The following is a 57,044-nucleotide window of genomic DNA, read 5'->3' as shown; positions in this document are numbered from 1 at the left end:
GTGGGCATCGCACCGGTGATGATGCTGACGTACAGCGGGGAGTCGGAGAGCGTCCGGGAGGCGCTGAGACGCGGAGCGGGGGGGCTGCCTGGTCCACGGTGAGTTCACCGCCGACGCCCTCGTCACGGCGGTACGGGACGTGCGGCACGGCCGCGCCCACTTCACCCCGACGGCGGCGCAAGCCCTCCTCGCCCACGTGCGGCAGAGCCCGCCCCCGGACACGCCCCCGCCGGACACCCTGGGCCTGGACAGTGCGACTGCACACGCCCCTATACCCCCAACAAGCCTGTCGCCACAGCGAGATTGGGGAAATTCCCTCAAACGGCTTTCGCACTTGCAACTCCCCGTGAGACAGTCGACGTCGACCGCTCCCGACCGGTCCGGCTACCGACTGAGCAGCAGGGAGGTGGAGATCATGGACCTCATCGCATCCGGAATGACCAACCAGCAGATCGCCGCCGCCTGTTTCATCAGTGAGAAGACGGTCAAGAACCACATCAACCGCATCTTCGCCAAGCTCCACAGCACCCGCCGGTCCGAGGCAACCGCCAAGTGGCTCGGCACGGCACCGGACGGTGACCCGCGATGACCGAGGGGACGACGAACGACACGCCCGAGCCCGGGTTTTGGGCCCGGATTTGGGCCCACGGGCCCTCCACCGCCCGGCGTGTCCCGCCGTACCGTCCAGCCACCGACAGCGGCACCGGCCACCCGGGAGGGGAACACCATGACCAACTGGCTCCGCACCATCGCCGCCCACCTGCACCCCCGCACGGCCCACGACGACCGGGGCCAGACGGCGGTGGAGTACCTGGGCATCATCGCCGTGGTCGTCGCCATCGTCCTGGCCATCACGGGCACGGACATCGGCCAGTCGATCTACAACGCCATCACGGACAAGATCACCGAAGTCACGGGCGGCGGCTGACGCCCCGCCACGGGCGCAGCGACGCCGGGCAGGCGTTCCCCATCTATCTCACGGTGGTGGGTGGCCTGCTCTTTCTCGCGCTCGCATATTTCGCGGTCGGCCAGGCCGCGGCGAACCGGAACGGCGCCCAGACCGCCGCCGATGCGGCGGCACTCGCGGCGGCCCAGGACACCCGGGACCAACTCGCGGGACAATGGGTGGAGCAGCTCCTCGACCCGACCACCTGGCAGGACATCTTCGACGGCAGAAACGTGACCACCACGGATTCCTGCGGGCGCGCGGACGCGCTCGCAGGCCAGAACGGGGCTCGCGTCCTGAACTGCGTGCAGCACCGGATCCTGGCCTTCACCGTGGAGGTGGAAGCCGAGAAACCGGTGGGGGACTCCATCGTTCCCGGCACCGAGAACACCAGGTCCCGGGCGTCAGCCACTGCGGTCGTCGAGCCTCTGTGCACCTTCCGGGCAACCGGCGAGGACGACGACACCCTGCCCCAGCTTCGTTGCGAGGACGTGGACTGGGACTTGGACCCGGAAGAGACCGGCGATCTCCCCAAGCCTTCGGACCTCTTCGAAGTCCACCTGGCCGACCAGTGAACGAACGAACGAGCATGGAGAAGGGAACGGAGTCATGGGTACCCGGTTCACCGTGAGGGTCCGCAGGGAGTTGGTCGCCTTGACCGTCGTGGCCGGCCTGGCTTTCGGCGCCACCGGCTGCGGTGGGGACGGCCAGGACGACAAGCCGGATTCCTCCGCCGCCTCCGGCTCGCAGACCGGCGGGTCCAAACCGCGTCCTCAGGAGGGCTCTTCCGAGACCGTGGCCGAGCTGAAGGGGCCCGCCGGCCTGTTGCTCAAGGTCACCTCCGCCGAGCGCGACTCAGGAGGCTTCGTCACCGTGAGCGGCGATCTGAAGAACGACAGCAGCGAAACGGTCAACATCCCCGCCCAGCTCAGCGGCAACGAGACCGAGATCATCCGGAACGGCCGGTCGCTCGGCGGGGCGACCTTGGTCGACTCGAAGGGGAAAAAGCGTTACTACGTTCTCCGGGACACGGACGGCCGACCCCTCACCACCACCAACTTCCCCGCGATGAAGGCGGGGGAGACGCTGCCGGTGTTCATGCAGTTTCCCGCACCGCCGGACGAGGTGTCCGAGGTGACGTTCCAGTTGCCCATGTTCTCGACCGGCACCCTCCAGATCTCCGGGTGAGGCCCCCCATGACCGCCGTACCGCGCTTCGCGCTGGTTCTCGCCGCTGCCTCCGTGCTGCTCGCCGGGAACCTGCACGCCGCCACCGCGGCCCGCGCCGAGGACGATCCCGGCGGGCCCCCCGGCTCCGAGGTGTCCTCCGCCGCGCCGGTCGAGGTGGACGCGGCCGACCCGGACCTGAAGCTCCCGGAGGGGGCCACCCTCGCCCAGGCCAAGGTCCTGGACATCAAGTCGGTCGTGGAGGAGCAGAGCGGCGACGAACGCCGCGAGGACACCAACACGAACGTGACGTTCGCCCTCCAGGCCGAGGTGCTTTTCGGGAAGGACAGCGCCGAGCTCGGCGCCGCGGCCCAGTCCCGCATCGCCGGCATCGCGGAGGAGATCAAGGCGCAGAACGCCACCAAGATCCGCGTCTTCGGGTTCACCGACAACCTCGGCTCCTCCGCCCACGGTGACGTGCTGTCGAAGAAGCGTGCCAACGCCGTGCAGGAACTCCTCGCCCAGTCACTGAACGACTCCGGCGTCACCTACGAGGTCCGCGGTTACGGCGAGGACTACCCGATCGCCGACAACTCCACGGAGGCCGGCCGCAAGAAGAACCGCAGGGTCGAGGTCTCCTTCCCTCGCGCGGACGGCTGAGCGGTCCGGGGAAGCGACCCACCGGCCCCGTCCCCGGCCCCGCGGGGCCCCACCCGCCCCGGCCCCGGCGCCGCGCCACCCGCCCTTGCTCCTTCGCCGCTCCCTCCCGCCATCCCCACCCCCGCCCCCGCCCCCGTCCTGCTACGTCTCCCTCTCCACCGCCACCCGCACCCCGGTCCGCACCCCCCACCCGGCCATCGCCCCGGCCGCCGCCTCCAGGACGTGCCGGGAGCGCAGCCTTGGCCGGCCCAGCCTGCCCGGCGCCATGGTGCGCACCGCGAGGACGGTGAACCGGCGGTCGAGGTACGCCACGTCGATCGGCATCCGCATCCGGAACGTGTGCACTCCTCCGGCGGGCGTCAGCAGCATCGCCCCCTCGACGGTGTCCCGCCCCAACAGCCCCCGTGTCCGCGCCCGGTACGAGGCGGCCACCTCCAGCGGCACCCGCACCTCCCCGGTGGCGTGCCCGGCGTCACTCCTGCCCCCACCTCCGGCGTCCCCGGGCCCGCCTTCCCCGCCCCCGGCCGCCCCCGCGCCCACCACCAGGACCCCGTGCCCGTCCCGCCACCGCCGCCGTAGCCGAGCCACCCCGGCCCTCCCCTCGCTCGTCCGTCGCCGCCATCCGTACCCGCGTCCCAGATCCCCGCACCCCGAGCACCGCCCCTCCGGCCGCCGGGCCCCCGCCCCCGACCGCCACCCGCCCGCCCCTGCCCCCGGCACCGCCCCCCTGCCCCCTACCCGACGCCCCCCCGCACCCTGTACCCCGCATCCTGCACCCCGCACGCCGCCCACCCCCGGACACCGCGCGCCAATCGGGCGTAACCGGCGCACCTTCGCAAAGATCGGCAAACATTCGCGTGCCCGGAGGGAGCGTGCGGAATCGCCCGTCGATCCTCACAAGGTTTCCACATCGTTACCCGTACGGGCGTCTACGGGGTCGAAACCGGGCCGCTCGGTCGCGTAGGTTCGGACCAGGTAATTCGCGTCAGCAAAGCTGCGCGGAGCGGCACCGCGCGGTGGAGGGGGCTGCGCGGTGCCGGGTCAACTTCACGTTCCTCCCGGATGTCACCCGGTCGAGGGATGCGGGGGCAATCACTCGCGCGGCGCACAGCGCGCGCCGATTCCTCCAGGGCGCCCCCGTTGCTCCCGCGCCCCCGGAGATTTCGCCGGAAACCGGCATGTTCCGGTCGCGCCTTCCAGTGGAATGGGGGATTCCGCGGGTGCCGCCCCGTCGCCGCGTGACTCCGGAGCGTAGTTGTGGTGCGTCGATGCGCGCGGCATCACTTACGAAGGGTTATGGTGGAACCCCCCCCCTCGGGCCGGTCCGTATCCCCCCCACGGACCGGCCCGTTTTTCTGCCCGCGCCCGGACCCAGGGGCCCGCGCCCGGACCCAGGGGCCCGCGCCCGGACCCCGGGCCGATGCCCCGTCGGCCCGTCCGCCCCGGCCCGGCGCCCGGCCGTCCATCCGGCCGACGACGGTGCCCCGCGCCCGCCCGGCCCACGCCGTGCTCCCTCGCCCCGCCCCGAAGGCCCGGCGAGCCCGCCCCCCCGCAGCCCCCCCGCAGCCCCACCCACGGCCCCATTCGCGCCGCTCCCCAGGGGCGCCTTGACGCACGGCATAGAGACATCCCCCGGGGCCGCTCACCCCCACCCCACCGTCGCCCCCCACGCCCCGTCACCCCCCGCGTCACGAGGAGTTCACCGGTGCGCCGTGACCGCGTCTGGCATGGCGGAGGTCGTTCTCGGGCATAAGCCAAGCAGGTCGACACCCGACCCACGGGTGTCGGATCTCAGCGGGCGGCGCGGAGTCGCCCGCCCGGGAGGCCCTTTGCACCAGCCCGATCGTGCGGTCACGGCACGGAAGACGCCGCGGAGGGCCGGTCCTCGGCCCGCGCCCGCGCAGGGCGGCCGCGGACCGGCCGGCTCGTTCCCGCCCTCCCGGCCCAGCATCCGCTCCGTCGCTCCCCGACCTCATCCGAGGGGGTACGTCCTTCCGTGGTGACCAGCACAAAGCGCCACAAGCCCGATCGGCGCACCTATGTACTCGACACCAGCGTCCTGCTGGCCGACCCGAACGCCGTGCACCGCTTCGACGAGCACGAGGTCGTGCTCCCGATCGTCGTGGTCACGGAGTTGGAGGCCAAGCGGCACCATCCCGAACTCGGCTACTTCGCCCGCCAGGCCCTGCGCCTGCTCGACGAACTCCGGGTCCGGCACGGTCGCCTCGACGCCCCCATCCCCATCGGGGACCTCGGCGGCACCGTACGTGTCGAGCTGAACCACTCGGACCCCAGTGTGCTGCCCACCGGCTACCGCCTGGGGGACAACGACTCCCGCATCCTCGCGGTCGCCCGGAACCTGCAGGCGGAGGGGTTCGACGTCACCGTCGTGTCCAAGGACCTCCCGCTGCGGATCAAGGCGTCCTCCGTCGGCCTGCTCGCCGAGGAGTACCGCGCGGAACTGGCCATCACGGACGCCTCCGGCTGGACCGGCATGTCCGAGCTGACCCTCCCGGGCGAACAGGTGGACATCCTCTTCGAGGAAGGCCGCGTGCACGTTCCCGAGGCCGACGACCTGCCCGTGCACACCGGGCTGACCATCCAGTCGGAGCGGGGCAAGGCGCTCGGCCGCGTCACTCCCGAGGGCGGCGTCCGCCTCGTGCGCGGCGACCGGGAGGCGTTCGGCATCAAGGGCCGCAGCGCCGAGCAGCGGATCGCGCTCGACCTGCTCCTCGACCCGGACGTCGGCATCGTCTCCATGGGCGGCCGGGCCGGCACCGGCAAGTCCGCGCTGGCCCTGTGCGCGGGGCTGGAGGCCGTGCTGGAGCGGCGTCAGCACCAGAAGGTGATGGTCTTCCGTCCGCTGTACGCGGTCGGCGGGCAGGAGCTGGGGTACCTGCCCGGCTCCGAGGCGGAGAAGATGAGCCCCTGGGCGCAGGCCGTCTTCGACACCCTGTCGGCGGTCACCAGCCGGGAGGTCATCGAGGAGGTCACCGCCCGCGGCATGCTGGAGGTGCTGCCGCTCACCCACATCCGGGGTCGGTCGCTGCACGACGCGTTCGTCATCGTCGACGAGGCGCAGTCCCTCGAACGGAACGTCCTGCTGACCGTGCTGTCCCGGATCGGCGCCAACTCCCGCGTCGTCCTGACCCACGACGTGGCCCAGCGGGACAACCTGCGCGTCGGGCGGTACGACGGGGTCGTCGCCGTCGTCGAGAAGCTGAAAGGGCATCCGCTCTTCGCGCACGTCACCCTGACCCGCTCCGAGCGGTCCCAGATCGCCGCGCTGGTCACGGAGATGCTGGAGGACGGCCACATCTGAGCGGACCCGGCGGGCGGCCCCCGGGCCGTCCGTCCCCGTCCACCCCCGCCCGTCCCGCGCCCGTCCCGCGTCCGTCGGCGCCGTCCGGAAAGGCCAAGAGCCTAGCCGGGCGGCGCCTTCGCGCGCGGGAGATTCCCGGATTCCCCTGAGCCGAACGGGATGTGAGCTTTCACACGCAACGGAGAATTGCCTCGCGCCGCCGGGGTACGGCAGAGTCTCACTCCTGTCAGGCCCCGCATACGACACACCGCCCTCAGGGGCACCCCGCGCTGTCACGGCAGCGGGGGACAGGCACCACCGCAGCACCACGTCAACTCCATAGCACCGTCGTATGCCGCCCGAGCACCATGCGGCGCTCCCCGCCGGGGAGTCGTCCACCGGGCCCGCGCCTCCCGTGGCCCGTAGTTGGGGAGGCCAGCGCCAGGGGCACGATCGCGTCCGCGAGGGTCACCAAGCGGGCGATGCTGGAAGGAAACCGTGTGAGCCGGATCTCGGTCCGGGGATTCGCAGTGGCCTCGGCCACCGCGGTCACCGCTGTCGGAAGCGTCGTCGGAGTTGCCTCGGGCAGCACCGCGCAGAACAACGACGCCGAAGCGACGGCCAGTGGCACGACGTTGCTCGCGGACATCCCCGTCGGCCAGCAGGCCCAGGTGCAGACCGCTTCCCTGACGCAGCAGGCCGACGCCCAGGCCATCGCCGCGGACGCCAGCGCCAAGAAGGACGCCGAGGAGGCCGCCCGCAAGGCAGCCGCCCAGACCGCCGTCGCCAAGCAGGAGAAGGCGAAGAAGGCGGCCGAGGAGGCGGCCAAGAAGCGCGAGGAGGAGAAGGCAGCCGCGGCCAGCCGCGACGCCGCGCGCCAGGAGGCCACCACCTTCGCCGTCCAGAGCAGCTACACCGTCAGCCAGATCCAGGCCATGGCCCGTCAGATGGTGCCGGCCGGTCAGTGGCAGTGCTTCAGCAACATCGTGAACCACGAGTCGAGCTGGAACTACAAGGCGGTCAACCCGTCCTCCGGCGCCTACGGCCTCTTCCAGGCCCTGCCCGGTTCCAAGATGTCCTCGGTGGGCGCCGACTGGCAGACCAACCCCGCCACCCAGATCAAGTGGGGCCTCAACTACATGGACAGCCGGTACGGCAGCCCGTGTGACGCCTGGGCCTTCTGGCAGGCCAACCACTGGTACTGAGCCGCCGCCCGGTCCTCGCTCAACCTTCCGAAGCCCCCCGCCGTCCTCAGGTGGGGGGCTTCGCCCTGTACGGTCGGAACGGACGGCTCCTGGGGGGAGTGGTGGGGACACACGGGGGAAGAGGACGGATCATGTCACAAGTGCCAGGGTGGCTCGGCCGGCTGGGCGCCGGCCTGACACGGGTGAGCAGGCAACTGGACGCCCGCCGCGCCGAGGTGGAGGCGGAGGCGGACGTCCCCGATCCCGTCGGCGCGGTGCCGCTGCCGGGCCCGGACCCGGCCCCCGGGGCATCGGGCGCGGACCGGACGGCCCCCGAGTCCGACCCCCTGGCCCACCCGCCGGTCGCCTTGCCGCAGCGGCCCGATCCCGCGCAGGCCGTCCCGTGGGGGATGCGCGTCGCCGCCGAGGCCGGCTGGCGGCTGCTCGTCCTCGCCGGCACCGTCTGGGTGCTGATGCGGATCATCAGCGCCGTCCAACTCGTCGTCCTGGCCTTCGTCGCCGCCCTGCTGATCACCGCGCTGCTCCAGCCGGCGGTGGCCTGGCTGCGCCGCCACGGCGTGCCGCGCGGACCGGCGACGGCGCTCACCGCGATCCTCGGCTTCGTCATCATGGGCCTGATGGGCTGGTTCGTCACCTGGCAGGTGATGGAGAACATCAGCAGCCTCTCCAACCAGGTCCAGAACGGCATCGACGAACTGCGCAAGTGGCTGCTCGACAGCCCCTTCCACGTCACCGACAAGCAGATCAACGAGGTCGCCAAGAGCCTGCGCGAGGCGGTCGGGGCCAACACCGACCAGATCACCTCGGCCGGACTGGAGGGCGTCACCGTCGTCGTGGAGGCGCTGACCGGCATCCTGCTGGCCGCCTTCTCCGTCCTCTTCCTGCTCTACGACGGCCGGCGGATCTGGCACTGGACGCTGAAGCTGGTGCCGGCCGCCGCGCGCCCCGGCGTGGCCGGCGCCGGCCCGCGCGCCTGGCGGACGCTGACCGCGTACGTGCGGGGCACGGTGATCGTGGCGCTGATCGACGCCATCTTCATCGGGCTCGGCATCTACTTCCTGGACGTGCCGATGGCCGTCCCGCTCGCGGTGTTCATCTTCCTGTTCGCCTTCATCCCGCTCGTCGGCGCCGTGGTCTCGGGCGCGCTCGCCGTGGTGGTGGCGCTGGTCACCCAGGGCGTGTTCACGGCCGTGATGGTGCTCGTCGTGGTGCTGGCGGTGCAGCAGATCGAGGGCCACGTCCTCCAGCCGTTCATCCTCGGCCGGGCGGTGCGGGTGCACCCCCTCGCCGTGGTGCTCTCCGTCGCCGCCGGCGGCATGGTGGCCGGCATCGGCGGCGCCGTGGTCGCCGTCCCGCTGGTGGCGGTGGCCAACAGCGTCGTCGGGTACCTCGGCGCGTACTCCCGCGAGGCGGCGCTGCGGCAGACCCCGCGGCCACGGGACGCCCCGGCCGGGGACGCCGCCCCGGTACCCGGCCCGCAGGACGGGGAGGAACCGGCCCCGCAGCGGTGAACCGGAGCGGCACCGGCCGCCGGCTTCCGGAGCGGCGGAGCCCCGCCCGCCCCGGCCCCGGACACGACGGAGCCCCGTCCGCCTGATGGGCGGACGGGGCTCGCGTACGGCGTGGCGCGGACGCTACTGGGCGAGGACCGCCTCGGCGTCCAGCGTGGCGCCGACGGCCTCGACCACGGCGGCGATCTTGAACGCCTCCTGGATCGTGTCCCGGTCGACGCCGGCCTTGCGGAGCACCTGCTCGTGCGAGTCGAGGCACATGCCGCAGCCGTTGATGGCGGAGACCGCGAAGGACCACAGCTCGAAGTCGACCTTGTCGACGCCGGGGTTGCCGATGACGTTCATCCGCAGGCCGGCGCGCAGGGTGCCGTACTCGTGGTCCGACAGCAGGTGCCGGGTGCGGTAGAAGACGTTGTTCATCGCCATGACGGCGGCGGCGGCCTTGGCGGCCGTGTACGCCTCCGGCGAGAGGTTCGCCTTCGCCTCCGGCTCCAGCTCGCGCAGCACGATCGGGGAGCGCGAGGCGATCGCGGTCGCCAGCACGGCGCCCCAGAGCTGCTGCTCGGGCAGGGGGGAGTTGCCGATGACCGAGCCCAGGTTGAGCTTCAGGTCCTTGGCGTAGTCCGGTATCGCGGACTTGAGGGAGTCGAGCGACATGTCAGGTCACTCCCCGGCCAGCAGCGCGACCGGGTCGAGGGTCTCGTCGCCCTTGCTCCAGTTGCACGGGCACAGCTCGTCGGTCTGCAGGGCGTCCAGGACCCGCAGGACCTCCTTGGGGTTACGGCCGACGGAACCGGCGGTCACCATGGAGAACTGGATCTCGTTGTTCTGGTCGACGATGAAGACGGCGCGCTTGGCGAAGCCGTCCTCGCCCTCGATGCCGAGGTCCCGCATCAGCTCGTGCTTCGAGTCCGCCATCATCGGGAACGGCAGGTCACGCAGGTCGTCGTGGTCCTTGCGCCAGGCGTGGTGGACGAACTCGGAGTCGCCGGAGAAGCCGAGGACCTGGGCGTCGCGGTCGGCGAACTCGTCGTTCAGCTTGCCGAAGGCGGCGATCTCGGTGGGGCACACGAAGGTGAAGTCCTTGGGCCAGGCGAAGACGACCTTCCACTTGCCCTCGTAGGTCTTGTGGTCGATCGTCTCGAACTCCTTGCCCTTCTCCAGCGAGACGCAGGCGGTCAGTTCGAACTCGGGGAACTTGTCACCGACAGTGAGCACGCGCACTCCTTGCAGCGAAGAAACACCCCAAATGCGAGTGTTTCCCATGGGTTGGACGCTCCTGATGTTGGCACAGAGTGCATTGATTAGTGAAATAGCTACACTCGGTCGTGTTGATCGGAGGTGGCTATCAGTGACGAGCCGGAAGAGGCAGCCCAGCCTCGCCCAGTTGCGGGCGTTCGCGGCGGTCGCCGAACACCTGCACTTCCGCGACGCCGCGGCCGCCATCGGCATGAGCCAGCCGGCGCTCTCGGGCGCCGTGTCCGCCCTGGAGGAGACACTCGGTGTCACCCTGCTGGAGCGGACCACCCGCAAGGTGCTGCTCTCGCCCGAGGGGGAGCGGCTCGCGGTGCGCGCCAAGGCGGTCCTCGCGGAGGTACGGGCGCTGCTGGAGGAGGCCGAGGCGGTGCGGGCCCCCTTCACGGGGGCGCTGCGGCTCGGCGCGATCCCGACCGTGGCACCCTACCTGCTGCCCGCCGTGCTGCGGCTCGTCCACGACCGCTACCCGGACCTCGACCTCCAGGTCCACGAGGAGCAGACCGCGAGCCTGCTGGAGGGGCTGACCTCGGGCCGGCTCGACCTGCTGCTGCTCGCGGTGCCGCTCGGTGTCGCCGGCGTCACCGAACTGCCCCTCTTCGACGAGGACTTCGTGCTCGTCACCCCGCTCGGCCACTGGCTCGGCGGTCGGGAGGGCATCCCGCGCGAGGCGCTGCGCGAGCTGAAGCTGCTCCTCCTGGACGAGGGGCACTGCCTGCGCGACCAGGCCCTGGACATCTGCCGGGAGGCCGGCCGGGCGGACGCGCGGGCGACCACCACGGCGGCCGGACTGTCGACCCTGGTCCAGCTCGTCGCCGGCGGACTCGGGGTGACACTGCTGCCGCGCACCGCGGTCCGCGTGGAGACCTCCCGCTCCAGCCGGCTGCTCACCGGCTCGTTCACCCCGCCGGCCCCCACCCGCCGGATCGCCCTCGCCATGCGCACCGGCGCGGCCCGCTCCGCGGAGTACGAGCAACTGGCGGCGGCCCTCAGGGAGGCGATGCGCGACCTGCCGGTCCGCATCGTCACGGACTGACGCCCCACCGCCGGGAGCCGGACGCGGGTGCGGGCCGGCGCGCGCCGCGCGCACCGGCCCGTACCCGCCGGCCGCAGGCCGGCGCGTACGCGGCTACTCCGTCCGCAGCCCCTCCGGGCGCATCAGCCGCAGCAGGGGCGGCAGGCTGAGCAGGGTCACCACCAGGACGACCGCGCCGCCGATGCCGGTCATGGCGAGCACGCTGCTCCAGTCGACGCGGACCGGTGTCCTCGTCATCTTCAGCAGCACCGCGCCGAGCGTCAGGCCCACCCCCGTCGCCAGCACCAGGCCGAGCGCGATGGGGATCGCCGTCTGCCACAGCACCGACAGGCCCAGCGTGCGGCGCCGGGTGCCGAAGGCGACCAGGGACGACAGCAGCTTGCGCCGCTCCCGCAACTGCTCCAGCTGCGAGACCAGCAGGCTCGCCCCGATCAGCGTCAGCACACAGGCGGCGCCCACGAAGAGGCCGGTGCGGAGGGCGCTGAAACGGTCGCTGCGCTCGGTGGCCGACCAGGTCATCGGGTACGTCATCGGGTCGAGGGACGCCGCGGTGTTGCGCACCCGGTCGTGCACGTCCGCCACCGACTCGTCCAGCCGCAGGTAGACGCTCCCGTCCAGGGCGGGGGCGGCGGCGGCCGGCATCGCCTTCCTGGTGACCAGGAAGCCGCCCCGGTCGATGCCGGCGAGCAGACCGCGCCGGGGGTCGGCGGCCTTCATGCCCCGCGGCAGCGTGAAGGGGACCGTCTGGCGCTCCTCCTCGTCGCCCTCGTACGCGGGGTCGAGGTACATCGTGCGCCCCGGCACCGCCAGCTCCTCCACGTCGACGTCCACGTCGTAGTCCGCGCCGCGGACGTAGAAGGTGTCGCCGTCCTCGCAGGAGGGGAGCGTGGCGACCATGCGCAGCGAGACGCAGTCGCCGACGGTGAGGGTGGTGCCGGACTCCGGGTCGCGGGCGCGGTCGCCCATCCAGCCCTCGGACAGCGCGTACGCGGCCGTCACGCCCTCGGTGCCGGCGAGCCGTTCGGCGGCGGGGTCGAGCGGCACGTGCCGCGGGACGCCCACCTCCATCTGGGCGAGTGACACCTCCTGCCCGGTGGAGCGGGTGTACTGGCCGTCGACGCCCGAGAAGAGCATCTGGAGCGCGATCGCCCCGGCGACGGCCACCGCGATGCCGTTGACCATGCGGGCCGCCGTGCCGCTGCTGAGCTGGAGGCGGCGCACCGCCAACTGCCAGGAGACGCCGCCGGTGCCGAGCCGGGCGACGACCGCCTCGACGACCCAGGGCAGCAGCGCGGTCACCCCGATCAGCAGGGACATGACGCCGATGGTCACCAGGTACTGGTTGAACTCCCCGTTGTCCCGGCCCATCCCCGTCATCGGGACGAGCAGGGCCAGCCCGCCGAGCGGCAGCAGCAGCCGCCACCACAGCCGGCGCCGGGCCGGACGGGCGGCGCGCACCACGCCGAGCGGTTCGATGACGACCCCGCGCAGCGCGAACAGGGTCACCAGCACCGCCGCGGCCGGCACCGCCACCGCGACCAGGAGGGCCAGCAGGGGCGACGGGTTGAGGTAACTGGGGAAGACGCTCACGTCGAACACGACGGCGTTGCCCGCGAGCCGGCGCCCGAGCAGGAAGAAGCCGGTGCCGAAGACCAGGCCGAGGACCGCCCCCGCCAGGGCCTCGCCGGCCGCGATGCGCCGTGTCATCCCGCCGTCGGCGCCCACCAGCCGCAGCGCCGCGAGCCGCCGGTCGCGCCGTTCGCCGCCGAAGCGGACGGCCGTGGCGATGAACACCGCGACGGGCAGCAGCAGCACCACGAAGACGACCAGGATGAGCAGGAGCAGCACCGGGTCGGGCGACTGCTCGCCCGGCTGACTGTCGCCGAACCGGTCGATCCGGCCGATGCGGCCGTTCATGTCCCGGCCGTCCTCCAGTTGGTCGGAGAGCCCGTCGAGGCCCCGGTAGTAGGCGAGTTCGGCGGAGCCGATCAGCCCGCTCTCCCCGATGGTGCCGGTGATCCGGTCGGGCAGGCGTTCGCGCAGCAGCGTGCCGGAGTCCGACTCCAGGAGCCGCTTCAGCGCGGGGGAGACCAGCATCTCGCCCGGGGCGGGGAACGTGTCCACGCCCGGCGGGAGCGGCGCCCGGGGGCCCTCCGGCTCCAGGGCGCGGCCCCGGATCGGCCGGTCGCGGAAGTCGCTGTCCAGTCGGGCGATGACCAGGGTGTCGGCGGCCTTCTCCAGCCCCTGGGTGCCGAAGGTGATGTCGACGCGGGCGGCCTCCCGCTCGTGCCGTACGGAGAGGGCGTTGGGCAGGGCCGTCGTCAGCAGCAGCAGGGCCACGCCGAGGCCGACGCCGACCGCCGTCAGCGTGGCGCGGGTCCAGCCCTCGCGTCCCCCGGTGACGGCGAAGCGGACGCCCATGGTCAGGTCGCGGGCCCAGCGGCGCACGCTCATACGGCGCGCTCCATGTCCCGGGACCTGCCGTCGCGGACGACGACCTCGCGGTCGGAGTAGGCGGCGACGCGCGCCTCGTGGGTGACGAGGACGACGGCGGCGTTGGTGGTGCGGGCGGCGTCCGTGAGCAGTTCCATGACGCGCTCGCCGTTGAGGGAGTCCAGGGCGCCGGTCGGCTCGTCGGCGAAGACGACGCGGGGTCCGGTCACCAGCGCCCGCGCCACGGCGACGCGCTGTCCCTGGCCGCCGGAGACCTCGCCCGGCCGCTTCCCGGCCAGGCCGTCGACCTCCAGCCGCTCCATCCAGGCGAGCGCGGCGCGCTCGGCCTCCTTGCGCGGGGTGCCGGTCAGGCGCAGCGGCAGGGCGACGTTCTCGACGCAGGTCAGCTCGGGCACGAGCTGGCCGAACTGGAAGACGAAGCCGAACTCGCTGCGGCGCAGGGCGCTGCGCTGGGCGTCGTTCATGGCGGACAGTTCCCGGCCCTGGTAGAGGATCGTGCCGGAGTCGGGCGGCACGATGCCGGCCAGGCAGTGCAGCAGCGTCGACTTGCCGGAGCCGGAGGGGCCCATGACGGCGACGACCTCGCCGGGGTGGATGGAGAACGAGGCGCCGTCGAGGGCCATGGTGGGGCCGTACGCCTTGCACAGGCCCTCGGCGGAGAGCAGGGAACCTTCGGGCGCGGTCATGGGGCCACCGTTTCGCGGAGTTTGTCGAGGCGCGCGGCGGTCAGTTCCAGCCAGCGCAGGTCGGCTTCGAGGTGGAACAGGGCGTGGTCGCAGATGAGCTGGTCGGCGAGGTCGCCCCTGCGCTTGCGGTCGGTGAGCACGCGCATGTTGCGCAGGTGCTCGGAGCGCTGGGTGTCGAGGACGTCGGCGGCGTCGCGGTGGGTGAGCAGCGCGAGGACGACCTTGGTGTACAGGGTCGAGTGGAGGTACGGCTCGGGCTTCTCCGGTGTGGCGAGCCAGCGCTGCACGTCGGTGACGCCGGCGTCGGTGATCGCGTACCGCTTGCGTTCGGGACCGCCGCCGGTCTCGATGCCGTCGACGACGACGAGGCCGTTCTTCAGGAGGCGGGACATGGTCGAGTAGACCTGGCCGTAGTGGAGCGGCCGGTCCTGGCCGAATTTCTCGTCGAAGGCGCGTTTGAGGTCGTAGCCGTGGCGCGGCCCGGACTCCAGGAGACCGAGGAGGGTGTGACCGATGGACATGCACCGCACTCTACACACGGTGTATACGCCGAGTGTATACGTGGGGCGCGGAGGGCGGAGCGCACCGTGCCGGCCAGGGGTCCCGGGCGGGTGACGCCCCTGGTGGGGGGTGGTTGTCACAGTCCTGTCACAGGGATCCGCGGGTCCGCTCCCGCCCGGCGCGGGGAGGGCGTCGCGCCCGGCGCCGCGGACACGCGGAAGGGCGGGCTCCCCGGACGGGAGCCCGCCCTTCCCCTCGCCGCGCTCGCCGCGTCTACCGCGCCGGAGGCGGTCCCGGGTTCCCCGGGGGCCGGCCGCGGCGGGGCAGCGGACCGGCGTCGCCGGGCAGGCGGCCGGCCTCCGAGAGCGCCCGGCGCAGCAGGAACTCGATCTGTGCGTTGGCCGAGCGCAGTTCGTCGCCGGCCCAGCGGGCCAGTGCCTCGTACACCTGCGGGTCCAGCCGCAGCAGCACCTGCTTGCGCTGCTGGGGCCGGCGCCGCGGGGACGGTTCCTCGGAGGGGGCCGTCACTGGTAGAGCGTCCCGGTGTTCACGATCGGCTGGGCGGAGCGGTCACCGCACAGCACGACCATCAGGTTGGAGACCATCGCCGCCTTGCGTTCGGCGTCCATCTCCACGATGCCCTCCTCGGTGATCCGGGCGAGCGCCGCCTCGACCATGCCGACCGCCCCGTCGACGATCTGGCGCCGTGCCGCCACCACCGCGCCGGCCTGCTGGCGCTGGAGCATCGCCGAGGCGATCTCCGGGGCGTAGGCGAGGTGCGTGAAGCGGGACTCGATGATCTGCACCCCGGCCGCCTCCACGCGCGCGTGCAGTTCGACCGCGAGCTTCTCGGTGATCTCCTCGGCGTTGCCGCGCAGCGAGAGGCCGTCCTCCTCGTGGGCGTCGTAGGGGTACTCGATGGCGATGTGCCGCACGGCCGCCTCGGTCTGCGTGGAGACGAACTCGACGTAGTCGTCGACCTCGAAGGTGGCCTGCGCGGTGTCCTCGACCCGCCAGACCACCACGGCGGCCAGTTCGATCGGGTTGCCGTAGGCGTCGTTCACCTTGAGGACGGCCGTCTCGTGGTTGCGCACGCGGGTCGAGATCTTGGTGCGCTGGGTGAAGGGGTTGACCCAGCGCAGGCCGTCCTGGCGGATCGTGCCCCGGTACCGGCCGAAGAGCTGGACCACCCGGGCCTCGCCCGGCGCGACCATGTTCAGCCCGCACATGGCGAGGAAGGCGGCCAGCGCGACCAGGATGCCCACCACGATCAGCGCGGCCTTGGCGCCGGTGGCGTCGACCGCCGCGGTGGTCGCGATCAGGCCGGCGCCGACCAGCAGTCCGACCAGGCCGAGCAGCAGGGCGAGTCCGCCGCCGATGCTCTGCGCCTGCGTCTCCCGCACGCGCGGGGCGGGCATCTGGGGCACGTCCGCGGTGGCCTGCGGGGTCTCGGGTGTGGACATGGGTTCCCCCGTTCTCGTGCGGCGTGCCGGTGGCAGGGCGCACGTCGGTGTTCGCCTAGCTCGTTATTGGCTAAGTGATATCACTTTAGCGGACGACGGCAACCCCGCGCCCCTCTCGGACGTCGGTTCCACAGGGAGGGGTGCTGATTCTCACGTCCGCACAAGGGGGGATCGGCAGGGCTTTGTCGCATCTCCCGGTGTTAGCTTTCTGAGCTGACCTGAGCGCCGAACCTGTGTGACGCGTGTGCACACATGACCGAAGCGGAGCGGATCGGACCATGGGACGAGCGGAAGAGAGAAGAGCGCGACAGCGCGCCGGTCGCCGCGCGGCGACCGGGCACCGCTCGTCGGCGGCGGGCGGACGCGGCCGGATACGGCGGCTGTTCACCTGGAAGAAGATGGTGGGCGGCTTCCTCGGCCTCTGCCTGCTCGGCATGGGCGCCTTCATCGTCCTCTACATGGTCATCTCGATCCCCGAGGGGAACGCGGACGCCCAGCGCCAGGGCAACACCTACCAGTACAGCGACGGCTCGATCATGGCCCGCAAGGGCTACAACCGGGAGATCGTCGACCTGGCCAAGGTCCCCAAGGACGTCCAGCACACCTTCGTCGCCGCCGAGAACAAGAGCTTCTACCAGGACGCCGGCGTCGACCTGAAGGGCACCGCCCGCGGACTGCTCAACACCTTCTCCGGCAAGGGCGCGCAGGGCGGCTCGACCATCACCCAGCAGTACGTCAAGAACTACTACCTGACGCAGGACCAGACCGTCTCGCGCAAGCTGAAGGAACTGGTCATCTCGCTCAAGCTGGACCGCGAGAAGTCCAAGGACTACATCCTCGCCGGCTACATCAACACCAGCTACTACGGCCGCGGCGCCTACGGCATCCAGGCCGCCGCGCAGGCGTACTACCGCGTCGACGCCAAGGACCTGACGGTCGAGCAGGGCGCCTACCTCGCCGCGCTGCTCCAGGCGCCCAGCCAGTACGACTGGGCGAACGCCAGCGACACGGGCAAGAAGCTCGTCCAGGAGCGCTGGAACTACGTCCTGGACAACATGGTCGGCCAGAAGTGGCTCGACGCCTCCGCCCGGCAGTCGATGACCTTCCCCGTGCCCGAGGAACCGAAGGCCGCCCCCGGCATGGAGGGCCAGACCGGCTACCTGGTCGAGGCCGCCAACACCGCGCTCACCCGGCAACTCGTCGCCCAGGGCACCGCCGAGGACACCAAGCAGGCCGAGGCGATGGTCGAGGCCGGCGGCTGGACCGTCAAGCTCAACATCGACAAGAAGAAGCAGACCGCGCTGGAGAAGGCCGTCAGGGAACAGCTCACCGCCAAGCTGGACCCGGAGCAGCGCGAGGTCGACGCGAACGTGCAGGCCGGCGCCGTCTCCGTCGACCCGAAGACGGGCGCGGTCGTCGCGATGTACGGCGGCGTGGACTACGTCAAGCACTTCCGCAACAACGCCACCCGCGACGACTACCAGCCCGCCTCCACCTTCAAGCCGGTCATCCTGGCCGCCGCCGTCGACGAGGACGCCGAGACCCAGGACGCCGTGCCCATCACCGCCAGCACCCTCTACGACGGCACCAGCAAGCGCCCCGTGGTGGAGAACGGCCGCGAGGTCGGCTTCGCCCCGGAGAACGAGGACGACGTCGACTACGGCGACGTCACCGTCCAGGAGGCGATGAACAAGTCCGTCAACTCCGTCTTCGCGCAGATGGGCGTCGACGTCGGCATGCGCGAGGTGGTCGACGTCGCCGGCAAGCTCGGCATGGAGACCGAGGGCATGGAGGCCGTGCCCGCCCAGACCCTCGGCAGCATGGGCGCGAGCCCCCTGGAGATGGCCGGCGTCTACGCCACCCTCGACAACCACGGCCGCAAGGTCACCCCGGCCGTCGTCAAGTCCGTCGAGCACGCCTCCCGCAGCGTGCAGTTCCCCGACCCCGTGGGGGAACGCGTCATCAGCCGCGAGGCCGCCGACACGGTGACCTCCGTCCTGACCGGCGTCGTCGACGACGGCACCGCCAAGCGGTCCGTGCGCGACAACCCGCTGCGGCGCGGCCAGCAGGTCGCCGGCAAGACCGGCACCTCCGACAACAACAAGTCGGCCTGGTTCACCGGCTTCACCCCCGACCTCGTCACCTCCGTCGGCCTCTTCGGCGAGGACGCCAAGACCTTCGCCCAGGTCCCGATGTACAAGGCGGGCGGCCAGCCCCGCGTCAACGGCGGCGGCTTCCCGGCGCAGATCTGGGCCGCGTACACCTTCGGCGTGATGGACGAGGTCAGCCGGTTCGACCTGGAGACCAAGCAGGGCGCGGCGGTCGAGCCCAGCAGCTCGCCCTCCCCCTCCACCTCGCCCTCCCAGTCCCCCACGGAGGACGAGACGGAGGAGGAGACGCCGCCGGAGGACGAGACGTCCCCGCAGCCGCCGTCCGACGAGGAGAGCGGCGGCCTGCCCTCCCAGCCGTCCACGACCACCTCGCCGTCCGGCACGCCCAGCGGCGAACCGCCCTCCGACGGCGCCTCCCCGGACGACCCGCTGATCCCCGGGACCGAGCAGGACCGCGGCGGCCCGTAGCGAAGCGGCCCGCACGACGGTGAGGGGGCGTCCGGTGGACCACCACCGGACGCCCCCTCACCGTCCGCGGACCGGCTCCCCGCCGCTCAGCCGCGGTTCAGCTCGAACCACACCACCTTGCCCGTGCTCAGCCGGGTCGCGCCCCAGCGCCGGGCCATCCGGTTCACCAGGTAGAGTCCGCGCCCGCCCTCGTCCGTGGCCCGCGCCTGCCGCAGCCGCGGCAACTGCGGCACGTCGTCGCCGACCTCGCAGCGCAGCACGTCCGTGCGCAGCAGCCGCAGCGTCACCGGCCGCGTCGCGTACCGCACCGCGTTGGTCACCACCTCGCTGACCAGCAGCTCCACCGAGTCCGTCAGCTCCTCCATGCCCCAGCGGGCGAGCGTCCTGCGGGCCAGGCGGCGGGCCCGGCCGGGCGCCGCGTCCTCCGGCTCCAGGTACCAGTACGCCACGTCGCTCGGCGCGATCCCGTCGAAACGGGCCGCGAGCAGCGCGATGTCGTCGTCCCGGTCGCCCGGCCCGAGCATGTCCAGCACCTCGTCGCACAGGGCCTCCAGCGGCGGGGGATGGTCCGGCCCGGTGAGCCGCGCGGTCGCGGCGAGCCGTTCCCGCAGTTGCTCGATGCCCGTCCACACGTCCCGCAGCCGCGACTCCACCAGCCCGTCGGTGTAGAAGAGCAGCGTCGCCCCGGCCGGGGCGTCCAGGTCCACCGCCTCGAAGTCGACCCCGCCCACACCGATCGGGGCGCCCGCCGGCACCCGCAGCACCTCCGCCCGGCCCCCCAGGTGCAGCAGGACCGGCGGCGGATGCCCGGCGTTGGCCACCGTGATCCGGTGCGAGACCGGGTCGTACACCGCGTACAGGCAGGTCGCCATCCGGTCCGGGCCGAGCCGCTGGGCCTGCTCGTCCAGGTGGTGCAGCACCTCCTGCGGCGGCAGGTCCAGCCCGGCCAGGGTCTGCGCCGTGGTCCGCAACTGGCCCATGATCGCCGCCGACGTCATGGAGTGCCCCATCACGTCCCCGACCACCAGCGCCACCCGGCTGCCCGGCAGCGGGATCGCGTCGTACCAGTCGCCGCCCACCCGCGCCGTCTCGGCCGCCGGCAGGTAGCGCGAGGCCAGCCGCACGCCCGTGCAGCGCGGCAGGTTCTCCGGAAGCATCGTGCGCTGCAACTCGTCGGCGATGTACGCCTCCCGCCCGTACAGCACCGCCTTGTCGATACCGAGCGCGCTGTGCGTGGCGAGCTGCGCCGCCACCAGCAGGTCGTCCGCCTCGAACGGGGTGCGCTCCGGACCGCGCAGGAACAGCGCCGCACCGATCACCCGGCGCCGGCCGCGCAGCGGCGCGAGGATCGCGGCCCGGCCGCCGGGCACCGCGAACTCGCTGCCCTCGCCGAGCAGTTCCGGCAGAGCGGCACGGGCCGAGGGGGTGTCCGTGAAGACCGGCCGCACCCCGCGCAGCACCTCCGCCAGCGCGCTGCCCGGCCGCACCTCGCACCGCTCGGCGCCGACCGTCTCCAACTCGGACGGCTCGGGCTGCACCGCGGGCATGAAACCGCCCTCGGTGTCCCGTTCGGCCGGTATGCGGTCGGTGCGCCGCAGCCGCAGCACCAGCGGACCGGTGGGCCGCTCGTCGCCGACCGGCAGCGGTTCGCGCAGATAGACGAGGATCGCGTCGGCGAAGGTGGGCACGGTCGCCCGGCACAGCCCCATCACGATCTCGTCGAGGTCCATGCCCCGCGCGATCCGCCGGGTGGCGGCGCCCACGAACCGCAGCCGGTCCCCGTCGCGGCGCATCGGCGTCGGCCGCCCCGGGCCGAGCGGCCGGCCCGTGCGCCGGTCCGGCTCCGCGGACGCGGCGCGCCGCCCGCCGTCGCTGAGGGCGCCCGGCTGGGGCGGCACCGTCTCCGGCGCGGGCCGGGGCCGGTGCGTGTCCGGATCACCGGAGTGCTCGGCGCCCGGCTGGGCGTGCTCGAAGTCCCCGGCCGGGACGGCGCCCTGGGCCTCGCCGGGACGGCCCTGGGCCGGTAACGCGGCGCTCTCGGGGTCCCTCGGCGCCACCGGGGGACGCAGGAACGCCCCGCGCGGGTCCGCGGGGTCGGTGCCCGCCGGGGACCGGTCGAAGGAGGTCGGGTGCTCCGTCACGCGTGTCGCATCCATCCGTCCGGGACTGCGCGCGGCGCGTGCAGTACGTCCCGCGGAAACGCCGCTGCCCGGAACACGTGCCCCGGGAACGGGATTCCCGCCTGCTGGGAGGCGGTTGCCCCGCCACCGGCGGGCCGGCCGCGGCCGCGTCCCGTGATGCCCTCGTACCTCTCGCTCACGTCCTGCCGCCCCTCGGTGACGATCGGTCAAGCACAGTGCGCGCTCCGCCGGTTGCCGCTTCCGCAGACCTTGCGGAGGACGATCCTACGTTTCCTGCCCGGGGGCTCATCAAGAGTCTCACGAGGCCGCCCGCGCGGGTACGCGGTCCCAGTCCCCGGGGAGCGACGGTACCGCCCAGGACGGATCGGGTCGCCAGTGTTCCCAGCCGTCCGAGAACGGATGTCCCCAGGCGCGGATCACCTCGACGGCGTGCCGGCCCGCCGCCCGCACCCGCCCGGCCTGCGCCGCGTCCATCAGCCGGTCCCGCTGGGCCTGGGCGAACTCGTCCTCGTCGTGCCACCGCCAGCCGCGGTCCGGCTGGACGGAGATGTCCAGGAAGTGGTCCTCGGAGTCGACCCCGCCCGACCAGCGGGCCAGGGGCTCCTCCAGGTTCACGTACCAGTTCCTGAACCGCCAGCCCGGTTCCCAGAACAGCCACACCGACCAGGGCTCGCCGGGCCGGGCCAGCTTGAGCACGCCGGTGCCGAACCAGCGGTCGCGGCGCACGGTCCGCGGCCTCGTGTAGCGCGAGGCCAGCGGCTCCAGGTGGACGGGCGTGCCGTCGGCCAGCACCGGCTTGACGCACTCGGTGCCCGGTGCCAGCCACACGGCGAGCAGGTCGGCGTCGTCCCGGACCACCGTCACGGGGCGGGCGATGTGGATGTGCCGCCCGCCGTTCTCCCGGTAACGCCACAGGATCGGGCTCCCGGGCGCCCAGAAGGCCGCGGGGGGCGTCCCCGCCGAGGGGGACGCCGTACCGCCCGCCTGTGCCGCCGTGCTCACCGTCTCGCCGTCTGCCATGGACAGATATTAGGTGCACCGGGCACGCGGTGACGTGGTACCGGCACCGCGAAGGGGTCGCTCGCGAGCGCTCCCGGCGGCGCCGCGCCCCGCGCGCGCCGTCACGGGCCGGCCGCGCGCGCCGTCACGGGCGGGTCATGCGCAGGACGTCCAGGGCCTCGTCCAGTTGCTCCGCGGTGAGGTCGCCGCGCTCGACGTACCCGCCGTCCAGGACGACCTGGCGGATCGTCTTCCGTTCGGCCAGCGCCCTCTTGGCGATCCGGGCGGCCTCCTCGTAGCCCACGTACCGGTTGAGCGGGGTGACGACGGAGGGGGAGGACTCGGCGTACTCGCGGGCGCGCTCGCGGTGGGCGACGACGCCGTCCACCGTGCGGTCGGCCAGCAGCCGGGAGGCGTTGGCGAGCAGCCGGACGGACTCCAGGACGTTCTTGGCGATGACCGGCAGCATGACGTTCAGTTCGAAGTTGCCGGACGCCCCGGCGGTGGTGACGGCCACGTCGTTGCCGATCACCTGGGCGGCGACCATGAGCACCGCCTCCGGCACCACCGGGTTCACCTTGCCCGGCATGATCGACGAGCCCGGCTGGAGGTCGGGCAGGGAGATCTCCGCGAGGCCGGTGCGCGGTCCGGAGGCCATCCACCGCAGGTCGTTGGCGATCTTCGTCAGGCCGACGGCGATGGTCCGCAACTGCCCGCTGGTCTCGACGACGCCGTCCCGCGCGCCCTGCGCCTCGAAGTGGTCGCGGGCCTCGGTGAGGGGCAGGCCGGTGGCGCGGGCGACCTCCTCGATGACGGCGGCGGAGAAGCCGGGCGGGGTGTTGATGCCGGTGCCGACCGCGGTGCCGCCCAGCGGCAGTTCGGCCAGCCGCGGCAGCGAGGCCTCGAGCCGTTCGACGCCGTAGCGCACCTGGGCCGCGTACCCGCCGAACTCCTGGCCCAGGGTGACCGGTGTGGCGTCCATGAGGTGGGTCCGCCCGGCCTTGACCACGTCGGCGAACTCCGCGGCCTTGCGCTCCAGCGCGGTGGCGAGGTGGTCCAGCGCCGGGATCAGGTCCCGGGTGACGGCGGCGGTGGCGGCGATGTGCAGGGAGGACGGGAAGACGTCGTTGGACGACTGGGAGGCGTTGACGTGGTCGTTGGGGTGCACGTCCCGGCCGAGCCGCTCGGTGGCGAGGGTGGCGATCACCTCGTTGGCGTTCATGTTGGACGAGGTGCCCGAGCCGGTCTGGAACACGTCGACCGGGAAGTGGTCGTCCCACCGGCCGCCGGCGACCTCCCCGGCCGCCGACGCGATCGCCTCGGCGATGCCGGGGTCGAGCACGCCCAGCCGTGCGTTCACCGTCGCCGCGGCCCCCTTGATGTGGGCCAGCGCCTCGATGTGGGCCCGTTCGATCCGCTGCCCGGAGACGGGGAAGTTCTCGACGGCGCGCTGGGTCTGCGCCCGCCACTTGGCCTCGGCGGGGACCCGGACCTCGCCCATGGAGTCGTGCTCGATGCGGTAGTCGTTCATACCGGGTACAGCGCGCCGGGCCCCGGGGATGTTCCGGACCTGGGCCGAACGGGGGGCGGCCGGGACGCGGTTGCGCCCGCCGGAGGCGGCCGGGCCGGCCGGGACGACGCCCGCGCCGGGAACACGCGCCGGGCGCGCGGGAAGGGGGCGCGCGGGGAGGCGGCGGCCCCGGCCGGAGCGGACTCCGCCGGGGCCGCCCGCCGCCGTCAGGCGAGGTTGGGGCCCCGCACCGGGATGCTGGTGAACGTCGGCTGGGGTGCCGGGTCCTGGAAGAAGTCGTTGCCCTTGTCGTCGACGACGACGAACGCCGGGAAGTCCTCGACCTCGATCTTCCAGACGGCCTCCATGCCGAGTTCCTCGTACTCGACGACCTCGACCTTCTTGATGCAGTCCTGCGCCAGCCGGGCCGCCGGGCCGCCGATCGAGCCGAGGTAGAAGCCGCCGTGGGTGCCGCACGCCTCGGTGACCTGCTTGCTCCGGTTGCCCTTGGCCAGCATGACCTTGGAGCCGCCCGCCGCCTGGAACTGCTCCACGTAGGAGTCCATGCGGCCGGCCGTGGTCGGGCCGAAGGAACCCGACGCGTAGCCCTCGGGCGTCTTCGCCGGGCCCGCGTAGTACACCGGGTGGTCCTTGAGGTACTGCGGCATCTCCTCGCCCGCGTCCAGCCGCTCCTTGATCTTGGCGTGGGCGATGTCGCGGGCCACGACCAGCGGGCCGTTCAGCGACAGCCGGGTCTTGACCGGGTGCTTCGTCAGCTCGGCCAGGATGGCGTCCATCGGCTGGTTGAGGTCGATGCGGACGGCCTCGCCCTCGGTGTCGAGCTGCTCGTCCGTGGTCTCCGGCAGGAAGCGCGCCGGGTCGGTCTCCAGCTGCTCCAGGAACACGCCCTCGGCGGTGATCTTGGCGACGGCCTGGCGGTCCGCCGAGCAGGAGACCGCGAGCGCGACCGGGCAGGAGGCGCCGTGCCGGGGCAGGCGCACCACGCGCACGTCGTGGCAGAAGTACTTGCCGCCGAACTGCGCGCCGATGCCGATCCGCTGGGTCAGCTCGAAGACCTTCTGCTCCAGCTCCTTGTCCCGGAAGCCGTGGCCGAGCGGGGACCCCTCGGAGGGCACGTTGTCCAGGTAGTGCGCGGAGGCGTACTTCGCGGTCTTCAGCGCGTACTCGGCCGAGGTGCCGCCGACGACGATCGCCAGGTGGTACGGCGGGCAGGCGGCCGTGCCCAGCGAGCGGATCTTCTCCTCCAGGAAGGTCATCATGGAGGCTTCGTTCAGGACGGCCTTCGTCTCCTGGTAGAGGAAGCTCTTGTTGGCGGAGCCGCCGCCCTTCGCCATGAACAGGAACTTGTAGGCGTCCCCGTCGGTGGCGTACAGCTCGATCTGCGCCGGGAGGTTGGAGCCGGTGTTCCTCTCCTCCCACATGGTGAGCGGAGCCATCTGCGAGTAGCGCAGGTTCAGGGTCCGGTAGGCGTCGTAGATGCCGCGCGAGAGCGCTTCCTCGTCGCCGCCCGCCGTCAGCACGTTCTGCCCGCGCTTGCCCATGACGATCGCGGTGCCGGTGTCCTGGCACATGGGCAGCACGCCGGCCGCCGCGATGTTCGCGTTCTTCAGCAGGTCCAGCGCGACGAACTTGTCGTTGGCCGACGCCTCGGGGTCGTCGATGATGCGGCGGAGCTGGGCCAGGTGGGCGGGGCGGAGGTAGTGCTGGATGTCGTGGACGGCCTCCTCGGCCAGCTTGCGCAGCGCCTCGGGCTCCACCTTGAGGAACGTCCGGCCGCCGGCCTCGAAGGTGGAGACCCCCTCGGACGTCACCAGCCGGTACGGAGTGGTGTCCTCACCCTGGGGGAGCAGATCGGTGTACGCGAACTCAGGCATCTCGCCCATTCCTCACTCGACGGACGCGCGGCTGAATTCCTCAGCAACGACGGCTGGCCTCCCTCGGCAGCGCCCACCAGCGTAAAACCTCCGCCGCGCGGCCCGGCCGGTGAGGTAAGGCTCAGTAGGTTCACGACAACGTCGCCCACAGCCCCTGGTCGCGATCTATCGCGTTTCGGTACCCTGCTGCCGTGGACCTTCACAAGCACTCCCCAGCGCAGGACGCCGCCCCCGGCCCCCTCACGCCGAGCCCCTCCGAGCTGCGCGCCTCGGACGCCGACCGGGACCGCATCGCCGACATGCTGCGCGAGGCCCTGGCCGAGGGCAGGCTGACCGCGGAGGAGCACGCGGAGCGCGTCGAGGGGGTGCTCGCCGCCAAGACCGTCGGCGAGCTGGACGTCTTCGTGCGGGACCTGCCCGCCGCGCACGCCGGGCCCACCGCCGCCGCGGCCCCCGCCCCGCACCGCCCCGCCCCGGGCACCGTCCCCGCCGCCCCCGACGAGAACATGGTCGCGGTCTTCAGCAGCGCCGTCCGCAAGGGGCGCTGGCGGCCCGGCCGCCGCATCCACGCCTACGCCGTGTTCGGCAACGTGGAGATCGACCTGAGCGAGGCGGTCTTCGAGTACCGGCACGTCATGATCAAGGCCGTCTCGGTCTTCGGGAACGTCGAGGTCCGCGTCCCGGAGAACGTGTCGCTGCGCGGCACCGGCGGCGGCGTCCTCGGCAACTTCGAGGTCCACACCCTCGACTCGCCCGAGGCCGACGCCCCCGTGGTCTACGTGGACGGCTGGGCCGTGCTGGGCAACGTGGAGGCCCGGCCCAAGCGCGGCCGGCTCGTCGCGGACATCCTGGACCGCGTGCAGCGCAAGGTCGACAAGGGGCTGCGCAGGCATCTGGAGCGCTGACGGCCCCGGGGTTCCGCCCGCTCGCCGGCGGTGTGCGGCCCCGGTCCGGAACTCTGTGCATAGGCGCGCGCACAGCGGGTAGGGCTTGACGCATCGTCGCTCGCCAGCGAAGCCGTCGTCAGGAGTAGACCGTGCTGCAACCGCCGCGTTCGTCCCTGCAGGTAGCCGCTGTCCCGGCCCAGCGGGTGCCGGTGCGGAACAGGGACCAAGACGCCCCCTGGCACACCGAGGCGGTGTGCCGGCGCGACGAGGCCGGACTGTTCTTCGCACCGTCCAAGGAACCCACCGCCGCCCGGCTCTCCCGCGAGGAGGCGGCCAAGCGGGTCTGCGGACGCTGCCCGGTCCTGGCCGAATGCCGCGAGCACGCGCTGCTCCAGCCCGAGCCGTACGGCGTGTGGGGCGGCCTGACCGCCGCCGAGCGCCGGGTGGTGCTGGCCCGGCGCCGGCGCCGCGACCTGGAGTTGAAGAAGGCGGCCCGCCCCACGGCGGACCGCATAGCCGCGGCCGGCTAGGGCTCGCCCCCGGAGCGTGTCGCGCCCGGCGGGGGCGGGGCGCCCGCTCCGCACCAGCGGGCGGCCCTGGGGCACGGCGGCGTCCGGTCCGTTCCGTACGCGTGGGCGGTCCCGTCCGGCGGTCCGCGGGCGGGCGTCGGCGGTGGGCCGGGGCCCGGCGGCTATCCGGCGCGGTCGAAGTTGATCGCGCTGTAGGCGCGCAGCTTGCTCAGCCGGTGCTCGGAGTCGATCCGGCGGACCGTGCCCGACTTGGAGCGCATCACGATCGAGTCGGTCGTCGCGGTCTCGGAGCGGTAGCGGACCCCGCGCAGCAGTTCGCCGTCGGTGATGCCGGTGGCGACGAAGAAGACGTTGTCCCCGGAGACCAGGTCGTCCGTCGTCAGGACGCGGTCCAGGTCGTGCCCGGCGTCGAGCGCGCGGCGGCGCTCCTCGTCGTCCTTGGGCCACAGCTTGCCCTGGATGGTGCCGCCCAGGCACTTGACGGCGCAGGCGGAGATGATGCCCTCGGGCGTGCCGCCGATGCCGAGCAGCAGGTCGATGCCGGTGCCCTCGCGCAGCGCGAGGATGGAGCCGGCCACGTCGCCGTCGGAGATCAGCTTGATCCGGGCGCCGGTCTCCCGGACCTCCTTGATCAGGGCCTGGTGCCGGGGGCGGTCCAGGATGACCACGGTGACGTCCCCGGGCGTCGACCGCTTGGCCTTGGCGACCCGGCGGATGTTCACCGAGACGGGCGCGTCGATGTCGACGAAGTCGGCGGCGTCGGGCCCGGTGACCAGCTTGTCCATGTAGAAGACGGCCGACGGGTCGAACATGGACCCGCGCTCGGCGGCGGCGAGCACCGCGATCGCGTTGGTCATCCCGTTGGCGGTCAGGGTGGTCCCGTCGATCGGGTCGACGGCGATGTCGACCTCGGCTCCGGTCCCGTCGCCGACGCGTTCCCCGTTGAAGAGCATCGGCGCCTCGTCCTTCTCGCCCTCGCCGATGACGACGACGCCGTTCATCGAGACGGTCTGGACGAGGGTGCGCATGGCGCGCACCGCGGCCCCGTCGGCGCCGTTCTTGTCGCCCCGCCCGACCCAGCGGCCGGCCGCCATCGCCGCGGCTTCGGTCACGCGGACGAGTTCCATGGCGAGGTTGCGATCGGGAGCCTCCGAAGGGACGTCAAGCTCGGACGGCAGATGATGATGCTCGGTCATCGGAGCGCACCTTTCTGATACGACGACGGCCGGATGAGGGTATGGCCACGACTCTATCGCCAGTCGTACTAAATGAGCAGGGGACCCCACGGATGAGCGGATCGGCGACCTGCGACGATAGGGGCGTGGCAGGTATGAAAGGCAAGCAGAAGTCGGCCCGGGACATGGTGCTCTCCCTTGGGCTCATCGTGCTCGCGGCGGGAGTGATGTGGCTCTTCATCCCGCACGACGACAGCGAGCCCGACATCAGGCGGGTGGACTACCGGGTCGAGCTGCTGAGCGCGCGGCGCGCCGCGTCGTACCCGGTGGCGGCGCCGGTCGGGCTCTCCGAGGAGTGGAAGGCGACCTCGGTGCGCTACCGCGCCGACCGGTCCGACGCCTGGCACCTCGGTTTCAGCGCCCCCGACGGTGAGTACGTGGCGGTCGAGCAGTCCACGGACAAGCCCGAGAAGTTCATCGACAAGGCCAGCCAGGGCGCGCGGCGCACCGAGACCACCGAGGAGATCGGCGGCCGGACCTGGGTCCGCTATGAGGGCGGCCGGTACGACGCGCTGGTCCTCCAGGACGGCGACGGCGCGCAGGGCGCGACGACCCTGGTGACCGGCACGGCCTCGTTCGAGCGGCTGGCCGCGATGGCGGCGGCGCTGGAGACGGAGTGAGGACGTGGGTCCCTGGGCCGTCCGGGTGCCGTCGCGCCCGTGGTGACGGGCCCGCGGGCGTGTGACGTGAAGGAGGCGGCCCCCACCGCGGGGGCCGCCTCCTTCGCTGTGCGCGGTGCCGGTGCGGCTCAGACCGTGGTGACGACCTGCTCGTAGGACAGGCGCGGCGAGCGCGGGAACCAGGCGTCGGGGCCCGGGCGGCCGATGTTGACGACCATCAGCGGGGTGTGGTCGTCGTCCAGGAACTCCTTGCGCAGGCCCTCGAAGTCCAGGCCGGTCATCGGGCCGGCGGCCAGGCCGGCGGCGCGGATGCCGATGATGAAGTAGGCGGCCTGGAGCGCGGCGTTCATGCCGGCGGTACCCTCGCGGACCGTGCGCTCGCCGAAGAAGACGTCCTTGGCCTGCGGGAAGTGCGGCAGGAGCTGGGGCAGCTCCTCGTGGAACTCGTTGTCCGCCGACAGGATCGCGACGAGCGGGGCGGTGGCCGTCTTGGCCTGGTTGCCCTCGGCCATGTGCGCGACCAGGCGCTCGCGGGCCTCGGGGGAGCGGACCAGGGTGACGCGCAGCGGGGACTGGTTGAAGGCGGTCGGGCCGTACTTGACCAGGTCGTAGATCGCCTGCACCTGCTCGTCGGTCACCGGCTCGTCGGTGAAGGTGTTCGCGGTGCGGGCCTCGCGGAACAGCAGGTCCTGGGCGGCGGGGTCAAGAACGAGAGACATGCGTGATCTTCCTCGGGATGCGCTTCGGCTCCGGGCGGGGTGGCGCGGAGCCGTTGACGGGGCTGACGCTACGCCAATGAAGTTCAACATTCAACCAAAGCTGGGGCGTGGTGATCCGCTTCACACGCGGTCGACAGTGGTGTGCGTCACGCCGGCCGGCCGATCACTTCCGGTCCCCCGCACGGTCCCCCTGGGACATCGGCCGAGAGCCGCCGACGCCGAAAGGGCTGAAGGACATGACCGGAGCCACCAAGGGACCCGCGAGTTACTTCCCGTCGAGCGAGAAGAAGTACGGCCGGCCGATCGCCGAGTGGCAGGAGTTGATCCGCTCCTCCCCGCTCGCCCGGCACGGGGTACTCGTCACCTGGCTCACGACCGAGCACGCGATGGGCCACGGCCACGCCAACGCGCTCGTCGCCCACACCCTGGCGGAGGACAGCGGGAAGTAGGGCGAACGGGCCCCCGGGGCCTTGGCCGGCCCCGGCAGCCGGACGCTCCCCGCCCGGCCGCACCGGGCGGGAAGCGGGACGGCGGCCACGCGGGACGGCGGGGCCGGGGACTACGCCTCGCCGGTCCCCGACCCGCCGCCGTCGGCGTCCTCGGCGCGGGCCTCCTCGGCCAGCGCCGCGTCCAGACGGGCGCGCGCGCCCTCCAGCCACCGCCGGCAGACCTTCGCCAGCTCCTCGCCCCGCTCCCACAGGGCGAGCGACTCCTCCAGCGTCGTGCCGCCCGCCTCCAGCCGCCGTACGACCTCGATCAGCTCGTCCCGCGCCTGCTCGTACCCGAGCGCCTCGGCCACCGCCGCCGGCTGCTCCACCTCGCTGGTCATCCACCCACCCTATGCGTCGACTCGTACGGAGAACTCGCCCTCGGACACCCGGGCGCGCAGCACCTGGCCGGGCGCCACCTCGCCGGGGGCCCGCACGGCGTGGCCGTCGTCCCGCTGGAGCACCGCGTACCCGCGCTCGAGCGTCGCGGCAGGGGAGAGGGCCACCACGCGCGCGTGGGTGTGCGTCAACTCGGAATCGGCCCGGTCCAGGAGGTGCCGCAGCGTCCGGCGGCCCCGGTCCAGCAGGGCCGCCACCTCGGCCTCCCGGTCGTCGATCATGCGGTGCGGGTGCTGTACCGACGGCCGCGCCAGCGCGTGGGCCAGCCCCCGCTCCTCACGGTCCACGAACGCCGCCACGCAGCGCCGCGCCCGGTCCCGCAACTGCCGGACGCGCTCGTACTCCTCGCCGACGTCCGGCACGACCTTCTTGGCGGCGTCGGTCGGCGTCGAGGCGCGCAGGTCGGCCACGTAGTCGAGCAGCGGGTGGTCCGGCTCGTGGCCGATCGCCGACACGACCGGCGTCCGGCACGCCGCCACCGCCCGTACCAGTTGCTCGTCGGAGAACGGCAACAGGTCCTCCACGCTGCCCCCGCCCCGCGCGATGACGATCACGTCCACCTCGTCCCGCGCGTCCAGTTCCTTGACGGCCTGCACCACCTGCGGCACGGCGTGCACGCCCTGCACGGCGACGTTGCGGACCTCGAAGCGGACGGCCGGCCAGCGGTGCCGGGCGTTCTCCAGCACGTCCCGCTCGGCGGCCGAGGCCCGCCCGCACACCAGCCCGACGAGCTGCGGCAGGAACGGCAGCGGCTTCTTGCGCTCGGCGGCGAACAGCCCCTCGCGCGCGAGCGTCTTCTTCAGTTGCTCCAGACGGGCGAGGAGTTCCCCGACCCCGACCGGCTTGATGGCCGTGGCGCGCAGCGAGAGCTGTCCGCGCGGCGCGTACCACTCCGGCTTGGCGTGGACGACCACCCGGGCGCCCTCGCCGACCACGTCCGCGACGGAGTCGAACACCTGCCGGTAGCAGGTCACGCCGACCGAGATGTCGTGCGACGGGTCGCGCAGGGTCAGGAACACCACCCCGGCGCCGGGCCGCCGCGAGAGCTGCGTGATCTGCCCCTCGACCCACACCGCGCCGAGCCGGTCGATCCATCCGCCGATCAGCCGGGACACCTGACCGACGGGCAGGGGGGCTTCCGGGGTCGAGTTCACAGCCATGCGCCCGAGCGTAGCGGCCGGGTGTGACAACACGACCGGGCGCGTCGTGCCGGGCCGCGGGGGCGGGACGGGGCGGGCGTGTCGGGGTACGGCGTGCGGGTGGTGCGGAGCGGCGGTGCGGCGTGTCGGGGCTCCGTGGTGCCGACGGGTGGCGTGTCGCGGCCTCGCCCGGCGGGCGGCCCGGCGTGTCGGGACACCGCACGGCGGGCACGTGGCGTGTCGGACCGGCCGCCCCGCCGCCGCGCGGCGTGTCCGGCGCGCGTCCGGTGCGCTTGGGGCCGCCGTACGGGCGTGTTCCCGGTCGTGTACGGCGCTGTCCCGCGGACGCGTGCCGCCCGCTCCCGGCCCGTTCGCCGCGTACTCCCGCACCCGCCCGCCTGGCCCGGACGCAGCCGCGCCCGAGCCCCTCACCCCGCCGCGTCACCCGCGCCGCGTCCGGCGTCACACCCCCACGGGCCGCCCCCGGCGTGCCTGCACCCCCAGGACGACCAGCCCGACCACGAGCCAGACCGCGCCCACGACCTGAGCCGTCCCCGAAGCCTCCACGATCACCGCGAGGGTGATCGCGGCGCCCACCACCGGGATCAGGACGTGCCGCCACCAGCTCACCCGGCCACCGCCGGCCCGCCGCACCGCGAACCAGCCCACCACGCTCGCGTGCAGCAGCGTGAACGCGGTCAGCGCGCCGACGTCGACGACCGACACCAGGTGGTCGAGCCCGTCCGGCCGCTGCGCCGCCCACACCGCCGCCGCCATCGTGATCACCGCGGAGACCAGCAGCGCCACCCGCGGCACCCCCGAGCCGGTCCGCGACAGCCCGCCCGGCAGCCGCCGGTCCCGGCCCATGGCGAACAGCAGCCGCCCGGCCGCCGCCTGCCCCGCCAGCGCGGCGAACGCGGCGCCGATCGCCTTGCTCACCGCCACCAGATCGTGCAGCCACGTCCCCACGGAGGAGTCCACCGCGTCGTAGAAGGCCGCCCCCTGCCGCTCCGGCCGCGCCGCCAGCTCGGCCGACGTCACCGGCTCCAGCAGCGCCACCAGATAGGTCTGCGCCACGAACAGCACGCCCGCCAGCGCCAGGCAGAACAGCAGCGCCCGCGCCACCTTCGCCGAACCGCCCGTGACCTCCTCCGCGAAGGTCGCGATCGCGTCGAAGCCCAGGTACGACAGGACCGCCACCGACACCGCGCCGACCACCGCCGACAGCGCGAACGCGCCCTGCGTCCCGTCCCCGGTCAGCGGCGACAGCCAGTCCCGATGGGCGCCGTCGCGCGCCAGGACGACGATCGCCGCCACCACGAACACCACCAGGACCACGATCTCCATGGCGAGCACCAGGAAGCCCACCCGGGCAGCCGTCCGCACCCCCCACAGGTTCAGCAGGGTCGTGACCACCACCGCGAGGGCCGTCCACACCCACCGCGACACCTCCGGCACCAGCGCCTCCATGGCGATGCCGGAGAAGAGATATGCCACCGCCGGGATGAGCACGTAGTCGAGCAACGCCATCCAGCCCGCCACGAACCCGGCCCCGTGCCCCAGCCCCGCCCGCGCGTAGGCGAAGACGGAACCCGCCTGGGGGACCACCCGCACCATCTGGGCGTAGCTGAACGCGGTGAACGCCATGGCGACCGTCGCCACCACGTACACCAGTGCGACCGCGCCGTGCGACCTGGCGTCCAGCGTGCCGAAGACCCCGACCGGGGCCATGGGCGCGATGAACAACAACCCGTACACGACCAGGTCACGGAAGCCCAGACTGCGCCGCAGCCCCTGCCCCTCGCCCGCGTCGTGGGCCGTCGAACCGGTCTCGGACATCCTGCCTCCGCCAGCGCCGGGGTACCTTCCCGACAGTCTGTCCGGCGGCGCCGGGCCCACGCGATCTCTGCGCCGCCGAACGCGGCCTTACGATGGGGCCATGACTGCTTCGTCTGGCCGCCGTGTCCTGCTCGCCGCCCCCCGTGGCTACTGCGCGGGAGTGGACCGCGCCGTGATCGCCGTCGAGAAGGCCCTGGAGCAGTACGGGGCTCCGGTCTACGTCCGGCACGAGATCGTCCACAACAAGTACGTCGTCCAGACCCTGGAGAAGAAGGGCGCCGTCTTCGTCGAGCAGACCGACGAGGTCCCCCCGGGGAACATCGTCATGTTCTCCGCGCACGGCGTGGCGCCCGTCGTCCACGAGGAGGCCGAACGCGGCCGGCTCGCCACCATCGACGCCACCTGCCCCCTGGTGACCAAGGTCCACAAGGAAGCCGTCCGCTTCGCCAAGGAGGACTACGACATCCTCCTGATCGGCCACGAGGGCCACGAGGAGGTCATCGGCACCTCCGGCGAGGCCCCCGATCACATCCAGCTCGTCGACGGCCCCGAGGACGTCGCCCAGGTCGAGGTCCGCGACCCGTCCCGGGTCGTCTGGCTCTCCCAGACCACGCTCTCCGTCGACGAGACCATGGAGACCGTCGACGCGCTCAAGGAGAAGTTCCCGCAGCTCATCTCCCCGCCGAGCGACGACATCTGCTACGCCACGCAGAACCGTCAGCTCGCCGTCAAGCAGATGGGCGCCGACGCCGACCTCGTGATCGTCGTCGGCTCCCGCAACTCCTCGAACTCCAAGCGGCTCGTCGAGGTCGCCCTGCAGGCCGGCGCCCGCGACGCCCACCTCGTGGACTTCGCCTCCGAGATCGACGAGGCGTGGCTCGACGGCGTCACCACCGTCGGCCTCACCTCCGGCGCCTCGGTGCCCGAGGTGCTGGTCGAGGAGGTGCTGGAGTGGCTCTCCGCCCGCGGTTTCGAGGACGTGGAGATCGTCAAGGCGGCCGAGGAGTCCATCATCTTCTCCCTCCCCAAGGAACTGCGCCGCGACCTGCGCGAGGAGGCGGCGGCCCTGGTCGCCGAACGCGGCGGCTCCGGCACGGACGGGGACTGACCACCCGTGTGACGCACCGTCGCCCGTCGTAACGTGGGGCCATGCAGATCTTCGGCGTGGACATCGGCGGGTCCGGCATCAAGGGCGCCCCTGTGGATCTCGACAGGGGCGACCTGGCCCGGGAACGGCACAAGGTGCTCACCCCGAGCCCGGCGACGCCCGACGGGGTCGCCGACGGGGTGCGGCAGGTCGTCGGGCACTTCGGCTGGACCGGTCCGGTCGGCCTCACCTTCCCCGGCGTGGTGACGGACGGCGCCACGGTCCTCACCGCCGCCAACGTCGACAAGGGCTGGGTCGGCACCGACGCCCGCGCCCTGTTCCGCGAGCGGCTCGGCGGCCTGGACGTCACGGTCGTCAACGACGCGGACGCGGCCGGCGTCGCCGAGATGCACTTCGGCGCCGGACGCGGCCGGCGGGGCACAGTCGTCCTGCTCACCTTCGGCACCGGCATCGGCAGCGCCGTCTTCCACGACGGCCTCCTGGTCCCCAACACCGAACTCGGTCACCTGGAACTCGACGGCCACGAGGCCGAGAAGCGGGCCTCCGGCAAGGCCAAGGAGGACCACGACCTGTCCTGGGAGCAGTGGGGGCACCGGGTGCGGAGGTACCTCGCGCACGTGGAGATGCTGTTCTCGCCCGAACTGTTCATCCTCGGCGGCGGAGTCAGCCGCAAGGCCCACAAGTTCCTGCCGCACCTGGACGGCGTCCGGGCGGAGATCGTCCCGGCCCGGCTCCAGAACAACGCGGGGATCGTGGGCGCGGCGATGCGGGCGGCGGGCTGAGCACGGTCCGCGACCGCGGCCCTCACGACCGCTGTTGCCGCTGGGGCCTTTGCCGTCGCGGCTGGTGGGGCGGGCGGTTACGGGCGGCGGTCCGGCGGCGCACCAGCCGCACCCGGCGGACGAGCACCGTCACCCCCGCGACCAGCGTCCCGGCGTACAGCCAGGCGGCCCCCGTGGCGAGCCCCGTCACCAGGCCCATCAGCCGCCCGGACACCCCCGTACCGCTCTCGGCGACGGTCACCAGGCCCACGGTGAAGCCGATCGGCACCGACACGGGCGCCGTCAGCAGATCGTTTCCGCGCACCCAGAGCGCGGTGAGCACGCACACCGGCACGAAGAGCACGCCGTAGACGGTGGGGGACGCGTCGAACAGCAGCCGGTCGAGCAGCCCGAGCACGACCATGACCGCCGCGCAGAACAGCCCGCCGCCCAGCCCGGTCAGCCGCGGCGCGGGGAACCGCAGCGCGGACGTGCCCGGCAGGGAGCGCGGCGCCGCCGGCGCCGGAGACCCCGGCCGGGGACGGGCCGCCGCGGGACCCCGGGCGCCCGGGGGCGGCGGCCCGGCCTGCGACACCCCGCCGGCCCCACCCCGCCCCTGCGGGGGCAACCGGGCCCGGCCTCGTCGCGGTCCGTTCTGCGCAGGTCGCGTCCTGTGTTGCTCCACTGGACCAACTTAGGTCGGTTAATGTGCCGAATGCGCTCTCGGACACGCCGTCGGAGCGGCTTGGCCAAGCGTTCGACGTGCCGCCCGACCGGTACGGGACACCCCGTAGACTGGGGGATCGGCCCCTGCCCGGCCGCCTCCACATCCTCACGTACGGGAAGTCGCAACGTGTCGCTCACGATCGGTATCGTCGGCCTGCCGAATGTCGGCAAGTCGACCCTGTTCAACGCCCTGACCAAGAACGACGTGCTGGCGGCCAACTACCCGTTCGCCACGATCGAGCCCAACGTCGGCGTCGTCGGCGTCCCCGACCCCCGGCTGACCAAGCTGGCCGAGATCTTCTCCTCGGAGCGGACCCTTCCGGCCACGGTCGACTTCGTGGACATCGCCGGCATCGTGCGCGGCGCCTCCGAGGGCGAGGGCCTGGGCAACAAGTTCCTCGCCAACATCCGCGAGTCCGACGCGATCTGCCAGGTCATCCGCGCCTTCAAGGACGAGAACGTCGTCCACGTCGACGGCAAGGTCTCGCCCAAGGACGACATCGAGACGATCAACACCGAGCTGATCCTCGCGGACCTCCAGACCATCGAGAAGGTCCTGCCCCGGCTCCAGAAGGAGTCGCGGATCAAGAAGGACGTGGGACCGAAGGTCAAGGCGGTCGAGGAGGCCAAGGAGATCCTGGAGAAGGGCGACACGCTCTTCGCCCACGGCATCGTCCAGGGCACCGAGCGCAACGAACTGCTCCACGACCTCCACCTCCTCACCACGAAGCCGTTCCTCTACGTCTTCAACGTCGACGAGGACGAGCTGACCGACGAGGACTTCAAGAACGAGCAGCGCGCCCTCGTCGCCCCCGCCGAGGCGATCTTCCTCAACGCCAAGCTGGAGGCCGACCTCGCCGAACTGGACGAGGACGAGGCCCTCGAACTCCTCCAGTCCGTCGGCCAGGACGAGCCCGGCCTCGCCACCCTCGCCCACGTCGGCTTCCGCACCCTCGGCCTCCAGACCTACCTGACGGCCGGCCCGAAGGAAGCCCGCGCCTGGACCATCAAGAAGGGCGCCACCGCCCCCGAGGCCGCCGGAGTCATCCACACCGACTTCCAGAAGGGCTTCATCAAGGCCGAGGTCATCTCCTTCGCCGACCTCGTCGAAACGGGCTCGGTCCCCGAAGCCCGCGCCAAGGGCAAGGCCCGCATGGAAGGCAAGGACTACATCATGCGCGACGGCGACGTGGTGGAATTCCGCTTCAACGTGTAGCGGGTGCTCTATCCCACATCGATGACTTGACAAACATACAGGTCATGAGGGGCCCGACCTTTCTAGGTCGGGCCCCTGGTCAGTTCCCGCGCGGGGAGGTGCTGGGATGTCGAGGCTCCAGTGATGGTTCGTGTCCTGCTTTTCTCCTTCCCGCGCTTACTCAGGTCTCGGGACAGGAAAGGGCTCCCCTGCCGCGGTGCGCGGTGAAGGGAAGCCCCGGAGAGCCGACCGCCTACCGGATCAGCTCCCGTACTCGTCGTCCTCGTCCCATGCGCGAGGTGCGGCGGGTCGGTGCTGGCTGTGCGAGGTGTCGCGGAAGGGTGGAGGTATCGTGTCGCTCTCGCTCGTCTCCCGCTGACCTTGGTTCCGTTCGCCCACGTCGGCATCCGGGTCCGCGGTCGCGGTAGTGAACGACGAGCCCTCGGCGTCCGGGAAGCGCGGCGACCAGGGCCCCGTATGGTCCCCTTCGCCCGAAGGCCCGCCCCCCGGCCCCTCGTCGTCGCCCTCGTCGGGCGCCGGGAGAAAGGTCCGCCTGATCTCATCGGCGGCCTCGTCCAGCCCTTCCTCTTCCATGCTCCGCACCACACGGTGCACAAGCACCGTGTACCCGTCCATGTCCGGCTTCAGGCCCGCCGCCGCCAGCAACAGGCGCAGCCGATCCGAGACCCCTACTTCCTCCTCGGGGTCGAACACCCCTCCTTCCTGGCCGTGTCCGTCCCACAGTTGGCCCCCGACGATTGCCTCGCTCCGCGCGCCTACGTGCGGTACGAGCAGGTGACGGAAGAGCTCGGGTACATCCTTGTCATTGGCCGCCGCCGCGATCTGGGCGAGCGGGCCGATCATGTCGACCGCCTTCTCGATCTCGTTCTCGTGACGGGCCAGCCACCACACCACCGCGCTGCCCGCGCTCTTGAGCACGTCGTCACCGAGGTAGCGCCGCTTGTTGCACTCGTGCTGACGCTCGTACTCCCAGATCTCCTCGTCCTTGCGAAGGTCGTTCAACTTCCGCAGGCGCTCGCGGTCGGCGGGGGTGAGAGTCAGCGTCACATCGGCCGCCAGGGCCTTCACCCGTCCGCTACGGTCCGGGAGCAGGACGCCCAGCTCTCCCTCCAGGAGATACCGCGCGAAGCTGGCCCGGCCAGGCTTCTCACAGCGGACGACCTCCAGGGCCCGGCTGACGACCGAGGACACGGCGAGGGCTGGGGAGGCGTCATCGGACCGGTCGGCGTGGTCGAGGACTGGCTTCCACCACACGGTGGCAGAGAAGAGGAAGTCGTAGCCGTCCGCCGCGCTCGGCAGCGCCGCGTCAACCACCCGCGTTTCCTGGTACGGCTGCTCCGCCGGCGCCGCGGGAGGCACGGGTTTCCCGGGCTCGTACGGGCCAGCCGACGCGCGGCCACCGCTTAGGGCCGTCATCACGAGCAGCAGGGAGCCTGAGGTCATGACCATGGACATGAAACCCCACAGCCACGGCGACCAGTGCAGGAGGTTTCCGAGCACAGCCGGTGTGAGGCCGCAAAGAACTACGAACAGCAGGTTGGGAAAGCGGTGTCTCATCGTGCCTCTTCCGTGGTCCGTGATCCGGCGCCCGCACGCTCCGTATTCTCCGTGCGGGCGTATTGCGCGTGGTCGATGTGCTGCCAGAAGAGGGCGGCGACGCCCGCCCGGGACGGATGGCACGCGGGCCCCGCCCAGCTGCAGGCGATGATGTAGAGGCGGTGGAGGGCGGCCGTGCGGCCGTGCGTTGCCCTGACCATCACGCCCAGCGCCATTTCCCGCGTACTGTCGCCCGCCACGGCGCTCAGCCAGCTGCTCACCAGCAGGTTCCAGAGTTCCGTCGGCGGTTGGGAGAACACCGTCTCCCAACCCAGGAACAGGTCCGGCCACGGCGGCGGGTCCGGTGCCCGGTCGCTCCTCAACAGCTCCGTGAGCAAACGGAGGTGAGGCTCCGCCTTGTGCGGCTCCCGACGTGTCCGGTCCCGCAGGCGGTCGATCATCAGCCGGTAGAGCCGGCGGTCGCGGCCGGCGAGGCCGAGAAGTGCCTCCCGGGCCTCGCGTGCCGCCTCCCCCTTCCGTACGGCGAGGTAGTGGAGCCGTACCATCGCCTGATCCGGGTGCGTCGCGCCGAGGCTTTGCAGGCAGGCGACGGTCAGGGCGCGGACGAGGCCGTCCGACAAGGAGCCGGAACTCACGCACCTGTACATCCGCTTGCGGAACCACCCTCCGAACCTCTCGTGACTGAGGCCGAGTTCGAGGGCCGCCACGGCGCGCGGATCGCAGGACGCCCCGGTCGCGCTGTCCGCCCAGCGGACCGCAAGGTCGAAGAGATGGCCGGGCTGCCCGACGGCCAGGGACCGTTCACCGAAGCGGACGATGACGTTCATCCGGTCGTCGGTGGTCAGGCCGCGCAGCCCGGCGGCGTGACCGATCCAGTCCCTGAGATCGTCGCGTACCCCGGGGAAGTTCGCCCAGAAGTACGTCCGTACCGCGTCGGCGTAGGCCAGCCGCTCGAAGCGGAGCCGTCCGTCCGGGTCCCGCTCGATTCCGAGGCCCGCCAACCGCTCCCCGAAATCCGTCCGCGCGAGCTCGGTCGTTGCCTCCTCCTCGTGCCTCACCGTCCTCATCAGGCCGTGCCACGCCTCGTAGACGATGTCGGCGCCAGCCTCCTCGAACATTGCCGCCGCGAGCAGCAGGGCCCGCTCGGGCGCGGTGCGGACCGAGGCCACCTGTCGGCCCACCTCACCGGCGCGGTCGGCCACCGCGTGCATCGCCTGGTCGAGCCATGCCGCGAAGTCGGCGCCGAACCGGCCGCTGTCACGAGCGACCCTCACCAGCCCAGCGAACCGCGCCAGTTCCCGCATGGGGGAGCGGTCGTACAGGCACTGGAGCTCGGCACTCCCCAGGTCCGCGGGGCGGAAGGCCATCCGGTCCATGCGGAGGTACCGGGTGACGACGGCGACGCCCCGGGGGCGCCCCAGTGTCACCGTGTGCGGTTCGAGGCCCGGCGCGTGGGCGTGCTCCATGCCCGACGGCAGGACGACGACCATGTGGGCCCCCGCATCCTGGACCTGTGACCGGCGCACGGCCAGGTGGAGCTGGGCCTTGGCATACGCCTCCTCGTCGGCGATCCCGGAGAGGTCGAGGAGGAAGCGGTCCCCCTCATCGGGAGCGAGGGGGTTCTCGTCCTTGCCCGTGACGGGAAGCTCCTCGAACCGGACCTCCTCCTCGTCGGCGCCCCCGTCCTCACCGACCCCGTGCAGCAGCATGATCGCCGCGGCACGGCGGCCGCTGCCGGGCGGAGCCTCCAGCAGCACCACCGATCCGGGCTTCTCCAGGCGGTCGGCGGCGACGCGGTAGCTCCGCGGCGGAACGAACCGGTCGGCCAGGCGCATCCGGTCCTCGCGGGCGATCCGGAGGGACTCGACCCCTTTTCGGATCATCCAGTCCCCGCCGACGCCGTAGAAGACGTACTGGCGCCCCTCGCCGTTGTTCACCGGGGCGCGCGGATCGTTGACGGTGACGCGGTCCTGTCCGGTCATCGTCCGTCGTCCGAGCGTTGGCGCTCACGCTCGAAGCGCTGGTGGACTGTACCGCTGTTGTCGCCTGCCGTGAACTGGGCCCCGGTGTTGTTGCCCTGGAAGTGCGGGGCGTTGTACTGGTGGCCCCGACCGGTATTCACGGGACCCTGCGGCTCGTTGATGAAGGTGCCCAGGTCCCCGTTGAGGTTTCCGATGCCGCCGCGCACGCGCTGCTCGACGTCGCGCGTCCGCATCCTGGTATGTCCGGCGGCCCGGTCCGACTTCTTGCGGGTCTTCGCCTCCGCCCGCTCCCGCGCCGCACGGGCGTCGCGGTCCTCCGCGCCCAGCTCCGGCAGCAGCCGGGCGAGGGTGTCGCCGAGCGACGTCAGGTCCGACTCTGCGTTGCGGTGGTCGAACCGCCTGTACTGGCAGTCTGCCAGTTCCCGCAGGCCTTCCGGGAGGACGGAGGGGTCGATCCGCGTGGCCTTTCCGACGAGCACGGGGATCACCAGGATCCCGCGGTCGAGCGCGGTCTGGATCTCACGTCGGGTCCAGTCCTGTTCGGCTTCGAGGGCGGGGCGGCCGTCGGCCCCCTGCACCTCCGCCCAACGCGGGCCGATCACGACGAGAAGTGCCTGGCACTCCTCCATAGCCCTGGTCAATTCCACCGGGAAACGGCGACCGGCCTCGATCGAGTTGCTGGCGAAGAAGACCCGCTCGTCGCCGAACCGGCGGGAGAGCTCTCGCGCGATCATGGTCGCGGCGTTTTCCACGTCACCTGTGCGGTAGTTGACGAAGACGTCGGGCATGAAAGTTCCCTTCGTGAGAGGAGGACGGAGACGCATGGGTATGGGCGCGAGGGCTGCAGACAGGGCTCCGGGGCTCTGGTCCACCCGGGGCATGAGGTCCCGACCGCGTGACGGCACGGTGCGTCCACGGAAGGGCGTACGGATGGAGGTGGGCCGCCCGGCGCTTCACTGGTCGCGGGTAGCCCGAGGAAGGCAGGGCACGGCGTGACACGTCGGGCGGGGATCAGAGGGTCCGGTCGGGATCGTGGGATCCGGAGGGCCGACCGGACAGTCCGGCGAGCCGGACGGCTTGAGGGGCTGGCGTCGGTCGTGGAAGCGGTATCAGTCGTGCGCGGGGGCGAGTACCCGTGCCAGCGCCGGTTGCAGATCGTGTACGGCCCGGCTGCTCCGGAACCGGGAGAGTTCCCGCGCGAGACGCCGGACGTCGCTGTTCACCGTCGCCGAGGGCACGGCCGGCATCATCCCCAGGAACTCCCCGGCGATCGCGCACGCGTGCTCGGCCTCTCCGGAGGCGGCGTGGGCCAAAGCCCTGCGGAAGCCGTACCGGGCGCGGGTGCGCAGCGCGTGCGCTGGGAGGCGGAGGCACTCCCGGTCGAGGACCTCGGCGGCGGCCTTGGGGCGACCGAGGTCGTACAGGCACCAGCCGGTCGTCATCGCCGCCGGATCGCTCACGTGGATGGTGCCGATCACGGGCTCGGCGCCGCTGCGGGCGTCGTCGCTATCGAGCAGTTCCCGCGCCCTGTCGAGACTGCGGAGGCAATCGTCTTCGTCGCCGATGAGCGCGTGTCCCTGCGCCTCCCGCTGGGCCGCGAGTCCCCGGATGCGCGGCGGGAGTTCGCTGCTCTGGGCCCGCCGGGCCAGGGTGACGGTGCCTGCGGAGTCCCCGTCGTAGAGCGTGACAAGGGCGCGTCGCACGAGCGCGTAGGAACCGAGGTAAGGATCGCCCCCCGCATGCGCCAGTTCGGCGGCCTCACCGGTCCAGCCGAGAGCCGCGCTGCTGTTCCCGGCCTCCTGGGCCATCCAGCCGGTGAACTCCGCGAACCGCGACGCGAGCAGGAACCCAGGGGCACGAGTGGCGGACGGGGCGCCGGCGGCCAGCTCGGCGACCGTGCGCGTCTGCGTCTCCAGCAGGGGAAGCAGGGCCTTTGGCGCGGTGGACTGGCCGAGCTTTCGCAGTTGGTCGAACTGCGCGCGGAAGAAGGGGAGGAGGGGGGCGGCGGCAGCGGGCGCCTGACTGCCGAGTTTCAGGCCGAGGTCGATCAGCGCCCCCGTACCCGCCGAGAGGACCGCCCGGCGCCCGACGAGCCAGAGGTTCGTGGCGGAGGGCATTTCGGTGGTGTCCGAGTCGCTCTCGGGTCGGACGGCCAGGCGCCGCAGCTCGCCGTTCGCCCCGAGGAAGGCGTCGCACCGCCGGGCCAGTTCGGGGGATGCGGAACGTTCCCCGCGCTCGACCTTGCTGAGGTGCCCCTTGTCGTAGTTGAGCGCTACGGAGAACTCGGTCAGAGTCAGCCCCGATTCCTGCCGTAAACGGCGAAGTTCCGGGCCGAAACGTAAAGGTGTGCTCATCGTTAGACTCCCCTTGAACAGTGATCGTGAGAGTTGTGCGCTCCCGCAGGGAACTTTCGTTCGACATTCATTGGCCGACGCGAAGGCCGACGACGAACACCTGTTGTGACCGCGGCATTTCGCTTCGCATCCGAGGACGAGTCTGGCATGAGGCGCGCCTCAAGAATCGGGGTTCGGTGGGGTTGCCCGTTGCCTCTTCTGTCGAGCTGCAGAAGGTGGCGGCGGGGAAGCGGCCCGGTCGGTGCGTGATGTTGAAAAGGCGGTGCCGGGTGGGCAAGTCACGGCTGGTCGAACAGCTTGCAAAGCGGTCCGGAGCCCGTTCTTGTTCTACGCGGCAACCTGCGCGTCCCCTGGAGATGATCTTGGACAGTTCGTCTCGGGATGCCCAGGCGTCGAAGCTGCTGATGGCGCGGCTCGTGGCCGCCGCGCGGCCGGAGAGCTGGGATGCCGCGTTCGATAGCGCGGGTGGTCCGAGTCCTTCCTCGTGACGTAGCGCTCGACCACATGGCCGTAGCCGGTCTCCTTGGGGTGCTGGAACGGCATCGGTCACCTCTCCGGGTTTAGGTCGGTACGGTCGATCCAGGTGGGGGCGACGAAGATGTCGTCGCCGACGGGGGCTTCGGAGGCTTCCAGCAGGGACCAGGTGAGGGACTCTTCGACCAAGTGTTCCCAGGTCGCGGTCCAGTCGAGTTCCCAGTCCAGGCCGGTGCCGGAAGTGCCGTATGTGCAGTCGACGTCCACCCGCCAGAACTGGGAGTAGAGGATCACCTGGGCGTGGTCAGCCAGGTCGTTGATGATCTCGGCGAAGTGGGCCGAGGGCCAGCCGGGGGCGTCGTCCGCAGCGCTGGCGCGTAGGTGTGCGGTGAGAGGTGGGACGACGAGGGTGCGGGCGCCGAGTTCGGTCAGGGCCCAACGGATGCCGACGGGCTCGCTCCAGTCCGGTGGGGTCGCCCGTTCCAGGCAGGCGCGATAGGCGCGGCGCACGGGCTCGACCGCGCCGTCGATCTTCAGGCTCGCCAGGGCCATCGCCGCCCATTCCCGGACAGTGGGGTCGTCGCTGCGCAGGAGGACGATCAGGGCGGGGCCGCAGCGTGGGTCCGCCACCTCTTCGAAGACCTCGATGGCGGTCAGCAGCCCGAAGCCGCTGAGGGAGGGCAGACCGTCGATGATGGCGGGGATGGCATCGGAGCCGATGTCGATCAGTTCCGCGCGGGCGTCGTACGACGGTCCGGTCGAGTCATCGAGCCGCTGGATGAGTCTCTCGATGTGGGCGGTCACGGGTGGTCCCGGCGCCAGAAGGTGGGAAGCCACCAGAAGAGCACCGACCGGTCGTCGGGCCACGGGGCGCGGTCCTCGGCTGTCCAGCCCTCGAAGGAGTCGCGCCTCAGGTCGATGGGCCGCCAGGCGGGGTCGAGTGGCTCGTCCTCGGCCGGAGGGCGGACGTACCGGCGGCCGTGCTGGTTGCAGGCGCCGAAGTCCTGGTAGTTGCGCTGGGCCTCGATCAGGGAGACCTTGTTCGCCCCGCCTGCCACGGCCGGCCAGCGGAACTGGACCTCGTCGTCCTCCCAGAAGCAGACGGGGCAGATCGCGTAGGAGCCGGGCATGACGTCGAGCACGCGGTGCCCGCAGCAGGGACAGGGGTAGCGGTCGCTCACCGTCGCAGTCTCGTTGCAGGTCCGGCCGGTGCGCCATGGATTTCTCGGCCTCGGCACCCCCGGGCAGTCCGCAGCCAGTCCGCAGGACACCCGTAAACAGCCGTCTGGAGCCAACGCACGCCAACAAGGAAATACCAGGTCAGAGCCCTGGAGAGGGCTCCGCCGCAGGTCAGGATCAGACCGTAGACGTTCCGGTTCAACGTGTAATCGCACACTTACTGTACGTGACGTGACTCGTCAAGTGTGCAGCTCAGAAGGGGTTGGACTCTGTCGAGTCCGACCCCTTCGTCGTCACCGTGCTGGATGGGTGCTGGATATTCTGGCGTGGAGTCAGCGGGTAATCAGGTCTCGTCAACGGTGGACCGGTGTCCCACGTGAACGACCCAGGCCACCGGCTCGCCGTTGTCGATCGTGTAGGCGACGCGGTAGTCGCCGACGCGAAGACGGCGCCGTTCGGGCTGTGACACGAGTGCGGTGGTGTTGAAGCCGAGAGGGTCGGTCTCCAGCTCGGTCAGCTTGGCCAGGATGCGCAGCGCCATGTCGCGGGGGATCTTCCGAAGCTCGGCCTGCGCCTCGGGGTGTCGCGTGGAGGGGTGTTGGTGTCCGGCGGGGGGCCGGGTGCCGGGGCCCGGGGTCTGGGGTCCGGGTGCCGGAGAGGTCCGGGGGCGGCCGGCGGCTCACGGGTGCGTTTCACCAACCTGCTTGATGTGTGGGGCAATTGACCCGCGAGGCTCCGCCGGCTCAGGAGCAGGACTTTGCGAGGCGGGCCTGCCCGGAGCTGACCGGAAGCGCGGACCGTCAGCCGTATACGGGGGAAAAGTGTGAGATGCGGGCACATTGTTGATGTCGAAACTACTGATGTTTAGATTCTCGGGCGCGGAACATATCTTCGGTGATGGTGGACATGACACCGCTGGGTGTCGTGTCCGATGTCGCCAGGCGCGCCGTCCGGCGGGCCACGTGCCGTCCGACCGCCGCCGGGCTCCGTCCGTGGCCGGACGGCTGCCTGATGTCGGCGCACAGGGTGGAGACGACTCCCCGGGGAGCCGCGGCACCTGCCCGCCGGCTTGCTACGAGAGAAGCAGGAAACACACAGTGCGCAGATTCAATCCCGTCCAAGTGGCGATCTGGACGGCCGTCGCCGCGCTCGGCGCAACGGGCTGGTCCGTGCTCGCGCTCTCCCGGGGGGAGAAGGTTTCCGCGATCTGGATCGTGGCTGCCGCGATCGGCTCGTACCTGATCGCCCAGCGCTTCTACGCCCGGTTCATCGCGCGCAAGGTGCTCAAGGTCGATGACCGGCGCGCCACCCCGGCCGAGCGGTTCGACGACGGCGTCGACTACCACCCGACCGACAAACGTGTCCTCTTCGGCCACCACTTCGCGGCCATCGCGGGCGCGGGTCCCCTGGTCGGTCCCGTGCTCGCCGCGCAGATGGGTTATCTGCCGGGCACTGTCTGGATCATCGTCGGTGTGATCTTCGCGGGCGCGGTCCAGGACATGGTGGTCCTGTTCTTCTCGATGCGCCGCGACGGCAAGTCGCTCGGGCAGATGGCCCGCGAGGAGATCGGCCGGGTCGGTGGCATCGCGGCGCTCATCTCGGTCTTCGCCATCATGATCATCATTCTGGCCGTGCTCGCGATGATCGTGGTCAACGCCCTCGCCGAGTCCGCGTGGGGCACCTTCTCGATCGCGATGACCATGCCGATCGCCCTGTTCATGGGTTGCTACCTGCGCTATCTGCGGCCGGGCCGGGTCACCGAGGTCAGCCTGATCGGCTTCGTCCTGCTCATCGCGGCCATCCTCGGTGGCAACTGGGTCGCCGATTCCTCGTTCGCCGACGCCTTCGTCCTGTCGCCCACGACGCTGGCGTTCTGCCTGGTGGTCTATGGCTTCGTGGCCTCGGTCCTGCCCGTGTGGCTGCTGCTCGCACCGCGCGACTACCTCTCCACCTTCATGAAGGTCGGGGTGATCGTGCTGCTCGCGGTCGGTGTCCTGTTCGCGATGCCGGATCTCACGGTCGACCCGATCTCCAGTTTCGCCCGCGAGGGCAACGGGCCGGTGTTCGCCGGCGGGCTCTTCCCCTTCGCCTTCATCACCATCGCGTGTGGCGCCCTCTCCGGCTTCCACGCGCTGATCTCCTCGGGCACCACCCCGAAGATGATCGAGAAGGAGTCGCACGTCCCCCTCATCGGCTACGGCTCGATGCTGATGGAGTCCTTCGTCGCGATCATGGCCCTGGTGGCCGCGTGCATCCTCGACCCAGGTCTGTACTACGCGATGAACGCCCCGGCAGGAGTCCTCGGTGACAGCCTGCAGTCCGCGTCCGACGCGGTCGCCGGCTTCGGTTTCCACATCACCCCCGAGACCTTGCGGCAGATGGCGGAATCGGTCGGTGAGGAGTCGCTCGTCGCCCGTACCGGCGGCGCGCCGACGCTCGCGGTCGGCATCGCGGTGATCCTCTCGAAGGCCTTCGGCAGCGACGGCATGATGTCCTTCTGGTACCACTTCGCCATCATGTTCGAGGCGTTGTTCATCCTCACCGCCGTGGACGCCGGTACGCGCGTGGGCCGCTTCATGCTCCAGGACACGCTCGGCAACGTCGCACCGCGGTTCAGGGACAAGGACTGGCGGCCCGGCATCTGGATCACGTCGGCCGTGGTCGTCCTCGCCTGGGGCTACTTCCTCTGGGTCGGTGTCACCGACCCGCTCGGCGGCATCAACCAGCTCTTCCCGCTCTTCGGCACGGCCAACCAGTTGCTCGCCTCCATCGCCCTGGCCATCTCCACCGCCCTCCTGATCAAGTCGGGCCGTCTCAAGTGGGCCTGGGTGACCGGGGTTCCGCTGGCCTGGGCGCTCGCGATCACCATGACCGCCTCGTGGCAGAAGGTGTTCTCCGACAACCCGGCGATCGGCTTCTTCGCCCAGCGCGCCAAGTACCAGGACGCGCTCGACCAGGGCACCGTCCTGGCCCCCGCCAAGTCCCTGGACGACATGGCGACCGTCGTCACCAACTCGACGGTCACCGGCACCCTGTCGGTGGTGTTCGCGGTGCTGACCATCGTCGTGGTGTTCGCCTGCGCCCGGACCGCGGTCAAGGCGATACGCAACGGTGGCTCGCTGCCGCTCGCGGAGGCCGAGTACGTCGAGTCCCGGATCCCGTCACGCCGAGAGCCCGAGGCCCCCGACGCGGTGTCGGCGGGCACCCGGTGACGGCGCCCGGTGGCGCCCCGCACGGCATGGTGCGGGGCGGCCTCCTCGAACGCGCCCGCCGCGGTGCCGCATGGGTCCGCTGGTACGTGGCGGAGCTGAACGGCGAGCACGCGTACGGCCGTTACGTGGAGCACACCCGGGCATCGGGCCGACCGGTGCTCAGCCGCCAGGAGTTCGAACGCGACCGCCTCGACCGCAGGGGCCGTGACCCCCGCGAGGGCGGACGATGCTGCTGACGAACCCGGCGCCGGTACCCGAGGTCACGGGGGGGCCGGCGCCGCGCGCCGGCCCCCGGGTACGCGAACCGGTCGGCGCTGACCGCAGGCCGCTTCGTGCGGACACGTTCGGCGGCCGGGCAGCCGGATGTACCGCACCCGTGTGACTGGTCCGCTGGCTCGCCGACGGCACCCTGGACTACCTCGGCCGGACCGACCGCAGGTGAAGCTCCGGGGTAACCGGGTCGAACGGGGCGTGATCGAGAGCGTGCTGACTGTCCATCAGAATGCCGCCCAGGCCGTGGTGGTGTGCACCGAGCCTTCAGGTGGCGAGTCGCCGCCACCTGGTGGCCGCCGAGGGCCGGCGTGTCGGCACCGCCCGGCTCCGGCCCCTGCCGGCCGGCTGCCCGACTACATGGTGCCCTCGGGCGCGTCGCGGTGACCGGACACGGGACACGGCTCCGACGGTGCCGTCGGCGCTCTCGGGGCGCCGGCCCTCGGGCGGTGACCAGGCGCATCGCGCCCGACCGTCCCGTTCGGTCGTGGACGGGCCGGCCGGGGGGCGCGCGCCGCCGCGGGTGAAGCCGCAGCGGCGCCCGGCCGTGGGGCGTGCGGAGGCGGGGGACACCGGGGGCGTCAGGCCGGGCCCAGACGGACCGGCAGCGCGGTGTGGCCGTTGCTGATCAGGGTGGGCAACGGGCGCAGTTCCTCCACCGGGACGGCGAGCCGGGCGGCCGGGAACCGGGCGAAGAACAGGCGCAGGGCGGTGGCCACTTCGAGGCGTGCCAGCGGGGCGCCGAGGCAGAAGTGCACCCCGTGACCGAAGGCCAGGTGGTCCTTCGCGGCCCGCGTGGCGTCGAAGAGGTCGGCGGACTCGCCGTGCCAGCCGGGGTGCCGGTTGGCCGCGCCGTACGAGGCGAGGATCGCGTCGCCCCGGGCGATGACCCGGCCGTCGGGCAGGGGGATGTCCGCGAGGGCGCAGCGCAACGGCAGGTGTTTGACGGCGGGTTCGTGACGCAGGGTCTCCTCGACCACGTCGGACCAGTCGGTGCGGCCGGCCCGCAGGTGGCCGAGGTGGGCCGGGTCGGCCAGCAGGGCGGTCAGCGCCTGGTCGATGACGTTGACCGTGGTCTCGTACCCGGCGCTGATCATCAGCAGCAGCGTGTCCCGTACCTCCTCGCCGGTCAGGCCGCCGCCGTCGCCCTCCTCGTCGCGGGCCGAGAGGAGCAGGGAGGTCATGTCGTCGCCGGGCCGGGCGCGTTTGGCGGAGATCAGCCGGTCGAGGGCCCCGTACAGTTCGGCGGCGTTGGCGGCGGCCTGGTCGGCGGTGAGGGTGGTGGCGAAGACGCCGTCCACCAGGACGCGGAACCGCGGGCGTTGGTCCTCGGGGATGCCCATGAGCCGGCCGATGACCGCGATCGGCAGCGGGTGGGCGAGATGTTCCCGCAGGTCGACAGGTTCGTCGCAGGGCAGTGCGGCGAGGCCGTCGAGCAGGCCGGACACGATCTCCTCCACGCCCGGCCGCAGCGCCTGGACGCGGCGCGGCACGAACGCCGGCGACACCAGTCGGCGCAGCCTGCGGTGGTCCGCGCCGAAAGCGGTGAACATGTTGCCCGCGCTGATCCACAGGGCGAGGGGCCAGGTGGCCACCGTCTCGGCGAACGCCGGCCAGTGCGCCCGCAGGTCCTTCGAGACCCGCGGGCTGGTGAGGAGTTGTTTGAGCAGCGCCGGGTCGGTGACCGACCAGGCGGTCACGCCGAGGATGTCCACCTTGGTCGCCGGTCCCAGGGCGCGCAGCGCCCGGTGTTCGGCGTGGTGGTCGGGTGCCTGCGGGTCGAGGACGGTGATCGGCTGCTCGGGCACGGGGTCCCTCCTTCACGTTCCCGTGTCGCCCGCCCCCGGCCGGTACGCGAACGGCGGGGCGGGCGTGCGCGGTGAGCTGTGGACGGTTGTGGCGTGGACCGGGGCTGTGCGGCCGGTCCGTCCCGGCTCCCCGCGCGCGGCGCGGGTGTACCGGTGGGAACGGCGGCGGTATCCGCGGAGCGGGGGCACGGGCGGCGCTGGTACGGAGCGGGGACACGGGCGGCGCTGGTACGGGGCGGCGGAGGTGCGGGCCGCAGGTGCGGGCGGCGCTGGTACGCGGGTGGAGGTGCGGGCCGGCGGTGGTGCCGGGAGGCCGTACGGGCTCCGGGCTCCGGGCGGCGGGTGAGGCCGGGGGGTTCGCGGGGTCAGGGGGCAGGGGGGCGCTGTCCACGATAGGGACGTCCGGGGCGGGCGCGGGGGCGAACGGGGTGCGGGCCGGTGGGAGGTGGCCGGTTCCCGCCGTCCCGCCGCGCACCCCGTGGGCGTCGGGACGTGTCGTGCCCGGATGGGAGGATGCCGGACATGGGGCGTGGTGAGCGGGATGTGGTGGACGGCGGGGGGCGGCTGCTGGAGGCGGCCGAGGCCCTGCTCCAGGATCACGAGCGGGCCGTGGAGGCGGTACGGGCGGCCCTGAGGCCGCTGCACGACGCCGCCGTGGAACGCGAACTGGACGCCATCCCCGTCGCCCGCCTCCAGGAGGTCACGGAGGGGCGGCTGCGGCTCGGCACCGTCGAGAAGAGCGGCCTGCGCACCGTCGCCCAGGTGCTCGGCGCCGGGCCCTACCGGCTGCGGCAGATACCCGGCGTCGGCGCCCTCACCGCCGACCAGCTCCTCGCCGCCGCCCGGCGCCTGTCAGAGGCCGCGTACGAGACCGTCGCCGTCCACATCGACGTGGACCGGCCCGAGGAGCGGACCACCGCCCTCGTCGGCGCCCTGCACGTCCTCGTCGAGGCCGGTCCCGAGGCGCGGCGCGCCGCCGACGCCGCCGCCGGGCTCCGTACCCGGCTCGCCCCGGCGCTGGAGGAGGCCGCGCCCGCCGCGGGGCGGTTGCGGATGCTGCTGTCCGGACGGGAACGCAAGGCCCGCGTCCTGGCCGCCGTCGCACGGGTACGGGACCTGGTCGCCGAGGCCGAACGGGCCGGGCTGCCCGCGCTGATCGCCCAGGCGTCCGTGGACCTGCTGCGCGGACCCGCCACCGACGTCGCCGCCTGGGTCGACTTCGAACTGCGCTCCGCCGAGTACTACAGCCTCCTGGCCGAGATCACCGGGCGGGCCCCCGACGCCGCGGCGGCCGAGGGCTTCCTGCCCGACGGCATCGCCGAACGCGTCCGCGACCAGCGCCTCGACGACTCCCTCCGACGGGTCTCGCTCCGCGGCTACCAGGCGTTCGGGGCGCGGTTCGCCCTCGCCCAGGGCAAGGTCGTGCTCGGCGACGAGATGGGGCTCGGCAAGACCGTGCAGGCCATCGCCGCGCTGGCCCACCTGGCGGGCGAGGGACACCGCCGCTTCCTGGTGGTCTGCCCGCCCAGCGTCCTCGTCAACTGGACGCGCGAGATCGAGACCCGCAGCACCCTGCGCACCACGCTGCTCCACGGACCCGGCCGGCACGGCGCGTTCACCGACTGGACGGCACGCGGCGGGGTCGGCCTGACCACCTTCGACGCGCTGCGGGGCTTTCCCGTGCCCGACGGCCAGGACCTCGGGATGCTTGTCGTCGACGAGGCGCACTACGTCAAGAACCCCGAGGCCCAGCGGTCCCAGGCGGTCGCCCGGTGGGCCGAGCGCTGCCCGCGCGTCCTCTTCCTGACCGGCACCCCCATGGAGAACCGGGTCGGCGAGTTCCGCAACCTGGTCCGGATGCTCGACCCCGCCCTCGCGGACGCCCTCGGCGACGGGGACGCCCCGGCCGGCTCGGCCGCCTTCCGCACGGCGGTGGCCCCCGTCTACCTGCGCCGCAACCAGGACGACGTCCTCACCGAACTGCCGAGCCTCCAGCACACCGACGAGTGGGAGGAGCCCAGCGCCTGCGACGCGGACGCCTACCGGGAGGCCGTACGCGCCGGGAACTTCATGGCGATGCGCCGGGCCGCGTACCTGCGCCCCGAGGGTTCGGCCAAGCTGGAGCGGCTCCGGGAGATCGTCCGCGAGGCCGGCGAGAACGGCCGGAAGACGGTCGTCTTCTCCGTCTTCCGGGACGTGCTGGACACGGTCGGCGAGGCCCTCGCCGCCGACGGGGCGACCGTGCTCGGGCCGCTCACCGGCAGCGTCCCGGCCGCCCGGCGCCAGCGCCTGGTCGACGAGTTCGCCGCCGTGGCCGGCCCGGCGGTGCTGGCCGCGCAGATCCAGGCGGCCGGCGTCGGCCTCAACCTCCAGGCCGCCTCCGTCGTTGTCCTGTGCGAACCCCAGGTCAAGCCGACCCTCGAACACCAGGCCGTCGCGCGGGCCCACCGCATGGGCCAGGTCCGGCCCGTCCGCGTGCACCGCCTGCTGACGACCGGCGGCGTCGACGAACGCCTGGTCCGGCTGCTGGAGAACAAGACCCGCCTCTTCGACGCCTACGCCCGGCGCAGCGCCGTCGCCGAGGCCAGCCCCGACGCCGTCGACGTCTCCGACACGGAGATCGCCCGCCGGATCGTCGAGGAGGAGCAGGCCCGCCTCGGCGTGCGGGCCGCGGCAGGGGCGGCCGGGGCGGCCGGGACCGGCGAGGCCACCGGGACCGCCGGGACCGCCGGGGACGGGATCGGGGCGGACGAGGTCGGCGTGGACGCGGGCTGAGCCGCGACCGGGGGCGGGGTACGGGCTCCGTGCCGCGTGTCGGCGGAGTGCGTACGCGACCGCGGTCCGGGCGTGTCGAACCCGCCCGGTGCCGTCCCGGAGGCGGCACCCGGCGTGTCCCCGGTGTCCGGGGCGCGCGCTGCGGACGCGCCGGCGGCGGGTCTCCCGCACTCGAAGAGGTGCGCCGCGTACGGATGCGCAGGCGGCGTGTCTCCCGTCCCGCAGGGTGCGCCGCGATGTGCCCCGGGCGTGTCCCTGGCGGGTCCCCGGGCGTGTCCCTGGCCCGGGGGCGCTCCGTAAAGTGCCCTCGGCGTGTTCCCGGCCCGCGCGAGGCCGCCCTGTCCCGGCACCTGCCCACCGGCCGCCCCGGTCCCGCCCCCACCGACCAGCCCGCTGCCCCGCCGCCGCCTCACCAGTCCGCGTCGCTCCACTGGTCCAGCAGCGCCTCGGTGTCGTCGCCCCCGGAGGCGGGGCCGTGGCCGTCGAGGGTCTGTTCCGTCCAGATGACCTTGCCGTCCGGCGTGTAGCGGGTGCCCCAGCGTGCGGCGTACCGGGCGACCAGGAACAGTCCGCGTCCGCCCTCGTCGGTGGTCGCCGCGTACCGCAGGTGGGGGGCGGTGCTGCTGCCGTCGGCGACCTCGCAGATCAGGTTGCGGTCGCGCAGCAGCCGGACGTGGATCGGGGCGCTGCCGTGGCGGATGGCGTTGGTGACCAGTTCGCTGAGGATCAGCTCGGTGGTGAAACCGGTCTCCGCCAGGTCCCACTCGTCGAGTTGCCGGCTCACGTCGGCGCGGACCCGGGAGACGGCGGCGGTGTCGCGCGGCACCTCCCAGCCGGCGACCTGCCCGGGGGCGAGGACGCGGGTGCGCGCGACCAGGAGCGCCACGTCGTCGTCGGCGTTCTCCGGTGGCAGGGCGTCCAGCACGTCCCGGCAGGTCTCCTCGGGCGTGCGGCCGGGCCGGGACAGGGCGCCGCGCAGGACGTCGAGGCCGACGTCGATGTCCCGTTCGCGGTTCTCGACCAGACCGTCGGTGTAGAGGACCAGCCGGCTCCCCTCGGGCAGCCGCACCTCGGCGGCCTCGAACGGCAGCCCGCCCAGGCCCAGCGGCGGCCCGGCCGGCAGGTCGGGGAAGTCGACGGCGCCGTCCGGGCGGACCAGGGCCGGCGGCGGGTGGCCGGCGCGGGCCATGGAGCAGACGCCGGTGGCGGGGTCGTAGACGATGTAGAGACAGGTCGCGCCGATGACGCCCTCGTCGTCGCCCCGGGCGGTGCGCTCCCGGTCGATGCGGATCACCAGGTCGTCCAGCCGGGCGAGCAGTTCCTCGGGGGAGAGGTCCAGGGTGGAGAAGTTGTGGACGGCGGTGCGCAGCCGGCCCATGGTGGCCGCCGCGTGCAGGCCGTGGCCGACGACGTCCCCGACGACCAGCGCGACGCGTGCTCCGGAGAGTCCGATGACGTCGAACCAGTCGCCGCCGACGCCCGCGCGGGCCGGGAGGTAGCGGTAGGCGGTCTCCAGGGCGCTCGACTCGGGCAGTTCGCGGGGGAGCAGGCTGCGCTGGAGGGCGACCGCCATGGTGTGCTCGCGGGTGAAGCGGCGGGCGTTGTCCAGGGCGACGGCGGCCCGGGTGGCCAGCTCCTCCGCGAACGGCACGTCGTCCTCGCCGAACGGCTCCGCCCGCCGCGAACGCCAGAAGTCCACGACGCCGAGGACCGTGCCCCGGGCGCGCAGCGGTACCGAGATCAGCGAGTGGATGCCGTGGGCCTCGACGCGCTCGGCACGTTTGGGGTCGTGCGGGGGCCAGTGAGGGTCGGCGCGTACGTCCGCCTGGAGCACGCCCCGGCCGCTCTCCAGGCACCGGGCCTGCGGCGTGCCGTCCTCGAACCGGATCAGCTCGCCCAGCGAGGCCGGCTCCCCTTCGACGCCGTTCACGGCGACGCGGCGCAGGGCGGGCCGGGCCGCGGTGGGCTCCTCGCCGCGCAGCACCTCCTCCGCGAGTTCGACGGTGACGATGTCGGCGAACCGGGGGACCGCGATCCGGGCCAGCTCGCGGGCGGTGCGCGAGACGTCGAGGGTGGTGCCGATGCCGACACCGGCGTCGTAGAGGAGCCGCAGCCGTTCGCGGGCGACCTCGGCGCGGCCGGTCAGCGACCGCAGCTCCGTGGTGTCCCGGAGCGTGACGACGGACCCGGCATGTCCCCCGTAGGGGGCGGTGGGCCGCTTGTTGAAGGCGAGCAGACGGTCCCCGGTCAGGCGGACCTCGTCGCTGGCCGGCCGGTCGGAGGCGATCAGCGCGGAGACCTCCGGTTCGAGGCCCAGCCCGGTCACCCGGCGGCCCTCGGCGTCCGCGGGCAGGTTCAGCAGCCGCCGCGCCTCGTCGTTGACGAGGAGCAGCCGTCCGTCCTCGCCGACGATGAGCACGCCCTCCCGGACCGCGTGCAGCACCGCGTCGTGGTGGTCGTACATCCGGGTCATCTCGACCGGCCCGAGACCGTGGGTCTGGCGCAGCACCCGGCGGCTGACCAGGGCCGTGCCGGCCGCCGAGAGGGCGAGCGCGCCGCCCGCGGCCCCGAGGAGGACGGGAAGCTGGCGGGCGGCCATGCCCTCGACCTTGTGGACGGTGATGGCGACCGCGACCGTGCCGACGGCGGGGCCGCCGCCGGTCCGGGTGACGGCGGTGTAGGAGACGACGGAGAGGCCGTTCGTGGTCTGGATGGTCCGGGTCAGCGGATGGTCCGGCGGGGCCGTGGGGCCGAGGACGGGCTTGCCGATCTGGGACGGGTCGGGGTGGGTGAAGCGGATGCCGGAGCGGGAGTAGACGACCACGAGGTCGACGCCGGTCTGGTGGCGGATCTTCTCGGCGAGGGGCTGCAGGACCGCGCTGGGGTCGGGGCCCGTGATGGTCCGGGCCATGGCGGGGGAGGCGGCCAGCGTCTCGGCGACGTCGAGGGAGCGGGCCCGGGCGTCGTTGGTGCTGTCCTGCCGGGCCTGGAGGACCAGGGCCGTCACGGCGACGGCGATGACCAGCACCATGATGACGACCTGGAGCAGGAAGACCTGACCGGCGACCGTGCGCACCCGGAGCAGGGACCTCGCCCGCCACGGGGGAGGTGTTCGCCCACCGGATTGTGCGATCACCCCTCCATTCTGCGTCGGGAATCCCGTCCGGCATGTGAGGAGAAGCGAGGAAAAGGCGGTTCCTTCCCGTGCGTGCCGTCACCGGGGCGGTATCGCGGTGGAAAGCCGGTGGGAACCCCGCTCCGAAAAGGACCGGGTGCCCTCTGGGCCGGTCCGGTGGCGCTGTGGACGGCCGTCGTCCCGGCCCGCGCCGGCGGGCGGCCGGTCCGGCCGGGCCCCCGCCGCCGTTGCGGCCCGCGGACGGACGGCCGGGGCCCGCTCCACCGGCCACGGAGCGGAGTGCGGGCCTCCGCAGGGGCCGCGTGCCGTCCCCGCCCGGTGCGCGCTTACCATGCCCTGGTCGTCCGGCGGGCCGCGCTCGCGTGGTGCGCCACCTCTCGCGGCGCTCGCGCGCTCCGCCCGAACCAGGAGCACGGTCCACGTGTCCATACCACCGCCCCCCGGACCCCAGGGACCCCCACCGCACGGGTCGTACCCCCAGGGGCCGCAGGGGCCCGCGCCCCACGGCGTCCACCCCCAGGGGCCGTACGGCCCCCCGCCCCACGCGGCCTGGGGCCATCCGTACGGGGCGCCCTTCGCGCGGCCTCCGGTCAACGGCGTGGCCATCGCCGCCCTCGTCCTCGGGCTGCTCTGCTTCCTGCCGGCGGTCGGGCTGGTGCTGGGGATCGTCGCCCTAGTCCAGATCAAGCGCAGGGGCGAGCGCGGCAAGGGCTTCGCGGTGGCCGGCGCGGTGCTGTCGGGCGTCGGGCTGGCGCTGTGGACGCTGGGGCTGGCCACGGGCGCGGCGGGGGACTTCTGGGAGGGCTTCCGGGAGGGCGCGCGGGGCGAGGGCACGGCCTTCGCGCTCTCCGTGGGCCAGTGCTTCACCACCCCCGAGGGCAGCCTGGAGGGCTTCACCTACGAGGTCGACGAGGTGCCCTGCGACGAGCGGCACGAGGGGGAGGTGTTCGCCGCCTTCGACATGCCGGGCGGCTCCTACCCCGGCGACGACGCGATCACGGACGTGGCCGACGAGCGCTGCTACGCGGAGAGCACCGGCTACGCCATGGACACCTGGGCCGTGCCCGAGGACGTCGACGTGTACTACCTGACGCCGACCCGGGCGAGCTGGCTCATGGGCGACCGGGAGGTCACCTGCGTGTTCGGCAGCGTGGAGCAGGGCGGCACCCTCACCGGTTCGGTGCGCGCCGACGAGACCACCCTCGACGAGGACCAGCTCGTGTACCTGAGGGCCGCCGCGCTGGTGGACACGGCGCTGGAGGAGATGCCGGAGGCCGCGGAGAGCGGCGACGACCTGCCCGGATACCGGGAGTGGGCGGGCGG

Annotated in this window: 46 protein-coding genes and 3 pseudogenes (2 of these 49 cut by a window edge); 22 read left to right on the top strand and 27 right to left on the bottom strand. The window is 72.5% G+C overall.

The genetic code is table 11. From position 1 onward, the window contains the following. The 5 genes and pseudogenes from VM636_RS10865 to VM636_RS10845 form a co-directional block, all read left to right on the top strand. A pseudogene (locus VM636_RS10865) lies at positions 1-589 on the top strand (response regulator transcription factor) (it extends 204 nt beyond the left edge of the window). Between the two features lie 138 nt (positions 590-727). Further along, entirely contained in the window at positions 728-928 is a 201-nt protein-coding gene (locus VM636_RS10860; protein WP_053914474.1) for a Flp family type IVb pilin, read from the top strand. Beyond that, positions 925-1,521: a pilus assembly protein TadG-related protein gene (locus tag VM636_RS10855; protein ID WP_053914505.1), complete on the top strand. Its 597-nt coding sequence runs from the start codon at positions 925-927 to the stop codon at positions 1,519-1,521. The genes VM636_RS10860 and VM636_RS10855 overlap by 4 nt, the downstream gene beginning before the upstream one ends. A gap of 34 nt (positions 1,522-1,555) precedes the next feature. Further along, positions 1,556-2,134 carry a hypothetical protein gene (locus tag VM636_RS10850; protein ID WP_053914475.1) on the top strand — a complete coding sequence of 193 codons (579 nt, stop codon included), beginning with the start codon at positions 1,556-1,558 and terminating at the stop codon, positions 2,132-2,134. Between the two features lie 8 nt (positions 2,135-2,142). After that, positions 2,143-2,772: an OmpA family protein gene (locus VM636_RS10845; protein ID WP_053914476.1), complete on the top strand. Its 630-nt coding sequence runs from the start codon at positions 2,143-2,145 to the stop codon at positions 2,770-2,772. 141 nt (positions 2,773-2,913) lie between these two features. Here VM636_RS10845 and VM636_RS10840 read toward each other — a convergent pair whose 3' ends face one another. Next, on the bottom strand, positions 2,914-3,360 hold the full coding sequence (locus tag VM636_RS10840) for a DUF192 domain-containing protein (protein ID WP_053914477.1): 447 nt from the start codon (positions 3,358-3,360) through the stop codon (positions 2,914-2,916). 1,408 nt (positions 3,361-4,768) lie between these two features. On the opposite strand from VM636_RS10840, the gene VM636_RS10835 reads away from it, so the two are divergent. The 3 genes from VM636_RS10835 to VM636_RS10825 all read left to right on the top strand — a co-directional run bounded on the left by VM636_RS10835 (position 4,769) and on the right by VM636_RS10825 (position 8,789). Next, the gene (locus VM636_RS10835; protein WP_030418995.1) at positions 4,769-6,094 is read left to right on the top strand and encodes a PhoH family protein; all 1,326 of its coding nucleotides are present in this window, start codon (positions 4,769-4,771) and stop codon (positions 6,092-6,094) included. 461 nt (positions 6,095-6,555) lie between these two features. Then, entirely contained in the window at positions 6,556-7,278 is a 723-nt protein-coding gene (locus VM636_RS10830) for a transglycosylase SLT domain-containing protein (RefSeq protein WP_078855762.1), read from the top strand. A gap of 131 nt (positions 7,279-7,409) precedes the next feature. Further along, positions 7,410-8,789 (top strand): AI-2E family transporter, encoded by a 1,380-nt coding sequence (locus tag VM636_RS10825; RefSeq protein WP_030418997.1) that lies wholly within the window; start codon positions 7,410-7,412, stop codon positions 8,787-8,789. Between the two features lie 123 nt (positions 8,790-8,912). Here VM636_RS10825 and VM636_RS10820 read toward each other — a convergent pair whose 3' ends face one another. Together VM636_RS10820 and VM636_RS10815 are read right to left on the bottom strand one after the other, a co-directional pair. Further along, positions 8,913-9,446 carry an alkyl hydroperoxide reductase gene (locus VM636_RS10820; protein ID WP_030418998.1) on the bottom strand — a complete coding sequence of 178 codons (534 nt, stop codon included), beginning with the start codon at positions 9,444-9,446 and terminating at the stop codon, positions 8,913-8,915. A 6-nt stretch (positions 9,447-9,452) separates the two neighbouring features. Further along, positions 9,453-10,007: a peroxiredoxin gene (locus VM636_RS10815; protein ID WP_030418999.1), complete on the bottom strand. Its 555-nt coding sequence runs from the start codon at positions 10,005-10,007 to the stop codon at positions 9,453-9,455. Positions 10,008-10,140: 133 nt separating this feature from the next. On the opposite strand from VM636_RS10815, the gene VM636_RS10810 reads away from it, so the two are divergent. Further along, on the top strand, positions 10,141-11,079 hold the full coding sequence (locus VM636_RS10810) for a LysR substrate-binding domain-containing protein (RefSeq protein WP_030419000.1): 939 nt from the start codon (positions 10,141-10,143) through the stop codon (positions 11,077-11,079). Between the two features lie 93 nt (positions 11,080-11,172). On the opposite strand, the gene VM636_RS10805 is transcribed toward VM636_RS10810, so the two are convergent. The 5 genes from VM636_RS10805 to VM636_RS10785 form a co-directional block, all read right to left on the bottom strand. Further along, on the bottom strand, positions 11,173-13,533 hold the full coding sequence (locus VM636_RS10805) for an ABC transporter permease (RefSeq protein ID WP_338484308.1): 2,361 nt from the start codon (positions 13,531-13,533) through the stop codon (positions 11,173-11,175). Further along, positions 13,530-14,219 (bottom strand): ABC transporter ATP-binding protein, encoded by a 690-nt coding sequence (locus VM636_RS10800; RefSeq protein WP_030419002.1) that lies wholly within the window; start codon positions 14,217-14,219, stop codon positions 13,530-13,532. Before VM636_RS10800 ends, VM636_RS10805 begins: the two co-directional genes overlap by 4 nt. Next, positions 14,216-14,740: a PadR family transcriptional regulator gene (locus tag VM636_RS10795; RefSeq protein ID WP_030419003.1), complete on the bottom strand. Its 525-nt coding sequence runs from the start codon at positions 14,738-14,740 to the stop codon at positions 14,216-14,218. Before VM636_RS10795 ends, VM636_RS10800 begins: the two co-directional genes overlap by 4 nt. Before the next feature lie 253 nt (positions 14,741-14,993). Further along, positions 14,994-15,248 (bottom strand): hypothetical protein, encoded by a 255-nt coding sequence (locus VM636_RS10790; protein WP_030419004.1) that lies wholly within the window; start codon positions 15,246-15,248, stop codon positions 14,994-14,996. Then, the gene (locus tag VM636_RS10785; RefSeq protein ID WP_338484307.1) at positions 15,245-16,183 is read right to left on the bottom strand and encodes an SPFH domain-containing protein; all 939 of its coding nucleotides are present in this window, start codon (positions 16,181-16,183) and stop codon (positions 15,245-15,247) included. The genes VM636_RS10790 and VM636_RS10785 overlap by 4 nt, the downstream gene beginning before the upstream one ends. 278 nt (positions 16,184-16,461) lie before the next feature. On the opposite strand from VM636_RS10785, the gene VM636_RS10780 reads away from it, so the two are divergent. Next, positions 16,462-18,762, top strand: a complete 2,301-nt coding sequence (locus VM636_RS10780) for a transglycosylase domain-containing protein (protein ID WP_338484306.1) — start codon at positions 16,462-16,464, stop codon at positions 18,760-18,762. An 86-nt stretch (positions 18,763-18,848) separates the two neighbouring features. Here the strand turns inward: VM636_RS10780 and VM636_RS10775 are convergent, their stop codons facing one another. From VM636_RS10775 to VM636_RS10760, 4 genes are all read right to left on the bottom strand, one after another. Then, positions 18,849-20,918 (bottom strand): SpoIIE family protein phosphatase, encoded by a 2,070-nt coding sequence (locus tag VM636_RS10775; protein ID WP_053914482.1) that lies wholly within the window; start codon positions 20,916-20,918, stop codon positions 18,849-18,851. A 282-nt stretch (positions 20,919-21,200) separates the two neighbouring features. Then, on the bottom strand, positions 21,201-21,923 hold the full coding sequence (locus VM636_RS10770; protein WP_030419008.1) for a DUF402 domain-containing protein: 723 nt from the start codon (positions 21,921-21,923) through the stop codon (positions 21,201-21,203). Positions 21,924-22,047: 124 nt separating this feature from the next. Next, on the bottom strand, positions 22,048-23,433 hold the full coding sequence (locus tag VM636_RS10765) for a class II fumarate hydratase (RefSeq protein WP_030419009.1): 1,386 nt from the start codon (positions 23,431-23,433) through the stop codon (positions 22,048-22,050). Between the two features lie 206 nt (positions 23,434-23,639). Further along, entirely contained in the window at positions 23,640-25,316 is a 1,677-nt protein-coding gene (locus tag VM636_RS10760; RefSeq protein ID WP_030419010.1) for a fumarate hydratase, read from the bottom strand. 251 nt (positions 25,317-25,567) lie between these two features. On the opposite strand from VM636_RS10760, the gene VM636_RS10755 reads away from it, so the two are divergent. Together VM636_RS10755 and VM636_RS10750 are read left to right on the top strand one after the other, a co-directional pair. Beyond that, positions 25,568-26,212 (top strand): DUF1707 domain-containing protein, encoded by a 645-nt coding sequence (locus VM636_RS10755; protein WP_234312525.1) that lies wholly within the window; start codon positions 25,568-25,570, stop codon positions 26,210-26,212. 131 nt (positions 26,213-26,343) lie between these two features. Continuing rightward, positions 26,344-26,724: a WhiB family transcriptional regulator gene (locus VM636_RS10750; protein WP_030419012.1), complete on the top strand. Its 381-nt coding sequence runs from the start codon at positions 26,344-26,346 to the stop codon at positions 26,722-26,724. A gap of 161 nt (positions 26,725-26,885) precedes the next feature. On the opposite strand, the gene glpX is transcribed toward VM636_RS10750, so the two are convergent. Continuing rightward, the gene (gene glpX, locus VM636_RS10745; RefSeq protein ID WP_030419013.1) at positions 26,886-27,920 is read right to left on the bottom strand and encodes a class II fructose-bisphosphatase; all 1,035 of its coding nucleotides are present in this window, start codon (positions 27,918-27,920) and stop codon (positions 26,886-26,888) included. Between the two features lie 134 nt (positions 27,921-28,054). Here glpX and VM636_RS10740 point away from each other — a divergent pair, with 134 nt between their 5' ends. Beyond that, positions 28,055-28,579, top strand: a complete 525-nt coding sequence (locus VM636_RS10740) for a DUF4245 domain-containing protein (protein ID WP_037857623.1) — start codon at positions 28,055-28,057, stop codon at positions 28,577-28,579. A 128-nt stretch (positions 28,580-28,707) separates the two neighbouring features. Here VM636_RS10740 and VM636_RS10735 read toward each other — a convergent pair whose 3' ends face one another. After that, complete coding sequence (locus VM636_RS10735) at positions 28,708-29,298, bottom strand: malonic semialdehyde reductase (protein WP_030419015.1); 591 nt, start codon at positions 29,296-29,298, stop codon at positions 28,708-28,710. Between the two features lie 236 nt (positions 29,299-29,534). On the opposite strand from VM636_RS10735, the gene VM636_RS10730 reads away from it, so the two are divergent. After that, on the top strand, positions 29,535-29,747 hold the full coding sequence (locus tag VM636_RS10730) for a DUF4287 domain-containing protein (protein ID WP_030419016.1): 213 nt from the start codon (positions 29,535-29,537) through the stop codon (positions 29,745-29,747). Positions 29,748-29,857: 110 nt separating this feature from the next. Here VM636_RS10730 and VM636_RS10725 read toward each other — a convergent pair whose 3' ends face one another. From VM636_RS10725 to VM636_RS10715, 3 genes are all read right to left on the bottom strand, one after another. Continuing rightward, the gene (locus VM636_RS10725) at positions 29,858-30,127 is read right to left on the bottom strand and encodes an exodeoxyribonuclease VII small subunit (RefSeq protein ID WP_030419017.1); all 270 of its coding nucleotides are present in this window, start codon (positions 30,125-30,127) and stop codon (positions 29,858-29,860) included. A 9-nt stretch (positions 30,128-30,136) separates the two neighbouring features. Then, positions 30,137-31,345 (bottom strand): exodeoxyribonuclease VII large subunit, encoded by a 1,209-nt coding sequence (xseA, locus tag VM636_RS10720; RefSeq protein WP_030419018.1) that lies wholly within the window; start codon positions 31,343-31,345, stop codon positions 30,137-30,139. Positions 31,346-31,786: 441 nt separating this feature from the next. Continuing rightward, complete coding sequence (locus VM636_RS10715) at positions 31,787-33,163, bottom strand: APC family permease (RefSeq protein ID WP_338484305.1); 1,377 nt, start codon at positions 33,161-33,163, stop codon at positions 31,787-31,789. 100 nt (positions 33,164-33,263) lie between these two features. Here VM636_RS10715 and VM636_RS10710 point away from each other — a divergent pair, with 100 nt between their 5' ends. Continuing rightward, the gene (locus VM636_RS10710) at positions 33,264-34,271 is read left to right on the top strand and encodes a 4-hydroxy-3-methylbut-2-enyl diphosphate reductase (RefSeq protein WP_053914486.1); all 1,008 of its coding nucleotides are present in this window, start codon (positions 33,264-33,266) and stop codon (positions 34,269-34,271) included. A gap of 41 nt (positions 34,272-34,312) precedes the next feature. Further along, entirely contained in the window at positions 34,313-35,053 is a 741-nt protein-coding gene (locus VM636_RS10705) for an ROK family protein (RefSeq protein WP_030419021.1), read from the top strand. Positions 35,054-35,075: 22 nt separating this feature from the next. Here VM636_RS10705 and VM636_RS10700 read toward each other — a convergent pair whose 3' ends face one another. Continuing rightward, positions 35,076-35,717 (bottom strand): DUF6542 domain-containing protein, encoded by a 642-nt coding sequence (locus tag VM636_RS10700; RefSeq protein ID WP_338484304.1) that lies wholly within the window; start codon positions 35,715-35,717, stop codon positions 35,076-35,078. 168 nt (positions 35,718-35,885) lie between these two features. On the opposite strand from VM636_RS10700, the gene ychF reads away from it, so the two are divergent. Next, entirely contained in the window at positions 35,886-36,974 is a 1,089-nt protein-coding gene (gene ychF / locus VM636_RS10695; RefSeq protein ID WP_030419023.1) for a redox-regulated ATPase YchF, read from the top strand. Positions 36,975-37,214: 240 nt separating this feature from the next. Here the strand turns inward: ychF and VM636_RS10690 are convergent, their stop codons facing one another. The 4 genes from VM636_RS10690 to VM636_RS10675 form a co-directional block, all read right to left on the bottom strand. After that, complete coding sequence (locus tag VM636_RS10690) at positions 37,215-38,531, bottom strand: hypothetical protein (RefSeq protein ID WP_053914488.1); 1,317 nt, start codon at positions 38,529-38,531, stop codon at positions 37,215-37,217. Then, the gene (locus tag VM636_RS10685; protein WP_053914489.1) at positions 38,528-40,513 is read right to left on the bottom strand and encodes a hypothetical protein; all 1,986 of its coding nucleotides are present in this window, start codon (positions 40,511-40,513) and stop codon (positions 38,528-38,530) included. Before VM636_RS10685 ends, VM636_RS10690 begins: the two co-directional genes overlap by 4 nt. Further along, positions 40,510-41,301 (bottom strand): TIR domain-containing protein, encoded by a 792-nt coding sequence (locus VM636_RS10680; RefSeq protein ID WP_053914490.1) that lies wholly within the window; start codon positions 41,299-41,301, stop codon positions 40,510-40,512. The genes VM636_RS10685 and VM636_RS10680 overlap by 4 nt, the downstream gene beginning before the upstream one ends. A 321-nt stretch (positions 41,302-41,622) precedes the next feature. Continuing rightward, positions 41,623-42,867 carry a helix-turn-helix transcriptional regulator gene (locus VM636_RS10675; RefSeq protein ID WP_053914491.1) on the bottom strand — a complete coding sequence of 415 codons (1,245 nt, stop codon included), beginning with the start codon at positions 42,865-42,867 and terminating at the stop codon, positions 41,623-41,625. A 248-nt stretch (positions 42,868-43,115) separates the two neighbouring features. On the opposite strand from VM636_RS10675, the pseudogene VM636_RS10670 reads away from it, so the two are divergent. After that, positions 43,116-43,325, top strand: a pseudogene (locus VM636_RS10670) (ATP-binding protein); the annotation flags it as partial. A gap of 88 nt (positions 43,326-43,413) precedes the next feature. Here VM636_RS10670 and VM636_RS10665 read toward each other — a convergent pair. The 3 genes and pseudogenes from VM636_RS10665 to VM636_RS10655 all read right to left on the bottom strand — a co-directional run. Further along, a complete protein-coding gene (locus tag VM636_RS10665; RefSeq protein WP_053914492.1) occupies positions 43,414-44,145 on the bottom strand; it encodes a HEAT repeat domain-containing protein in 732 nt (243 codons plus the stop codon). Beyond that, on the bottom strand, positions 44,142-44,522 hold the full coding sequence (locus VM636_RS10660) for a CPCC family cysteine-rich protein (protein WP_053914493.1): 381 nt from the start codon (positions 44,520-44,522) through the stop codon (positions 44,142-44,144). Before VM636_RS10660 ends, VM636_RS10665 begins: the two co-directional genes overlap by 4 nt. 341 nt (positions 44,523-44,863) lie before the next feature. Further along, positions 44,864-45,103: pseudogene (locus tag VM636_RS10655) on the bottom strand (type II toxin-antitoxin system RelE/ParE family toxin); the annotation flags it as partial. Positions 45,104-45,641: 538 nt separating this feature from the next. Between VM636_RS10655 and VM636_RS10650 the strand changes: the two are divergent. Next, positions 45,642-47,732 (top strand): carbon starvation CstA family protein, encoded by a 2,091-nt coding sequence (locus tag VM636_RS10650; protein WP_234340483.1) that lies wholly within the window; start codon positions 45,642-45,644, stop codon positions 47,730-47,732. Beyond that, positions 47,729-47,968 (top strand): CstA-like transporter-associated (seleno)protein, encoded by a 240-nt coding sequence (locus VM636_RS10645; RefSeq protein WP_324616647.1) that lies wholly within the window; start codon positions 47,729-47,731, stop codon positions 47,966-47,968. The genes VM636_RS10650 and VM636_RS10645 overlap by 4 nt, the downstream gene beginning before the upstream one ends. A gap of 615 nt (positions 47,969-48,583) precedes the next feature. Here the strand turns inward: VM636_RS10645 and VM636_RS10640 are convergent. Then, positions 48,584-49,810: a cytochrome P450 gene (locus VM636_RS10640; protein ID WP_030419041.1), complete on the bottom strand. Its 1,227-nt coding sequence runs from the start codon at positions 49,808-49,810 to the stop codon at positions 48,584-48,586. A 522-nt stretch (positions 49,811-50,332) separates the two neighbouring features. Between VM636_RS10640 and VM636_RS10635 the strand changes: the two genes are divergently transcribed. Continuing rightward, entirely contained in the window at positions 50,333-52,585 is a 2,253-nt protein-coding gene (locus VM636_RS10635; RefSeq protein ID WP_078962795.1) for a DEAD/DEAH box helicase, read from the top strand. A gap of 409 nt (positions 52,586-52,994) precedes the next feature. Here the strand turns inward: VM636_RS10635 and VM636_RS10630 are convergent, their stop codons facing one another. Further along, a complete protein-coding gene (locus tag VM636_RS10630) occupies positions 52,995-55,616 on the bottom strand; it encodes a SpoIIE family protein phosphatase (protein ID WP_078855781.1) in 2,622 nt (873 codons plus the stop codon). A 703-nt stretch (positions 55,617-56,319) separates the two neighbouring features. On the opposite strand from VM636_RS10630, the gene VM636_RS10625 reads away from it, so the two are divergent. Further along, on the top strand, positions 56,320-57,044 hold the 5' portion of the coding sequence (locus VM636_RS10625) for a DUF4190 domain-containing protein (RefSeq protein ID WP_338484303.1). It continues 307 nt past the right edge of the window; only the first 725 of its 1,032 coding nucleotides appear in the window; its start codon is at positions 56,320-56,322; the stop codon falls past the right edge of the window.

This window comes from Streptomyces sp. SCSIO 75703 (assembly GCF_036607905.1).
GTDB lineage: Bacteria > Actinomycetota > Actinomycetes > Streptomycetales > Streptomycetaceae > Streptomyces.
Note: the sequence above shows the minus strand (reverse complement) of the source record. Positions and strands in the feature narration are given on the sequence as shown.

Bases quoted from the DNA above. Each gene is read 5' to 3' on its own strand.
- VM636_RS10860 (WP_053914474.1), top strand. From the start codon at position 728: ATGACCAACTGGCTCCGCACCATCGCCGCCCACCTGCACCCCCGCACG.
- VM636_RS10850 (WP_053914475.1), top strand. From the start codon at position 1,556: ATGGGTACCCGGTTCACCGTGAGGGTCCGCAGGGAGTTGGTCGCCTTG.
- VM636_RS10845 (WP_053914476.1), top strand. From the start codon at position 2,143: ATGACCGCCGTACCGCGCTTCGCGCTGGTTCTCGCCGCTGCCTCCGTG.
- VM636_RS10830 (WP_078855762.1), top strand. From the start codon at position 6,556: ATGCTGGAAGGAAACCGTGTGAGCCGGATCTCGGTCCGGGGATTCGCA.
- VM636_RS10825 (WP_030418997.1), top strand. From the start codon at position 7,410: ATGTCACAAGTGCCAGGGTGGCTCGGCCGGCTGGGCGCCGGCCTGACA.
- VM636_RS10820 (WP_030418998.1), bottom strand. From the start codon at position 9,446: ATGTCGCTCGACTCCCTCAAGTCCGCGATACCGGACTACGCCAAGGAC.
- VM636_RS10805 (WP_338484308.1), bottom strand. From the start codon at position 13,533: ATGAGCGTGCGCCGCTGGGCCCGCGACCTGACCATGGGCGTCCGCTTC.
- VM636_RS10800 (WP_030419002.1), bottom strand. From the start codon at position 14,219: ATGACCGCGCCCGAAGGTTCCCTGCTCTCCGCCGAGGGCCTGTGCAAG.
- VM636_RS10795 (WP_030419003.1), bottom strand. From the start codon at position 14,740: ATGTCCATCGGTCACACCCTCCTCGGTCTCCTGGAGTCCGGGCCGCGC.
- VM636_RS10785 (WP_338484307.1), bottom strand. From the start codon at position 16,183: ATGTCCACACCCGAGACCCCGCAGGCCACCGCGGACGTGCCCCAGATG.
- VM636_RS10780 (WP_338484306.1), top strand. From the start codon at position 16,462: ATGGGACGAGCGGAAGAGAGAAGAGCGCGACAGCGCGCCGGTCGCCGC.
- VM636_RS10775 (WP_053914482.1), bottom strand. From the start codon at position 20,918: ATGGATGCGACACGCGTGACGGAGCACCCGACCTCCTTCGACCGGTCC.
- VM636_RS10770 (WP_030419008.1), bottom strand. From the start codon at position 21,923: ATGGCAGACGGCGAGACGGTGAGCACGGCGGCACAGGCGGGCGGTACG.
- VM636_RS10765 (WP_030419009.1), bottom strand. From the start codon at position 23,433: ATGAACGACTACCGCATCGAGCACGACTCCATGGGCGAGGTCCGGGTC.
- VM636_RS10760 (WP_030419010.1), bottom strand. From the start codon at position 25,316: ATGGGCGAGATGCCTGAGTTCGCGTACACCGATCTGCTCCCCCAGGGT.
- glpX (WP_030419013.1), bottom strand. From the start codon at position 27,920: ATGACCGAGCATCATCATCTGCCGTCCGAGCTTGACGTCCCTTCGGAG.
- VM636_RS10740 (WP_037857623.1), top strand. From the start codon at position 28,055: ATGAAAGGCAAGCAGAAGTCGGCCCGGGACATGGTGCTCTCCCTTGGG.
- VM636_RS10735 (WP_030419015.1), bottom strand. From the start codon at position 29,298: ATGTCTCTCGTTCTTGACCCCGCCGCCCAGGACCTGCTGTTCCGCGAG.
- VM636_RS10730 (WP_030419016.1), top strand. From the start codon at position 29,535: ATGACCGGAGCCACCAAGGGACCCGCGAGTTACTTCCCGTCGAGCGAG.
- VM636_RS10725 (WP_030419017.1), bottom strand. From the start codon at position 30,127: ATGACCAGCGAGGTGGAGCAGCCGGCGGCGGTGGCCGAGGCGCTCGGG.
- xseA (WP_030419018.1), bottom strand. From the start codon at position 31,345: ATGGCTGTGAACTCGACCCCGGAAGCCCCCCTGCCCGTCGGTCAGGTG.
- VM636_RS10715 (WP_338484305.1), bottom strand. From the start codon at position 33,163: ATGTCCGAGACCGGTTCGACGGCCCACGACGCGGGCGAGGGGCAGGGG.
- VM636_RS10710 (WP_053914486.1), top strand. From the start codon at position 33,264: ATGACTGCTTCGTCTGGCCGCCGTGTCCTGCTCGCCGCCCCCCGTGGC.
- VM636_RS10705 (WP_030419021.1), top strand. From the start codon at position 34,313: ATGCAGATCTTCGGCGTGGACATCGGCGGGTCCGGCATCAAGGGCGCC.
- VM636_RS10690 (WP_053914488.1), bottom strand. From the start codon at position 38,531: ATGAGACACCGCTTTCCCAACCTGCTGTTCGTAGTTCTTTGCGGCCTC.
- VM636_RS10685 (WP_053914489.1), bottom strand. From the start codon at position 40,513: ATGACCGGACAGGACCGCGTCACCGTCAACGATCCGCGCGCCCCGGTG.
- VM636_RS10680 (WP_053914490.1), bottom strand. From the start codon at position 41,301: ATGCCCGACGTCTTCGTCAACTACCGCACAGGTGACGTGGAAAACGCC.
- VM636_RS10675 (WP_053914491.1), bottom strand. From the start codon at position 42,867: ATGAGCACACCTTTACGTTTCGGCCCGGAACTTCGCCGTTTACGGCAG.
- VM636_RS10635 (WP_078962795.1), top strand. From the start codon at position 50,333: ATGGGGCGTGGTGAGCGGGATGTGGTGGACGGCGGGGGGCGGCTGCTG.
- VM636_RS10630 (WP_078855781.1), bottom strand. From the start codon at position 55,616: ATGGTGCTGGTCATCGCCGTCGCCGTGACGGCCCTGGTCCTCCAGGCC.